The organism is Kitasatospora sp. NPDC127121 (genome assembly GCF_042677305.1).
Taxonomy (GTDB): Bacteria; Actinomycetota; Actinomycetes; order Streptomycetales; family Streptomycetaceae; genus Kitasatospora.
On record NZ_JBHXTQ010000018.1, the window covers coordinates 1 to 54,902 of the forward strand.

The 54,902-nt window shown below is 72.9% G+C and carries 48 protein-coding genes, 2 tRNA genes and 1 pseudogene; 25 read left to right on the forward strand and 26 right to left on the reverse strand.

From position 1 onward, the window contains the following. Window positions 1-50: 50 nt before the first annotated feature. The 13 genes from ACFVHI_RS12145 to dnaA all read right to left on the reverse strand — a co-directional run bounded on the left by ACFVHI_RS12145 (window position 51) and on the right by dnaA (window position 15,666). Window positions 51-123: transfer RNA gene (locus ACFVHI_RS12145), tRNA-Ala, on the reverse strand. A gap of 210 nt (window positions 124-333) precedes the next feature. Beyond that, a complete protein-coding gene (locus tag ACFVHI_RS12150) occupies window positions 334-462 on the reverse strand; it encodes a DLW-39 family protein (protein ID WP_014137031.1) in 129 nt (42 codons plus the stop codon). 246 nt (window positions 463-708) lie between these two features. After that, a complete protein-coding gene (locus ACFVHI_RS12155) occupies window positions 709-1,074 on the reverse strand; it encodes a DUF6191 domain-containing protein (RefSeq protein ID WP_063348454.1) in 366 nt (121 codons plus the stop codon). A gap of 121 nt (window positions 1,075-1,195) precedes the next feature. Then, window positions 1,196-1,272 (reverse strand) — tRNA-Ile (locus ACFVHI_RS12160). Between the two features lie 16 nt (window positions 1,273-1,288). Further along, the gene (locus tag ACFVHI_RS12165; RefSeq protein ID WP_380338283.1) at window positions 1,289-2,683 is read right to left on the reverse strand and encodes a class I SAM-dependent methyltransferase; all 1,395 of its coding nucleotides are present in this window, start codon (window positions 2,681-2,683) and stop codon (window positions 1,289-1,291) included. Window positions 2,684-2,943: 260 nt separating this feature from the next. Further along, the gene (locus ACFVHI_RS12170; RefSeq protein WP_244293408.1) at window positions 2,944-3,687 is read right to left on the reverse strand and encodes a DUF3566 domain-containing protein; all 744 of its coding nucleotides are present in this window, start codon (window positions 3,685-3,687) and stop codon (window positions 2,944-2,946) included. A gap of 150 nt (window positions 3,688-3,837) precedes the next feature. Further along, window positions 3,838-6,450: a DNA gyrase subunit A gene (gyrA, locus tag ACFVHI_RS12175; protein ID WP_063348457.1), complete on the reverse strand. Its 2,613-nt coding sequence runs from the start codon at window positions 6,448-6,450 to the stop codon at window positions 3,838-3,840. Between the two features lie 59 nt (window positions 6,451-6,509). Next, window positions 6,510-8,525: a DNA topoisomerase (ATP-hydrolyzing) subunit B gene (gene gyrB, locus ACFVHI_RS12180; RefSeq protein WP_063348458.1), complete on the reverse strand. Its 2,016-nt coding sequence runs from the start codon at window positions 8,523-8,525 to the stop codon at window positions 6,510-6,512. A gap of 268 nt (window positions 8,526-8,793) precedes the next feature. Further along, complete coding sequence (locus ACFVHI_RS12185; protein WP_063348459.1) at window positions 8,794-9,333, reverse strand: DUF721 domain-containing protein; 540 nt, start codon at window positions 9,331-9,333, stop codon at window positions 8,794-8,796. A 106-nt stretch (window positions 9,334-9,439) separates the two neighbouring features. Then, window positions 9,440-10,573, reverse strand: a complete 1,134-nt coding sequence (gene recF / locus ACFVHI_RS12190) for a DNA replication/repair protein RecF (protein WP_063348460.1) — start codon at window positions 10,571-10,573, stop codon at window positions 9,440-9,442. A gap of 37 nt (window positions 10,574-10,610) precedes the next feature. Then, window positions 10,611-11,486: a phosphogluconate dehydrogenase (NAD(+)-dependent, decarboxylating) gene (gene gnd / locus ACFVHI_RS12195; RefSeq protein ID WP_063348461.1), complete on the reverse strand. Its 876-nt coding sequence runs from the start codon at window positions 11,484-11,486 to the stop codon at window positions 10,611-10,613. Between the two features lie 182 nt (window positions 11,487-11,668). Then, complete coding sequence (gene dnaN, locus ACFVHI_RS12200) at window positions 11,669-12,799, reverse strand: DNA polymerase III subunit beta (RefSeq protein WP_063348462.1); 1,131 nt, start codon at window positions 12,797-12,799, stop codon at window positions 11,669-11,671. A gap of 974 nt (window positions 12,800-13,773) precedes the next feature. After that, complete coding sequence (gene dnaA / locus ACFVHI_RS12205; RefSeq protein ID WP_380338290.1) at window positions 13,774-15,666, reverse strand: chromosomal replication initiator protein DnaA; 1,893 nt, start codon at window positions 15,664-15,666, stop codon at window positions 13,774-13,776. A 470-nt stretch (window positions 15,667-16,136) separates the two neighbouring features. On the opposite strand from dnaA, the gene rpmH reads away from it, so the two are divergent. The 9 genes from rpmH (at window position 16,137) to ACFVHI_RS12250 (ending at window position 22,933) form a co-directional block, all read left to right on the forward strand. Then, on the forward strand, window positions 16,137-16,274 hold the full coding sequence (gene rpmH / locus ACFVHI_RS12210; RefSeq protein ID WP_196193325.1) for a 50S ribosomal protein L34: 138 nt from the start codon (window positions 16,137-16,139) through the stop codon (window positions 16,272-16,274). Between the two features lie 18 nt (window positions 16,275-16,292). Next, entirely contained in the window at window positions 16,293-16,721 is a 429-nt protein-coding gene (rnpA, locus tag ACFVHI_RS12215; protein WP_063348464.1) for a ribonuclease P protein component, read from the forward strand. Beyond that, entirely contained in the window at window positions 16,718-17,089 is a 372-nt protein-coding gene (gene yidD / locus ACFVHI_RS12220; RefSeq protein WP_063348465.1) for a membrane protein insertion efficiency factor YidD, read from the forward strand. The genes rnpA and yidD overlap by 4 nt, the downstream gene beginning before the upstream one ends. Then, window positions 17,086-18,258, forward strand: a complete 1,173-nt coding sequence (yidC, locus tag ACFVHI_RS12225) for a membrane protein insertase YidC (RefSeq protein WP_363368224.1) — start codon at window positions 17,086-17,088, stop codon at window positions 18,256-18,258. Before yidD ends, yidC begins: the two co-directional genes overlap by 4 nt. An 82-nt stretch (window positions 18,259-18,340) precedes the next feature. Further along, the gene (locus ACFVHI_RS12230) at window positions 18,341-18,871 is read left to right on the forward strand and encodes a R3H domain-containing nucleic acid-binding protein (RefSeq protein ID WP_063348467.1); all 531 of its coding nucleotides are present in this window, start codon (window positions 18,341-18,343) and stop codon (window positions 18,869-18,871) included. Between the two features lie 178 nt (window positions 18,872-19,049). Next, entirely contained in the window at window positions 19,050-19,901 is an 852-nt protein-coding gene (rsmG, locus tag ACFVHI_RS12235) for a 16S rRNA (guanine(527)-N(7))-methyltransferase RsmG (RefSeq protein WP_380338295.1), read from the forward strand. A gap of 283 nt (window positions 19,902-20,184) precedes the next feature. Further along, on the forward strand, window positions 20,185-21,135 hold the full coding sequence (locus ACFVHI_RS12240) for a ParA family protein (RefSeq protein WP_279634954.1): 951 nt from the start codon (window positions 20,185-20,187) through the stop codon (window positions 21,133-21,135). Next, window positions 21,132-22,196 carry a ParB/RepB/Spo0J family partition protein gene (locus ACFVHI_RS12245; RefSeq protein WP_063348468.1) on the forward strand — a complete coding sequence of 355 codons (1,065 nt, stop codon included), beginning with the start codon at window positions 21,132-21,134 and terminating at the stop codon, window positions 22,194-22,196. Before ACFVHI_RS12240 ends, ACFVHI_RS12245 begins: the two co-directional genes overlap by 4 nt. Window positions 22,197-22,315: 119 nt before the next feature. Next, the gene (locus ACFVHI_RS12250; protein ID WP_063348469.1) at window positions 22,316-22,933 is read left to right on the forward strand and encodes a GNAT family N-acetyltransferase; all 618 of its coding nucleotides are present in this window, start codon (window positions 22,316-22,318) and stop codon (window positions 22,931-22,933) included. A 92-nt stretch (window positions 22,934-23,025) separates the two neighbouring features. Here ACFVHI_RS12250 and trxA read toward each other — a convergent pair whose 3' ends face one another. From trxA to ACFVHI_RS12270, 4 genes and pseudogenes are all read right to left on the reverse strand, one after another. After that, a complete protein-coding gene (gene trxA, locus ACFVHI_RS12255) occupies window positions 23,026-23,352 on the reverse strand; it encodes a thioredoxin (RefSeq protein WP_063348470.1) in 327 nt (108 codons plus the stop codon). A 143-nt stretch (window positions 23,353-23,495) separates the two neighbouring features. Further along, window positions 23,496-24,464 carry a thioredoxin-disulfide reductase gene (gene trxB / locus ACFVHI_RS12260; RefSeq protein WP_063348471.1) on the reverse strand — a complete coding sequence of 323 codons (969 nt, stop codon included), beginning with the start codon at window positions 24,462-24,464 and terminating at the stop codon, window positions 23,496-23,498. Window positions 24,465-24,666: 202 nt separating this feature from the next. After that, the gene (locus ACFVHI_RS12265; RefSeq protein WP_380338411.1) at window positions 24,667-25,296 is read right to left on the reverse strand and encodes a hypothetical protein; all 630 of its coding nucleotides are present in this window, start codon (window positions 25,294-25,296) and stop codon (window positions 24,667-24,669) included. Between the two features lie 121 nt (window positions 25,297-25,417). Next, window positions 25,418-25,840 (reverse strand): annotated as a pseudogene (locus ACFVHI_RS12270) (NUDIX domain-containing protein); the annotation flags it as partial. 161 nt (window positions 25,841-26,001) lie between these two features. Here ACFVHI_RS12270 and mmuM point away from each other — a divergent pair. The 6 genes from mmuM (at window position 26,002) to ACFVHI_RS12300 (ending at window position 32,892) form a co-directional block, all read left to right on the forward strand. Continuing rightward, complete coding sequence (mmuM, locus tag ACFVHI_RS12275) at window positions 26,002-26,946, forward strand: homocysteine S-methyltransferase (protein WP_380338300.1); 945 nt, start codon at window positions 26,002-26,004, stop codon at window positions 26,944-26,946. A 162-nt stretch (window positions 26,947-27,108) separates the two neighbouring features. Beyond that, on the forward strand, window positions 27,109-27,873 hold the full coding sequence (locus ACFVHI_RS12280; RefSeq protein ID WP_063350192.1) for an IclR family transcriptional regulator: 765 nt from the start codon (window positions 27,109-27,111) through the stop codon (window positions 27,871-27,873). Between the two features lie 280 nt (window positions 27,874-28,153). Further along, window positions 28,154-28,891 carry an MIP/aquaporin family protein gene (locus ACFVHI_RS12285; protein ID WP_063350191.1) on the forward strand — a complete coding sequence of 246 codons (738 nt, stop codon included), beginning with the start codon at window positions 28,154-28,156 and terminating at the stop codon, window positions 28,889-28,891. 93 nt (window positions 28,892-28,984) lie between these two features. Next, the gene (gene glpK, locus ACFVHI_RS12290) at window positions 28,985-30,505 is read left to right on the forward strand and encodes a glycerol kinase GlpK (RefSeq protein WP_063350190.1); all 1,521 of its coding nucleotides are present in this window, start codon (window positions 28,985-28,987) and stop codon (window positions 30,503-30,505) included. A 173-nt stretch (window positions 30,506-30,678) separates the two neighbouring features. Further along, on the forward strand, window positions 30,679-32,274 hold the full coding sequence (locus ACFVHI_RS12295; protein ID WP_063350189.1) for a glycerol-3-phosphate dehydrogenase/oxidase: 1,596 nt from the start codon (window positions 30,679-30,681) through the stop codon (window positions 32,272-32,274). A 144-nt stretch (window positions 32,275-32,418) separates the two neighbouring features. Further along, window positions 32,419-32,892: a hypothetical protein gene (locus ACFVHI_RS12300; RefSeq protein WP_380338305.1), complete on the forward strand. Its 474-nt coding sequence runs from the start codon at window positions 32,419-32,421 to the stop codon at window positions 32,890-32,892. 113 nt (window positions 32,893-33,005) lie between these two features. On the opposite strand, the gene ACFVHI_RS12305 is transcribed toward ACFVHI_RS12300, so the two are convergent. Together ACFVHI_RS12305 and ACFVHI_RS12310 are read right to left on the reverse strand one after the other, a co-directional pair. Next, entirely contained in the window at window positions 33,006-34,394 is a 1,389-nt protein-coding gene (locus ACFVHI_RS12305) for a gluconate:H+ symporter (RefSeq protein WP_063350187.1), read from the reverse strand. A 2-nt stretch (window positions 34,395-34,396) separates the two neighbouring features. Then, window positions 34,397-34,963: a gluconokinase gene (locus tag ACFVHI_RS12310; RefSeq protein ID WP_380338308.1), complete on the reverse strand. Its 567-nt coding sequence runs from the start codon at window positions 34,961-34,963 to the stop codon at window positions 34,397-34,399. A 166-nt stretch (window positions 34,964-35,129) separates the two neighbouring features. Here ACFVHI_RS12310 and ACFVHI_RS12315 point away from each other — a divergent pair, with 166 nt between their 5' ends. Then, entirely contained in the window at window positions 35,130-35,825 is a 696-nt protein-coding gene (locus tag ACFVHI_RS12315) for a FadR/GntR family transcriptional regulator (RefSeq protein WP_380338311.1), read from the forward strand. 174 nt (window positions 35,826-35,999) lie between these two features. Beyond that, complete coding sequence (locus ACFVHI_RS12320) at window positions 36,000-36,350, forward strand: hypothetical protein (protein WP_380338312.1); 351 nt, start codon at window positions 36,000-36,002, stop codon at window positions 36,348-36,350. 24 nt (window positions 36,351-36,374) lie between these two features. Here the strand turns inward: ACFVHI_RS12320 and ACFVHI_RS12325 are convergent, their stop codons facing one another. From ACFVHI_RS12325 to ACFVHI_RS12340, 4 genes are all read right to left on the reverse strand, one after another. Continuing rightward, the gene (locus ACFVHI_RS12325) at window positions 36,375-37,139 is read right to left on the reverse strand and encodes a metallophosphoesterase (protein ID WP_380338314.1); all 765 of its coding nucleotides are present in this window, start codon (window positions 37,137-37,139) and stop codon (window positions 36,375-36,377) included. A gap of 10 nt (window positions 37,140-37,149) precedes the next feature. Then, entirely contained in the window at window positions 37,150-41,742 is a 4,593-nt protein-coding gene (locus ACFVHI_RS12330; protein WP_380338316.1) for a hypothetical protein, read from the reverse strand. Window positions 41,743-41,779: 37 nt separating this feature from the next. Beyond that, window positions 41,780-42,655, reverse strand: coding sequence for a hypothetical protein (locus ACFVHI_RS12335; RefSeq protein WP_063350182.1), 876 nt, complete (start codon window positions 42,653-42,655; stop codon window positions 41,780-41,782). A gap of 66 nt (window positions 42,656-42,721) precedes the next feature. Next, entirely contained in the window at window positions 42,722-44,275 is a 1,554-nt protein-coding gene (locus ACFVHI_RS12340; protein WP_079136051.1) for a hypothetical protein, read from the reverse strand. A 185-nt stretch (window positions 44,276-44,460) separates the two neighbouring features. Between ACFVHI_RS12340 and ACFVHI_RS12345 the strand changes: the two genes are divergently transcribed. The 5 genes from ACFVHI_RS12345 to ACFVHI_RS12365 all read left to right on the forward strand — a co-directional run bounded on the left by ACFVHI_RS12345 (window position 44,461) and on the right by ACFVHI_RS12365 (window position 48,811). Continuing rightward, window positions 44,461-45,501, forward strand: a complete 1,041-nt coding sequence (locus tag ACFVHI_RS12345) for an IPT/TIG domain-containing protein (protein WP_380338319.1) — start codon at window positions 44,461-44,463, stop codon at window positions 45,499-45,501. Between the two features lie 260 nt (window positions 45,502-45,761). Continuing rightward, window positions 45,762-46,298, forward strand: coding sequence for a hypothetical protein (locus ACFVHI_RS12350; RefSeq protein WP_063350180.1), 537 nt, complete (start codon window positions 45,762-45,764; stop codon window positions 46,296-46,298). A 140-nt stretch (window positions 46,299-46,438) separates the two neighbouring features. Further along, on the forward strand, window positions 46,439-47,215 hold the full coding sequence (locus ACFVHI_RS12355) for a LamB/YcsF family protein (RefSeq protein ID WP_244293516.1): 777 nt from the start codon (window positions 46,439-46,441) through the stop codon (window positions 47,213-47,215). After that, the gene (pxpB, locus tag ACFVHI_RS12360; protein ID WP_380338323.1) at window positions 47,212-47,838 is read left to right on the forward strand and encodes a 5-oxoprolinase subunit PxpB; all 627 of its coding nucleotides are present in this window, start codon (window positions 47,212-47,214) and stop codon (window positions 47,836-47,838) included. The genes ACFVHI_RS12355 and pxpB overlap by 4 nt, the downstream gene beginning before the upstream one ends. Window positions 47,839-47,947: 109 nt before the next feature. Next, entirely contained in the window at window positions 47,948-48,811 is an 864-nt protein-coding gene (locus ACFVHI_RS12365; protein WP_363377279.1) for a biotin-dependent carboxyltransferase family protein, read from the forward strand. Window positions 48,812-48,882: 71 nt separating this feature from the next. Here ACFVHI_RS12365 and rox read toward each other — a convergent pair whose 3' ends face one another. The 3 genes from rox to ACFVHI_RS12380 form a co-directional block, all read right to left on the reverse strand. Further along, window positions 48,883-50,307, reverse strand: coding sequence for a rifampin monooxygenase (rox, locus tag ACFVHI_RS12370; RefSeq protein ID WP_380338326.1), 1,425 nt, complete (start codon window positions 50,305-50,307; stop codon window positions 48,883-48,885). Between the two features lie 204 nt (window positions 50,308-50,511). Next, window positions 50,512-51,438 carry an aminoglycoside phosphotransferase family protein gene (locus tag ACFVHI_RS12375; RefSeq protein WP_380338329.1) on the reverse strand — a complete coding sequence of 309 codons (927 nt, stop codon included), beginning with the start codon at window positions 51,436-51,438 and terminating at the stop codon, window positions 50,512-50,514. A gap of 28 nt (window positions 51,439-51,466) precedes the next feature. Continuing rightward, window positions 51,467-52,231, reverse strand: coding sequence for an alpha/beta fold hydrolase (locus ACFVHI_RS12380; protein WP_380338405.1), 765 nt, complete (start codon window positions 52,229-52,231; stop codon window positions 51,467-51,469). A 115-nt stretch (window positions 52,232-52,346) separates the two neighbouring features. On the opposite strand from ACFVHI_RS12380, the gene ACFVHI_RS12385 reads away from it, so the two are divergent. The 3 genes from ACFVHI_RS12385 to ACFVHI_RS12395 all read left to right on the forward strand — a co-directional run bounded on the left by ACFVHI_RS12385 (window position 52,347) and on the right by ACFVHI_RS12395 (window position 54,815). After that, window positions 52,347-52,883, forward strand: coding sequence for a PadR family transcriptional regulator (locus ACFVHI_RS12385; RefSeq protein ID WP_380338332.1), 537 nt, complete (start codon window positions 52,347-52,349; stop codon window positions 52,881-52,883). A gap of 125 nt (window positions 52,884-53,008) precedes the next feature. Then, window positions 53,009-53,722, forward strand: a complete 714-nt coding sequence (locus ACFVHI_RS12390) for a class I SAM-dependent methyltransferase (RefSeq protein ID WP_380338335.1) — start codon at window positions 53,009-53,011, stop codon at window positions 53,720-53,722. Window positions 53,723-53,972: 250 nt separating this feature from the next. Continuing rightward, window positions 53,973-54,815 (forward strand): undecaprenyl-diphosphate phosphatase, encoded by an 843-nt coding sequence (locus ACFVHI_RS12395; RefSeq protein WP_380338408.1) that lies wholly within the window; start codon window positions 53,973-53,975, stop codon window positions 54,813-54,815. The last annotated feature ends 87 nt before the right edge of the window (window positions 54,816-54,902 follow it).

The following is a 54,902-nucleotide window of genomic DNA, read 5'->3' on the forward strand; positions in this document are numbered from 1 at the left end:
GACCGGGATTCAGGTCAGCGGCCGATCGGCGTCACGACTGCGATGAGCTGTGGAGCATAGGAGACTCGAACTCCTGACATCTGCCTTGCAAAGGCAGCGCTCTACCAACTGAGCTAATGCCCCTCGACGGCACCGCAGGTGCCGACGGGCACTAGCGTACCGGGTTCCGGCGCCGTTCCCGGCGCCCTACCCCCGGGCCGACCGGACCTGCCGCCGAGGCGGCGTCCGGGCGGTGCCTGGGATCCGGCCGATCCGGTCGGGTGACCGGGCCGGCCGGCCCTGGAGGCGCGGTGAAGCGCCTCCGAAGATCGTTGATCGTCGGATCGTCCGGGCTCAGCGACCGGCCGGAACCGGGTCGGTGGCCTCGGTCCACAGGTCCTGCTCGGCGCGGTCCGCCTGGACCTGACGGTAGACAAAGAAGCCGCCGAGGGCGACCAGGGCGACCAGGAGAAGCTTCTTCACCGCGGGACCTCGTCCTTCTTGCGTTGGCGGACTCAAGAGCCGGTGCTCCGGCCGGACTGACCGGGCCGACGAGTCCAGATGTGTTTCGATCGCGAACGGGCTGCCGGGTGCCAGACTGCCCTTGCGGCCGATGATACACACCAGTGTCCCAATCGTGACCAGCCACCGCTGCGGCCAACCCGGCGGTCCGGGCGGAGGATTGACGCCGCACCTCCTGCCGTACGGCCGGCCCTCCCCGGCCGGGCCCTACGGCGTGCCCGGCGGGGCGCTGGACGGGTGGTCCGACGAGCGGTCGGACAGGCGGTTCGACGGCGTCACCACCACGGCCTTCCCGCCCGCCAGGTCCACCCTGGTCCGGGGCGGCGCCCCCTCGCCCTCCTCGTCGCGCAGCATCAGGGTCGTGCCGCGTTCGTCCAGCTCGTGCTGCTTGCCGGCGGCGAACTGCGCGTGCAGCTGCTCGAAACCGGTGGCCGAGATCTGCCCCTCCCGGCCGGTCCCCCGCCACGGCACCCAGCGTGAGCGGCGCGCCCGCAGCGCGAGCTGGTCGACCGCCGCGAGCACCACCAGGGCGCAGATCAGTCCGGGGATGCTCATCGCCCAGAAGATCGCCATGTCGTCACCATCCCTCCACACGTTCCCTCCCGGGAGAACAGCCCGGCGGGGCACGCGGTTCCCGGAGCGGCGGGGGAAAACGCCGAAGGGCCCGGAGTGCATCACTCCGGACCCTTCGCGGTGGTGGGCCTAACAGGACTTGAACCTGTGGCCTCTTCCTTATCAGGGAAGCGCTCTAACCGTCTGAGCTATAGGCCCTTGCCGCACTGAAAGATTAGCGGACCGATGGCCGATCTCCCAAATCCGGGCCGGCGGGGTTCCCGGCGGGCACCCCGCCGACCAGCGGCGGCGCTCCGGCGGCCGGGCGCAGCAGCCATTCCTCGCGGGTCGCCGGGAGGCCGGCCGCGCCCTCCTCGGTGCTGCGGACGGCGAGGATCTGGTTGATCCCGATCCGGTTCTCCTCGAAGGCGAGCGCGCTGGCGGCCATGTACAGCCGCCAGACCCGGGCCCGGCCGCGGCCGACCAGCCGGACCGCCTCGCTCCAGTGCGCCTCCAGGTTGGCCACCCATTCGCGCAGGGTCAGCCCGTAGTGCTCGCGCAGCGACTCGACGTCCCGGACCTCGAAGCCGGCCTCCTCCAGCCGGGCCACGGTGGAACCGACGGGGGAGAGCTCGCCGTCGGGGAAGACGTAGCGGTCGATGAAGGGGCTGGTGCGGTGCGGCTCACCGGGGTGGTCGGGGCGGCGGGCGATCTGGTGGTTGAGCAGCCGGCCGCCGGACACCAGCAGCCGGTGCAGGCCCTCGGCGTAGACCCGGTACTGCTCGGAGCCGACGTGCTCGGCCATCCCGACGCTGGAGATCGCGTCGAACGGGCCGTCGACGATCTCCCGGTAGTCCTGGAGCCGGACCTCCACCCGCCCGGCCAGGCCGGCCTCCTCGACCCGCCGACGGGCCAGCGCGACCTGCTCCCGCGAGATGGAGACGCCGACCGCGGTGACGCCGTAGCGCTCGGCCGCGTGCAGCAGCAGCGAGCCCCAGCCGCAGCCGACGTCCAGCAGGCGCATCCCGGGCCGTAGGCCGAGCTTGCGGCAGATCAGGTCGAGCTTGGCCTCCTGAGCGGCCTCCAGGCTCTTGGCCTCCGGGGTCCAGTAGGCGCACGAGTAGACCATGGAGGAGCCCAGGACGAGCCCGTAGAAGTCGTTTCCGACGTCGTAGTGGTGGCTGATGGCCGCGCGGTCCCGGCTGCGGCTGTGCAGCCGTCCGCGGGCCTTGCGGACCTCCTCCGGGGGCGGCGTGGGCTCGGGGCCGAGCGCCCCGGCCCGCAGCGCGGCCGCGAGGACGCGGCGCCCGTTGGCGCCGAGCACGTCCCGCGGGCCGAGGTCGAGGCGGCGGATCTCCGGCCGCTCCACGAACCGGGCGACGGCCGAGAGCACCTCGTAGAGGTCGGTGCCGGGGGAGATCTCCAGATCCCCCGCGACGTACGCCCGGGCCAGGCCCAGCTCGCCCGGCTGCCAGAGCAGGCGGCGCAGCGCCCGGCGGTTGCGCAGGACGACCGTGGGGGCTCCCGGCGGCCCGGCGACGCTGCCGTCCCAGGCCTGGACCCGCAGCGGTACCGGAACCCCCAACAGCCCGTCCAGGGCCTCGACCAGTTGACCTGCGAGCTTCGCCACCGCGCGCCTCCGTCCAGCCGTCCTGCGGAACGTCTCCTGACCCGGCCGGGCGGACCGGGGGCGGCCTGCGGCACTCCCAGGCGTGGACCGGGCGCCACCCAGCTAATCCCACCGCGGCCGGCCCGCTCCCGGGCGGCACGCCGCGGGCGGCCGGCTGTCACCCGAAATGCCGACGGGCCCCGCAGGCTGCAACAGCCTGCGGGGCCCGTCCATTCCGTCCGTGGACGGCGAACTGACCGGGGGTCAGGATCCGACCGGGGTCAGTCCTCCTCGGCCAGGGTCAGCTCGACGCCGCCGGTGAAGCCGGCCGCCGCGTTGTAGATGAACGCCGAGAGCGTGGACAGCGCCGTCAGCAGGACGACGTCGACCACGGCGATCAGCGAGGTGAAGGTCATCACCTTGCCGAAGCCCACGTAGTCCATCAGGTTGAGGCCGCCGGCGCTGTCCGAGCCGGTGACGTCCTTGAGGGTCTTGGTCAGCGAGTCGAAGACGCCGAGCGAGTCCAGCGTCATCCACAGCACCGCCGCGGCCACGATGATGATGATCCCGACCGCCAGCGACAGCAGGAAGCTGACCTTCATCACCGACCACGGGTCGACCTTGGTCACCCGCAGCCGGGCCTTGCGGGTCCGGCCGAGGCCGACACCGGCGGCCGCCGCGGGGGCGGCCGGGGCGGCCGGCCGGCGCGCCGCGCCCGGGACGGGCGTGCCGCCGGGCGGGGTGTTGCCGCTGGTCCGGGTGCCCCGGGCCGGGGTCGGCTGCCCCTTGGCATAGGTGGTCGGCTGCGAGAATCCGCTCGCGCCCGGCGCCGGAGCGCCCGGCGGCGGGGGCGTCTGCCCGCCGTAGGTCGCGCCGCCCTGCCCCGCCCCGCCGACCGGTGGCATCAGCGAGGTGGACGCGGCCGAGTGCTCGGCCGGCGGCTGCTGCGCGCCGTACCCACCCCCGCCCTGCGCGCCCGGACGGCCGCCGGAGGGCCCTCCCGCAGCACCCGTGGCTCCACTCACCTGGTCCTCCCGCACTTCCCACCAGGACGGCGGCACCGTCCTGCTTCGTCACTCGTCATCCAGCGCCCGGCGGGATTGCCCGGAACTGGTGGGCGGCCGGTGCCGCCACGCCCTCTATCAGGACGCGACGGCACCGGCCCGTGGTTCGGTTCAGACCTCGGCGTCGCCGCCGGCCGTCGTCTCCGCACCCTCAGCCGTTTCGGTGGACGCGGTGTCCGCGACCTCGTCCTCCACCGTCTCCTCGTCCTCGGCTTCCGCGTTGCGGGCCATGCCCACGACCGCGTCGCGCTTACCGAGGTTGATCAGTTGGACGCCCATGGTGTCACGTCCGGTTTCACGAACTTCGGAAACCCTTGTGCGGATCACCCCACCCGAAAGGGTGATCGCCATGATCTCGTCGGTGTCGTCGACCACGAGCGCGCCGACCAGGGAGCCCCGGCCCTCGACGATCTTCGCCGCCTTGGTGCCGTAGCCGCCACGCCCCTGGACACGGTACTCGTCCACGGCCGTGCGCTTGGCGTACCCGCCGTCGGTCGCGGTGAACACGTACGTTCCCGGGCGGACGACGTTCATCGAGAGCATTTCGTCGTCCTCGCGGAAGGCCATGCCCTTGACGCCGGAGGTGGCGCGGCCGGTGGGCCGCAGCGCGTCGTCGGTCGCGGTGAAGCGGATCGACTGGGCCTTCTTGGAGACCAGCAGCAGGTCGTCCTCGGCGGAGACCAGCTCGGCGCCGATCAGCTCGTCGTCCCGGCCCTCCTCGTCCTGGCGCAGGTTGATCGCGATCAGGCCGCCGGAGCGCGGGGAGTCGTAGTCCTTCAGCGCGGACTTCTTCACCAGGCCGGCCCGGGTGGCGAGGACCAGGTAGGGCTTGTCCTCGTAGGTGCGCACGGCCATCACCTGGGCGATGTGCTCATCCGGCTGGAAGGCCAGCAGGTTGGCCACGTGCTGGCCGCGGGCGTCGCGCCCGGCGTCCGGGAGCTCGTAGCCCTTGGCGCGGTAGACCCGGCCCTTGTTGGTGAAGAACAGGATCCAGTTGTGGGTCGTCGTCACGAAGAAGTGGTCGACGATGTCGTCCTGCTTGAGCTGCGCTCCGCGCACGCCCTTGCCGCCGCGCTTCTGCGAGCGGTAGAGGTCGGAGCGGGTCCGCTTGACGTAGCCGCCACGGGTGATCGTGACGACGATGTCCTCCTCGGCGATGAGGTCCTCGATCGAGAGGTCGCCGTCGGACGGGATGAGGGTGGAGCGCCGCTCGTCGCCGTACTTCTCGACGATCGCGGTGAGCTCCTCGGAGATGATCTCCCGCTGGCGGGTCGGCGAGGCCAGGATCGCGTTGTACTCGTCGATCTTGCGCTGCAGCTCGTCGTGCTCGTCCATGATCCGCTGGCGCTCCAGGGCGGCCAGGCGGCGCAGCTGCATCTCCAGGATGGCGTTGGCCTGGAGCTCGTCGATGGAGAGCAGCCCCATCAGGCCGGTGCGGGCCGCGTCGGCGCTCGCCGAGGCCCGGATCAGCGCGATGACCTCGTCGATCATGTCCAGGGCGCGCAGCAGGGCGCGCAGGATGTGGGCGCGCTCCTCGGCCTTGCGCAGCCGGAAGGTGGTGCGCCGGACGATGACCTCGACCTGGTGGTTGACCCAGTGCCGGATGAAGGCGTCCAGCGACAGCGTGCGCGGCACGCCGTCGACCAGGGCCAGCATGTTGGCGCCGAAGTTGGTCTGCAGCTCGGTGTGCTTGTAGAGGTTGTTCAGCACGACCTTGGCGACGGCGTCGCGCTTGAGCACGACCACCAGGCGGGTGCCGGTGCGGGACGAGGACTCGTCGCGGACGTCGGCGATGCCGGCGACCCTGCCGTCCTTGACCAGGTCGGCGATCTTCAGCGCGAGGTTGTCCGGGTTGACCTGGTACGGCAGCTCGGTGATCACCAGGCACTGGCGGCCCTGGATCTCCTCGACCTCGACCACGGCGCGCATGGTGATCGAGCCGCGGCCGGTGCGGTAGGCGTCGTCGATCCCGCGGTGGCCGACGATCAGCGCGCCGGTGGGGAAGTCGGGGCCCTTGATCCGCTCGATCAGGGCTTCGAGCAGCTCCTCGTTGGAGGCGTCCGGGTGCTCCAGCGCCCAGAGCGCGCCGGAGGCGACCTCGCGCAGGTTGTGCGGCGGGATGTTGGTGGCCATGCCGACCGCGATGCCGGTGGCACCGTTGACCAGCAGGTTGGGGATGCGCGCGGGCAGGACGGTCGGCTCCTGCGAGCGGCCGTCGTAGTTGGACGCGAAGTCGACGGTGCCCTCGTCGATGTCGCGCATCATCTCCATGGCGAGCGGCATCATCTTGCACTCGGTGTAGCGCATGGCCGCGGCCGGGTCGTTGCCCGGGGAGCCGAAGTTGCCGTTGCCGTCCACCAGCGGCATCCGCAGCGACCACGGCTGGGCCAGGCGCACGACGGTGTCGTAGATGGAGGTGTCGCCGTGCGGGTGGTAGTTGCCCATGACGTCGCCGACGACGCGGGCGCACTTGTAGTAGCCCTTCTCGGGGCGGTACCCGCCGTCGTACATCGCGTAGAGCACGCGTCGGTGCACCGGCTTGAGGCCGTCGCGGACCTCGGGGAGCGCCCGGCTGACGATCACGCTCATCGCGTAGTCGAGGTACGAGCGCTGCATCTCGGTCTCGAGCTCGACCGGCTCGATCCGCATGGTCACCTGGGCGGTGGCCTCGGCGGCTGTGGGGGTCTCGGGCTGTTCGCCTTCGGGACGGTTGTCGTCGACCACTGGTGGTCAGTTTCCTTTCACGCGGACTGGTACGTGGTTTCGCTGCCGGTCGGGCGGCGTCACACGTCCAGGAAGCGGACGTCCTTGGCGTTGCGCTGGATGAAGGAGCGGCGTGCCTCGACGTCCTCGCCCATCAGCACGGAGAACAGCTCGTCGGCGCGAGCGGCGTCCTCCAGGGTGACCTGGAGCAGCAGCCGGTGCTCGGCGTCCATGGTGGTGACCCGGAGCTCCTCGGCGTTCATCTCGCCGAGGCCCTTGAAGCGCTGGATCGCGTCGTCCTTGGGCAGCCGGCGCCCGGCCTCGACCCCGGCCGCGATGACCGCGTCGCGCTCGCGGTCCGAGTAGGCGTACTCGAAGTCGTCCTTGCCCCACTTGATCTTGTACAGCGGCGGCATGGCGAGGTAGACGTACCCGGACTCGACCAGCGGCCGCATGAAGCGGAACAGCAGGGTGAGCAGCAGGGTGCGGATGTGCTGCCCGTCGACGTCGGCGTCCGCCATCAGGACGATCTTGTGATAGCGGAGCTTGGAGTCGTCGTAGTCCTCCTGGATGCCGCAGCCGAAGGCCGAGATCAGCGCCTGGACCTCGGTGTTCTGCAGCACCTTGTCGATCCGGGCCTTCTCGACGTTCAGGATCTTGCCGCGGATCGGCAGGATGGCCTGGGTGCGCGGGTCGCGGCCCTGCTTGGCCGAGCCGCCGGCGGAGTCACCCTCGACGATGAAGATCTCGCACTCGGCCGGGTCCTTGGACTGGCAGTCGGAGAGCTTGCCCGGCAGCGAGGCGGACTCCAGCAGGCCCTTGCGGCGGGTGAGGTCGCGGGCCTTGCGGGCGGCGACGCGCGCGGTGGCGGCCTGGATGGACTTGCGGATGATGTCCGAGGCCTCGTTGGGGTTGCGGTCCAACCAGTCGTTGAGGTGCTCGTGGACGACCTTCTGGACGAAGGTCTTCGCCTCGGTGTTGCCGAGCTTGTCCTTGGTCTGGCCCTCGAACTGCGGCTCGCCGAGCTTGACCGAGATGATCGCGGTCAGGCCCTCGCGGATGTCCTCGCCGGAGAGGTTGTCGTCCTTCTCCCGGAGCAGCTTCTTGTCCCGCGCGTAGCGGTTGACCAGACCGGTCAGCGCCGCGCGGAAGCCCTCCTCGTGGGTACCGCCGCCGTGCGTGTGGATGGTGTTGGCGAAGCTGTAGACCCCCTCGGTGTAGGAGGAGTTCCACTGCATCGCGATCTCCACCGAGATCGCCCGGTCCTTGTCCTCCGCCTCGAAGTCGATCACCGAGGGGTGGATCACCTCGCCCTTGCGGGAGTTGAGGTGGGCGACGAAGTCGGCGATGCCGCCGTCGTACTTGTACGTGACGGTGAGCGGCTTGCCCTCCTCGTCCACGTGCTCGGGGCGCTCGTCGGTCAGCGAGATCGAGAGGCCCTTGTTGAGGAAGGCCATCTCCTGGAAGCGCCGGGACAGCGTCTCGAAGGAGTAGACCGTGGTCTCGAAGATCTCCGGGTCGGCCCAGAAGGTGACGGTCGTGCCGGTCTGCTCGGAGCCCTCGTGCGTGGCCAGCGGCGCGGTCGGCGCACCGGCCTTGTACTCCTGGGTGAAGCGCGAGCCGTCGCGGTGGATCTCCACCGCCAGGCGGGTGGACAGCGCGTTCACGACCGAGACGCCGACACCGTGCAGACCGCCGGAGACGGCGTAGCCGCCGCCGCCGAACTTGCCGCCGGCGTGCAGGACGGTGAGCACGACCTCGACGGCCGGCTTCTCCTGGCCGGGGACGATGTCGACCGGGATGCCACGGCCGTTGTCCACCACCCGGACCCCGCCGTCGGCGAGGAGCGTGACGTCGATGGTGTCGGCGTACCCGGCCATCGCCTCGTCGACGGAGTTGTCCACCACTTCCTGCACCAGGTGGTGCAGGCCCCGCTCGCCGGTGGAGCCGATGTACATGCCGGGGCGCTTGCGGACGGCGTCGAGGCCTTCCAGCACCTGGATGTTGCTACCGGTGTAGGAAGCCTGGTCGGTCTGGTCTGGGGTCTGGCTGGGGTTGCCGGAATCGGCCACGAAGCGCCCTCTCTGGCACAGCACGGGCCGCATTCCCGCCCCGTGTGGGCGGGCGTGCGACCACGGCGTTTAGACTCGGTTGCCACTAGCAACAGTGTTTGGCTCTCAGTCTACCGGTACGACTGACAGAGATGGGCGTTTGGCAGCCCTTGAAGGCAGATATGCCGCCCTGAATCCCCTCTGGACATGTCCCGATACTCGCCCGGGGGGCCCAGAGCGCCTGGAAGGGCTGTCAGGGGTTCCGGAAGATCGTGGTCCGCTCCACGCCCTCGACGGCGGGCCGGCAACCCGGTCAGCCCCAGGTGTCGCCCGGCCCCTTGCTTCCCGGAGCGCGCAGCCGGCCGTAGCCGCGGGCGGGCGCCGCCGGGCCCAGCACCTTGATGGTGCGGACCGTGCCGTGGCCCAGCTCATGGTTCAGGCGGGCCACCAACTGCCTTGCCAGCCACCGTAGTTGGGTGGCCCATGCGGTGGAGTCACACTGCACGGTGAGCACCGCGGCGGCGTCGTCGTAGGAGGAGGGGTGGCAGTGCGCGGCGATGTCCGGGCCGACGATCTGGGGCCAACGGCCCATCACCCCGCCGACCGCGGCCGAGGACTCCCAGCCCCGTTCGGTCAGCAGCCGGTTCAGCGCCGCCCCCAGCGGGACCGGGTCGCGGCCGTCCGACCGGGCTCCGCTGCGCAGGCCGTGCCGCTTCGCCTCGCGCTTCTCCCGGACCTGCTCGCCGCGCTGCCGCGCCTGGGCCCGGGCCGCCCGCAGCGCCGAGCGGGCGAGGTCGGCGCCGGTCGGCGCCGCGTCGCCCGGCTGGGGGGAGTGCTCCGCCGGCTCGCTCACGGCGATCTCCTTTCCCCAGCCTGTGGACAACGGTCGCGGACGCGCGCCGGTGAGCCGTCCAGCCTACGGGAGTGCCCGGACGGCGGTTGCGAAGGTGCGGGGGGAGTCAGGCGTCGATCCGGCGGACGGCGCCGTCGGCGACCGCGAACCGGGCGCCGGCCAGCGCCTTCGGCACGTCCTCGGCGACCGCCGCGGTGACCAGCACCTGCTCGCCGTCGGCCACCAGTTCGGCCAGCCGGTCCCGGCGGGCCGCGTCCAGCTCGGCGAACACGTCGTCCAGGATCAGCACCGGCTCGCCGCCGTCGGCGCGCAGCAGCTCGTACGAGGCCAGCCGCAGCGCCAGCGCGAACGACCAGGACTCGCCGTGGCTCGCGTAGCCCTTGGCGGGCAGCGGGCCGAGGCTGAGCACCAGCTCGTCGCGGTGCGGGCCGACCAGGGTGATGCCGCGGTCCACCTCCTGCTTGCGGACCGTCGCCAGCGCGTTCAGCAACTGCTCCTCGGCCTGCTCGCGGCTGGTCGGCAGCCCGCCCTCGAAGGAGCTGCGGTACTCCAGGACGGTGTCGCCGCCGCCCGGGGCCAGCTGCCCGTACGCGGCCGCCACCAACGGCTGGAGGGAAGCCACCAGCTGGATCCGGAAGGCCGTCAACTCGGCTCCGGCCCTTGCCAGATGGCCGTCCCAGACCTCCAGGGTGGAGAGGTCGGCGCCCTTGCCGCCACCGGCCCGGCGGGCCATCGCGGCGGTCTTCAGCAGGGCGTTGCGCTGCTTGAGGACCCGCTCGTAGTCCTGCCGGACCCCGGCCAGCCGGGGGGCCCGGGCGGTCAGCAGCTCGTCCAGGAAACGGCGGCGCTCACCCGGGTCGCCCTTGACCAGACTGAGGTCCTCGGGGGCGAACAGGACGGTCCGCAGCAGGCCCAGCACGTCGCGCGGGCGGACGTTGTCGGAGCGGTTGATCCGGGCCCGGTTGGCCTTGCCCGGGGTCAGCTCCAGCTCGACCAGGGTGGTGCGGCCGCGGTCCACCACCGAGGTACGGACCACCGCCCGCTCGGCGCCCAGCCGGATCAGCGGGGCGTCGGTGGCGACCCGGTGGCTGCCCAGTGTGGCGACGTAGCCGATCGCCTCGACCAGGTTGGTCTTGCCCTGGCCGTTGGGCCCGACGAAGGCCGTCACGCCCGGGTCGAGGGGAACCTCGACCCGGGCGTACGACCGGAAGTCGGCGAGCGACAGATGCGCGACGTGCATGGCTGTGGACTGCGCTCGCCTTCTGGGGAGGTGCGGGTTACTTGGACTCGACCGCGTGGCCGCCGAACTGGTTGCGCAGCGCGGCGATCATCTTCATCTGCGGCGAGTCGTCCTGGCGGGAGGCGAAGCGGGCGAACAGCGAGGCGGTGATCGCCGGCAGCGGCACCGCGTGGTCGATCGCGGCCTCGACGGTCCAGCGGCCCTCACCGGAGTCGGCGGCCCAGCCGCGCAGCTTCGCCAGGTGCTCGTCGTCGTCCAGCGCGCGGACGGCCAGGTCCAGCAGCCAGGAGCGGATGACGGTGCCCTCCTGCCAGCTGCGGAAGACCTCGCGCACGTCGGTGACCTCGGGGGCGGCCTCCAGCAGCTCCCAGCCCTCGGCGAAGGCCTGCATCATCGCGTACTCGATGCCGTTGTGGACCATCTTGGCGAAGTGGCCGGCGCCCACGGCGCCCGCGTGCACCGAGCCGAAGTCGCCCTCGGGCTTGAGCGAGTCGAACACCGGCTGGACGCGGGCCACGTGCTCGGCGTCGCCGCCGTACATCAGGGCGTAGCCGTTCTCCAGGCCCCAGACGCCGCCGGAGACGCCGCAGTCGACGAAGCCGATGCCCTTGGCGGCCAGCGCCTCGGCGTGCTTGATGTCGTCGGTCCAGCGGGAGTTGCCGCCGTCGACCACCACGTCGCCGGGGGAGAGCAGCTCGGCGAGCTCGTCGACGGTCGCCTGGGTGGCGGCGCCGGCCGGGACCATCACCCAGATCACCCGCGGGCCCTGCAGCTTGGAGACGAGCTCCTGGAGGCTCGCGACGTCGGAGATGTCCGGGTTGCGGTCGTAGCCGATGACGGTGTGGCCGGCGCGGCGGATCCGCTCGCGCATGTTGCCGCCCATCTTGCCGAGACCGATGAGGCCGAGCTCCATGACCAAGTCCTTACCTGTGGTGACGTGCCTGCCGGCGGCGCCGTTGCCGCACGCCCCGAGCCTACGCGCTGCGGCGGTGGCGGCTCCCTGTGGTCGGGCCGACCGGGGGAGGACGCCCACAGGCTGTGCACAGCCGATGTGCACAGCCTGTGGGTGACGGCCTGCGGGCAGCGGCCGCGAGGTCAGCCGGAGAGGCGGACCGGCATGATCAGGTACTGGTACGCCTTGTCCTCCTCGGCGTCCACCGAGGCCTTGCCGCTGAGCAGCGCGGGCTTGGTCGGGGTGGTGAAGCTCAGCTGGGCGTAGGCGGAGTCGATGGCCTTGAGGCCCTCCTCCAGGTAGCCCGGGTTGAAGGCGATCGAGATGTCGTCGCCCTCCAGGTCGGCGTCGATCCGCTCGGTGGCCTGGGCGTCGTCGCCCGAGCCCGCCTCCAGGGTCAGCACGCCCTGCTCGAAGCTGAGCCGGACCGGGGTGTTGCGCTCGGCGACCAGCGAGACGCGCTTGAGCGCCTCCAGGAAGGGCTGGGTCTGGATCGCGGCGACGGCGCTGAACTCCGTCGGGAACAGGCTGCGGAACTTGGGGAACTCGCCCTCCAGCAGCCGCGTGGTCGTCCGGCGGCCGGCGCCCTCGAAGCCGATCAGGCCCTCGCCCGCGCCGCCCGAGGAGAGCGCGATCGAGACGGTGTCGCCGCTGCCCAGGGACTTGGCGATGTCCTGCAGCGTCTTGGCGGGCACCAGGGCGACGGCCGAGATGTCCGACTGCTCCGGCTTCCACAGCAGGTCGCGGACCGCGAAGCGGTAGCGGTCGGTGGCGGCCAGGGTGATCCGGTCGCCCTCGATCTCCACCCGGACACCGGTGAGCACCGGGAGGGTGTCGTCTCGGCCGGCGGCCACCGCGGCCTGGCTGACCGCGGAGGCGAACACGTCGCCCGAGACGGTGCCCGTGGCGGTCGGCATCTGGGGCAGTGCCGGGTACTCGTCCACCGGGAGGGTGGGGAGGGTGAAGCGGGAACTGCCGCAGACCACGCTGACCCGCTGGCCGTCGGTGGAGATCTCCACCGGCCGGTTCGGCAGGTTGCGCGAGATGTCGTTCAGCAGCCGACCGGAGACCAGGACGGTGCCGGCCTCCTCGATGTCGGCCTCCAGCTCGACCCGGGCCGAGACCTCGTAGTCGAAGCCGGACAGCGCCAGGCTGCCGTCCTGTGCCGTCAGCAGCAGGCCGGCCAGCACCGGCACCGGCGGCCGTGCCGGGAGGCTGCGGGCAGCCCAGGCCACCGCCTCCGCGAGGACGTCACGCTCCACCCGGAACTTCACCGGTAACCGCCTCCTGGATCGAGCGCTCCCGCTCGCACTCTGGTTCGTCTGATCTTGATCGTCGGTCGGACTGTCCACCGAGCTCTGCCACTCCGCTTCCGGTCGCCGAGGACAGTCTGACGTACTCCGCCGACAGACGGGGCAGACGGGCGGAAGCAAGCCGAACAGATGTCGGGGCGCGGTTGTCCACAGATTCGGGGCCCACCCACTTTCAAGCGAGTCGATGGGTCTAAATGTGTAGTGGTAGTAGTAGGGCCTGTGGAAACCGTGGATAACCCCGTTTCCGCAGGTCAGACCCACTTTTTTGTCCACAGCGGGTGTGGACGGCGGCTGTGGACGAACACGCCGTGCTGTGGACAGCGGAGCGTTACCCACAGGGCACGCTGGGTATCCACAGGTTATCCCCAGGGCTGTCCCCAGATTCCGGCCCGGTTATCCACGGGCGCCGGTCAACTTTACGTGACGCCTTTCACACCAGGGCATGAACGCCGCCCCACGCTTGTCGAACTGTGGATCATGCTGTGGACAACCTGGGGATAACCGCCCCTCCCCTGGGGACAACCGGTGGACAACCCGGATGGCCCATTGGCGGCCCGTCAATTGTCCACAGGCTGTGGATAACGGTTGTGCACAAGTCCACAGGCACCTGACCTGCGCGGAAGAGCGTAGCGGCGACACGCCTGTGGACGAATTCTGGATAACTTCGGACGCCCCGGCCTGTGGACTACGGGGAAGGCGCCCGGCCTGTGGACAACTGCCCTGCGCGGCCCCGGTTTTCGAATCACCGGTCAAGTGTTCGGCGCGGGCTGTGGACTGGCGCAACGTCCGTCGACGGCATCTCTGCCCAGCCGGCGCCCGAGGCACACCTGTGGATGTGCGAAAAGGGCGCCAGGATCGCTCCTGACGCCCTTTCCGGCCACCTCGGCGCCGGACTCGGCGCCGAGGTGGCGCCGGACCCACCACCGGCCCTGCGGCTAGCTCTTGATGCGGTTGGTCAGCTCGGTGACCTGGTTGTAGATCGACCGGCGCTCGGCCATCAGCGAGCGGATCTTGCGGTCCGCGTGCATCACCGTGGTGTGGTCGCGGCCGCCGAACTGCGCGCCGATCTTCGGCAGCGAGAGGTCGGTCAGCTCCCGGCAGAGGTACATGGCGATCTGACGGGCCGTCACCAGGACGCGGCTGCGCGAGGATCCGCAGAGGTCGTCCACACTCAGCCCGAAGTAAGCGGCGGTCTGCTGCATGATGACCTGCGCGGTGATCTCCGGCCCGGCGTCCTCGTCCCCGCCCGGGATCAGGTCCTTGAGGACGATCCCGGCCAACTCCAGGTCCACCGGCGCCCGGTTGAGGTTGGCGAAGGCGGTGACCCGGATCAGGGCGCCTTCCAACTCCCGGATGTTGCGGGTGATCCGGGACGCGATGAACTCCAACACGTCGGCCGGGGCGTTGAGTTGCTCCTGGATCGCCTTCTTGCGAAGGATCGCGATCCGGGTCTCCAGCTCCGGTGGGGTGACGTCGGTGATCAGGCCCCACTCGAAGCGGTTGCGCAGCCGGTCCTCCAGCGTGGTCAGCAGCTTGGGCGGCCGGTCCGAGGAGAGGACGATCTGCTTGTTCGCGTTGTGCAGGGTGTTGAAGGTGTGGAAGAACTCCTCCTGCGTGGACTCCTTGCTCGCGAGGAACTGGATGTCGTCCACGAGCAGGATGTCCATGTCCCGGTAGCGCCGGCGGAAGGTGTCCGCCTTGCCGTCCCGGATCGAGTTGATGAACTCGTTGGTGAACTCCTCCGAGGACACGTAGCGCACCCGGGTGCCCGGGAAGAGACTGCGCGAGTAGTGCCCGATGGCGTGCAGCAGGTGGGTCTTGCCCAGCCCGGACTCGCCGTAGATGAAGAGCGGGTTGTACGCCTTGGCCGGAGCCTCGGCGACCGCCACCGCCGCCGCGTGCGCGAAGCGGTTGCTGGCGCCGATGACGAAGGTGTCGAAGAGGTACTTGGGGTTCAGCCGGGCGGCCGGCTCGTCCTTGCGGGAGCCGCCGGCCGGCGGGGCGCCGGGCGGGGCGGGCACGCCGGGGACGGCCGGGCGCTCGGTGGCGCGTTCCGGCGCGTTCTTGTCCGCAGGACGGCCGCCGGCCGGGCGTGAGCCGGGGGCGCGGCGGCCGGCGCCGACGCGGGGCTGCTCGTTCGGGCCGGGGCCGTAGGCGCCGCCGAACAGGTCGCCCTGGGTGGTCGAGGGCGGGCCGGGCATCGGGCGCGGCGCCGGCCGGGACGGCTCGTCGGCCTCGCGGTAGCCGGGGGGCCGCTCCGGGTAGCCGCCCTGTTCCGGGTAGCCGCCCTGCTCCTGGTACCCGTTCTGCTCGGGGTAGCCGCCGCCCTGCTCCGGGTACCCGCCCTGCTCGGGGTAGCCCGGCCAGGCCGGTCCGGCCGCCGGACCGCCGTACGGCGCGGGGCGCTGCTCGTAGCCGCCGGTGTCGTAGCGGGGCCGGTCGTAGTCCTGCTCGTACGGCTGCTGGTAGTCCTGACCGCCGTAGCCGCCGGCATCCTCCTCGGTCGGGCCGGGGTACGGCTCGGCCGGGGCCTGGGCGGCGGGTGCGGGGGTGGTCGGGACGGCGTTGGCGTCGACCATCACGGCGATCCGCACCGGACGGCTGAGCTCGCGGCTGAGGGCCTCGGTGAGCTGCGGCAGCAGCCGGCCCTCCAGCACCTGCTTGGCCCGCTCGTTGGGGGTCGCCAGCAGGGCGGTGTCGTGCATCATCCACATCGGCTGGGTGCGCTGCACCCACTGCTTGTCCATCTCCCCGACGTCCGGGTCGCTGACCAGCCGCTCGACGACTCTCGCCCAGACCGGGACGAGGTCGCTGTTGACATCAGCCACTGGTGCACGCTTTCTCGGTTCCCCGCGGCTCCAGCAGGGGGTGGTGGATCAGGAGACTGTGGATCGGCGGGTCCGTCTCCGGCGGACCGACCCCACGAGGAAGAACACGAAGAACAAACCAGACAAGTCCTGCAACGGTAGTCAGCGAACAGGGCCGGATCAAGTCGTTGTCCACAGGCTGTGGGCAAAGGGGGCTCCGGACGCCCTCGGGGGGCCGCTCGAAAAAGCCGGTTTGACCCTCGCGCCCCGTCCCGCGTACCGTAACCAGGTCGAGTTGTCGATGGCCGCTGCCGCATGTCCGCGGGTCCACCCGCTCCATAAGGCGCGCAGCACGGGCGCCGTGGATTGCCTTGAACCCCAGCCGAACTGGGGCGATGGGCCGGATTTCCGAACCAGGGGAGATCACGCGGACGCACGGTGACGGCCAAGCGATTCCCCGTCATCCTACGATTCACCTCAGGAGCCCCCGAGTGAGCAAGCGCACCTTCCAGCCGAACAACCGTCGTCGCGCGAAGACCCACGGCTTCCGGCTGCGTATGCGTACCCGCGCCGGCCGCGCCATCCTGGCTGCCCGCCGTGGCAAGGGCCGCACCACCCTGTCCGCCTGATCCACGACAGAGTCTGTTGTGCTGCCCTCCGAGAATCGGCTGCGGCGGCGCCAGGACTTCGCGACCGCAGTGAAACGCGGTCGCCGGGCCGGCCGGCCCCTTCTGGTCGTCCATCTCAGCAGAGAAGACGACCCCAAGGGGCAGACCGACCGGACCAGCGACTCCCGCCCGCACGTCGCCGAGGGGACTCCTTCGGCGCGTGCGGGTTTCGTCGTGAGCAAGGCCGTCGGCCCGGCGGTCGTTCGCAACCTGGTCAAGCGCCGGTTGCGGCACCTCGTTCGTGATCGTCTCTCCAGGCTGCCCGCCGGTAGCCTGATAGTGGTGCGTGCGCTGCCCCAGGCCGCGACCGCCTCGTACCAGGACCTCGAACGTGACCTGGACGCGGCGCTGAAACGGTTGCTGAAGGTGGAGCCCGCCACGACGGCGCCGACGGGAGCAGGACGATGAAGTTCCTGCTGATGGGTTTGATCAGGGTCTACCAGTGGACCATCAGCCCACTGCTCGGTCCGGTCTGCCGTTACTACCCCTCCTGCTCGCACTACGGCTACGAGGCCGTGAAGGTGCACGGGGCGGTCAAGGGCGGCGGACTGACCGTGTGGCGCATCCTGCGCTGCAATCCGTGGACGCCCGGCGGGGTCGATCACGTTCCGCCGCGTAAGCATCCGGTGTGGCACCGGCGGCTGCGAGACTGGCTGAGCAGCCGGTCCGCCACCGGACAGCCGGTGACCACGACCCCCGCCGGTCCGGACCCCGAGGGCCCGGCGACCATTGGCCCCGAGGGGCCAATCCACATGTCCAAGGAGCCTGACCGGTGACCTTCTCCTTCCTGAATCCCCTGTACACAGCGGTGTCCTGGATCATCGTCCAGTTCCACTCGCTGTACAGCAACATCTTCGACCCGGACGGTGGCTGGGCCTGGGGTCTGGCCATCGCCTCGATGGTGGTCGTCATCCGGATCTGCCTGATCCCGCTCTTCGTGAAGCAGATCAAGGCGACCCGGGCCATGCAGGCGATCCAGCCGAAGATGAAGGCCATCCAGGAGCGCTACAAGAACGACAAGCAGCGCCAGTCCGAAGAGATGATGAAGCTGTACAAGGAGGCGGGTACCAACCCGTTCTCCAGCTGCCTTCCCATCATCGTGCAGGCGCCGTTCTTCACCGCCCTCTACGGCGTGCTCGCCAAGGTCGCCAAGAGCGAGCAGATCGGCGTCATCCACGGCGACCTGCTGCTGAGCGCCGGCAAGGCGCACATCTTCGGTGCCCCGCTCTCGGCGACCTTCGTCAGCAGCCACGAGACCAGCGTCAAGATCGTCACCGCGGTGATGATCATCATGATGTCGCTCTCGCAGTTCATCACCCAGCGCCAGCTGATGACCAAGAACGTCGACCTCACGGTCAAGACGCCGTTCATGCAGCAGCAGAAGATGCTGATGTACGTCTTCCCGGTGATGTTCGCCGTGATGGGCATCAACTTCCCCGTCGGTGTCCTGGTCTACTGGCTGACCACCAACGTCTGGTCGATGGGCCAGCAGCTGATCGTCATCCACAACAACCCGACCCCGGGCAGCAAGGCGTGGGACGAGCGGCAGGTCCGGCTGAAGAAGGCCGGCCGGCTGAACCCGGACGGTTCGGAGATCAAGGGTGCGCTCTGGGGCCTGCTGCCCCCGTCCAAGTCGACCCTCGACGCCGCCTCGGCGGCGGCCGCCGTGGTCGAGGAGTCGGCGCAGGCACGCCGCCAGCAGCCCCGCAAGCAGACCAAGGCGCAGCGCCAGCAGGGCGGTGCTCAGCACACCGCCGACCTGACCAAGGACACCGAGGCCCCGGCCGAGGAGCCCGCCGAGGAGCCCGCCGACACCGTCCCGGCCGACTCCGGCGCCAAGCCGGCGGCCGCCCAGCAGGGCCCGGCCAAGCCCGGCGCGGCCAAGCCGGGCACCGGTCGGCAGCAGCCCAAGCGTGGCGGCCAGCGGCCGAAGAAGAAGTCCTGACCGGCCCTGGATCCGTTGTGACAGCGCGCAGAGCTTCGTTCCCGGCCCACCAATCTGGGCCCATCTCCGAAGGAGTCCATCAGTGACGGAAGGCACCACCTCCGCCGTCGAGGCCGAGGCCGCCGCCAGCACCGACGAGAACGTCATCGCCCGACTGGAGCAGGAGGGCGACATCGCGGCGGACTACCTGGAGGGTCTGCTCGACATCGCCGACCTCGACGGTGACATCGACATGGACGTCGAGGGCGACCGCGCCCTGGTCTCCATCGTCGGTGAGGGCAACGACCGCGCGCTGCAGCGCCTGGTCGGCCAGGACGGCGAGGTGCTGGAGGCGCTGCAGGAGCTGACCCGGTTGGCTGTCCACCGGGAGACCGGGGAGCGCAGCCGCCTCATGCTGGACATTGCCGGCTTCCGGGCCCGCAAGCGCTCCGAGCTGGCCGCGCTCGGTGCCGAGGCCGCCGAGCAGGCGAAGAGCAGTGGCGAGCAGGTCAAGCTGCGGCCGATGACGCCCTTCGAGCGCAAGGTCGTCCACGACGCGGTCGCGGCCGCCGGTCTGCGCAGCGAGTCGGAGGGCGAGGAGCCCGAGCGGTGCGTGGTCGTGCTGCCGGTCTGAGGCCGGCGGTACGACGACCGGCCGCCTCGGCGGCCGGTGGGCTTCACCGGACGCGACCCCGTCCGCCTCGTGCGGGCGGGGTCGTCGTCCATTCGCGGGGCGTGGGCCCGGCGCGAGATGTTTCACGTGAAACTGTGCGGAGAGCGGGTCGGTGGATCCGGGGATCGGAGAGGTCGAGATGGACACGGAGAACGCGGCTGCTGGCCGGCCGGGGGCGGACGACGTGAATCCGGCCGCTGCGGGGCCGGCCGCCGAGGCGGTCGAGGCGACCGAGGTGCCCGAGGTGCCCGAGGTGCCCGAGGCCCCGGCCGTCGCCCGGGAGGTCTTCGGTGATCGTTTCGACGCCGCGGTCCGCTACACCGAGCTGCTGGCCACCGCGGGCGTGCGGCGCGGGCTGATCGGGCCGCGCGAGGTGCCCCGGCTCTGGGACCGGCACGTCCTCAACTGCGCGGTGCTCGCCGAGCTGCTGCCGGCCGGCTCCACCCTGTGCGACGTAGGCTCCGGCGCCGGCCTGCCGGGCATCCCGGTGGCGCTGGTCCGTCCGGACGTCTCGGTGACGCTGCTGGAGCCGCTGCTGCGGCGGACCACCTTCCTGGAGGAGGTCGTCCGGGAGCTGGGGCTGGAGAACGTCACGGTGCTGCGCGGCCGCGCCGAGGAGATGGTCGGCAAGCTCGCGGTGGACGTGGTGACCGCCCGGGCGGTGGCGCCGCTGGACCGGCTGGCCGGCTGGGGGATGCCGCTGCTCCGTCCGCACGGGCAGATGCTGGCGCTCAAGGGCGACAGTGCCGAGCAGGAGCTGGCCGATTCGCGGGCCGGGCTGACCAAGCTGGGCGCGGTCGAGTGGAGCGTGATCTCGGTCGGCGAGGGCACCCTGGAGACCTCGACCCGGGTGGTCCAGGTCAAGGCGGGGGAGAGCCCCGGCGGGGTGAAGGCCGCGACCCGGCGGGCGAAGGCGGCCCGGGCCGGACGGAACGCGGGCGGCGTCCGGACCGGCGAGCGCAGCCGGGGCGGGCGGCGCCGCACCCGCTGAGGCGGGTGACGCCTGGCACGCTCGACGACGGGCGGGTGGTTCCTCCTGAGGGGGGAGCCACCCGCCCGTCGGCGTTCCGGTGGCCGTCGGGGTGACGGCCGGTCGACGGGAGGACACCGGAGTGTCGCAACGTCAGATTTCCGACATAGCGGGCATGGTGTTTCACGTGAAACGTCGCTCCTTGCTCTCGGGAATCCTCGGCCGCAGCCGGGCGGCGACTGTTGCCGCTCCGGTTTCACGTGAAACACTGACCCCCATGCAGGACTCGGAGACCATCGGCCAGATCGATGACACGCCCATCGCGAGGGCTGCCCAGGCTGCGGTTCAGGCGATCGGCCGAGCGGGTGAGGGTCTGCCCCGCCCCGCCGCCACCCGGGTGATCGTGGTCGCCAACCAGAAGGGCGGGGTCGGCAAGACCACCACCACCGTCAACCTGGCCGCCTCGCTCGCCATGCACGGACTGCGCGTCCTGGTCGTCGACCTCGACCCGCAGGGCAACGCCTCCACCGCCCTCGGCATCGACCACCACGCCGAGGTGCCGTCCGTCTACGACGTCCTGGTCGAGGGCAAGCCGCTCGCCGACGTGGTGCAGCCGGTGGTGGACGTCGAGGGGCTGTTCTGCGTCCCCGCGACCATCGACCTGGCCGGCGCCGAGATCGAGCTGGTGTCGCTGGTGGCCCGGGAGAGCCGGCTCCAGCGCGCCATCGCCGCCTACGAGCAGCCGCTGGACTACGTCCTGATCGACTGTCCGCCCTCGCTGGGCCTGCTGACGGTCAACGCCCTGGTGGCCGGGCGGGAGGTGCTGATCCCGATCCAGTGCGAGTACTACGCGCTGGAGGGCCTGGGCCAGCTGCTGCGCAACGTCGAGCTGGTGCGCGCGCACCTCAACCCCGCGCTGCACGTCTCGACCATCCTGCTCACCATGTACGACGCCCGGACCAGGCTGGCCGCCCAGGTCGCCGAGGAGGTCCGGACGCACTTCCCGCAGGAGGTGCTGAGCACCGCGATCCCGCGCTCGGTGCGCATCTCGGAGGCGCCCAGCTACGGTCAGACGGTCCTCACCTACGACCCGGGCTCGACCGGGGCGCTCTCCTACCTGGAGGCCGCCCGCGAGCTCGGGCTGCGCGCGGCGGCGGTCGGCGGCGGCCCGCTCCTGGGGCAGCAGCGGCACGGCAGCGGTACGGGGCACGGAGCCCCGGTGGCACAGCACGGTACGACGGAGGGTCATCGGTGAGTGGTCGCAGGGGTTTGGGACGAGGGCTGGAGGCGCTGATCCGCCCCGCCGTACCGGTGGACGGCGGGGCGGCGGCCGCGCCCGCACCGGCCCCGGTGGGGGCGATCGGCGCGGCGTCGCCGACCTCGGTACCGACGCTGCCGACCGGCCGCGGCACGGTGGCGGCCCGGGCGGCCGCGGAGAAGCAGGCCGAGCAGGCGCAGCCGGCGCCGGTGGCCGGTGCCTTCTTCGCCGAGCTGCCGCTGGACGCGATCGAGCCCAACCCGCGCCAGCCCCGTGAGGTCTTCGACGACGACAAGCTGGCCGAGCTGGTCGTCTCGATCAAGGAGGTCGGTCTGCTCCAGCCGATCGTGGTGCGCCAGGTCGCGCCCGATCGCTTCGAGCTGATCATGGGCGAGCGCCGCTGGCGCGCCTCCAAGGAGGCCGGGCTGAAGCAGATCCCGGCCATCGTCCGTGCCACCGAGGACGACAAGCTGCTGCTGGACGCCCTGCTGGAGAACCTGCACCGGGCCGAGCTGAACCCGCTGGAGGAGGCGGCCGCCTACGACCAGCTGCTGCGGGACTTCTCCTGCACCCACGACGAGCTGGCCGACCGGATCGGCCGCTCGCGCTCGCACGTCTCCAACACGCTGCGGCTGCTGAAGCTCTCGCCCACCGTGCAGAGCCGGGTCGCCGCCGGGGTGCTGACCGCCGGCCACGCCCGGGCGCTGCTCGGGGTGCCGGATGCCGAGCGGCGGGAGCTGCTGGCCAAGCGGATCGTCGCGGAGGGCCTCTCGGTGCGGACCACCGAGGAGATCGTCGCGCTGATGGGCGAGGAGGAGGACCGGAAGCCGAAGCGCCAGGCGCCGAAGGCGGGCAAGCTGATCTCCCCGGCCTTCAACGATCTGGCGAGCCGGCTGTCGGACCGCTTCGACACCCGGGTCAAGGTCGAGGTGTCGCAGCGCGGCGGCAAGCTGGGCAAGGGCAAGGTGGTGCTGGAGTTCGGTTCGGTGGAGGACCTGAACCGGATCCTGGACAGCCTGGCCCCGGGCGAGGACGGTCTGCGGCTGTCGCAGGGCTGAGCCGGGGACGATACCCGATGGGTGCATGTTCCGCGTGAGCACTGTTTCACGTGAAACATGCACCCATCGGCGTCTGTGGGGGCATGCTCGACCGTGAAGTGGAGGAGGAGGTGCGGGGCATGGGACGCCGGATCGCTCCGCTGACCCTGGACAACCTCGCCGATCTGCCGACGACCTGCCGCTCCTGTGTGTTCTGGGAGCTGGATCCGGTCAGCGGGAAGGCGGCGGTGGAGTCCGGGAAGCCGGAGCTGGAGAAGGAGGGGTGGATCTCCGCGGTGCTGCTGGAGTGGGGTTCCTGCGGTCGGATCGTCTACGTGGACGACCAGCCGGCCGGCTTCGTGCTGTACGCGCCGCCCGCCTACGTCCCCCGGTCGCAGTCCTTCCCGACCAGTCCGGTCTCGCCGGACGCCGTCCAGCTGATGGTCAGTCGGGTGGTTCCGGGCTACCAGCGACAGGGGCTCGGCCGGGTGCTGGTGCAGACCGTGGCCAAGGACCTGCTCGGGCGCGGGGTGCGGGCGATCGAGGCCTTCGGCTCGGCCGGTCCTGAGCCGGTCGGCTGCGTGCTGCCGGCCGACCACCTGCTCGCGGTCGGCTTCAAGACCGTCCGCTCGCACCATCGCTACCCGCGGCTGCGGCTGGAGGCGCGCACCACGCTGTCCTGGCGGGGCGATGTGGAGGTGGCGCTGGAGCGGCTGCTCGGCGGGGCGCGCAAGGAGCCGGCGCTGCGGCCGTTCTGAGGCGGGAGGCGCGTGGAAACGACGACGGCGGGGCTCCCCGGTGTGGGGAGCCCCGCCGTCGTACGGTCGACGACCGGTCGACCGGACAGGGCCTAGATGAAGCCGTCCAGCTCGCGCAGCAGCGCGGCCTTCGGACGGGCACCGGTGATGGACTTCACCGGCTCGCCGCCCTTGTAGAGGATCAGGGTCGGGATCGAGATGACGCCGTACTGGGCGGCGGTCGCCTGGTTGGCGTCCACGTCCAGCTTGGCGATGGTCAGCTTGTCGCTGTGCTCGGAAGCGATCTCGTCCAGGATCGGGGCGACCTGGCGGCACGGGCCGCACCAGGTGGCCCAGAAGTCGACCAGCACGGGCTTGTCGCTGTCCAGGACGTCGGCCTTGAACGTCGCGTCGGTGACGGTGGTGGTGGCGCCGGCCACGGGAACTCCTCGGGTTCGGACGGAGGGGGCTGCTGCCAGGAGAACAACGGGCGGGCCCGTTCTGTTTCGCCCTGGCCGGGGCGGGGGTGTTTCACGTGAAACGGGTGTCACACCCCCGCGGGGGTCGGTCGGTGGCGAGGGGGTCAGACCGCCACGGCGGCGGTGGCCTTGGCCTCCAGGTCGTCCAGGGCGGCGAGGTAGCGCTCGGCGTCCAGGGCGGCGGAGCAGCCGGTGCCGGAGGCCGTGATGGCCTGGCGGTAGGTGTGGTCCACGACGTCGCCGGCGCCGAACACGCCCGGGATGTTGGTCCGGGTCGAGGGCGCCTCGACCTTGAGGTAGCCCTCCGCGTCGAGGTCCAGCTGGCCCTTGAACAGGTCGGTGCGCGGGTCGTGGCCGATCGCGATGAACAGGCCGGTGACGGCCAGCTCGCGGGTCTCGCCGGTGGTGGTGTCGCGCAGGGTGACACCGCTCAGCTTCGGGTCGCCGTGGATGGCCTCGACCGCGCTGTCCCACTCGAAGCGGATCTTCTCGTCGGCGAAGGCGCGCTCCTGCATCGCCTTGGAGGCGCGCAGGCTGTCCCGGCGGTGGATGATCGTGACGCTCTTGGCGAAGCGGGAGAGGAAGGTCGCCTCCTCCAGGGCGGTGTCGCCGCCGCCGACCACGGCGATGTCCTGGTCGCGGAAGAAGAAGCCGTCACAGGTGGCGCACCAGGAGACACCGCGGCCGGAGAGCTTGTCCTCGTTCGGAAGGCCCAGCTTGCGGTGCTGGGAGCCGGTGGTGACGATCACGGCGCGCGCCCGGTGCACGTTGCCCTCGGAGTCGGTGACGGTCTTGATGTCACCGGTGAGGTCGACCGAGACGATGTCGTCCGGGATCAGCTCGGCGCCGAAGCGCTCGGCCTGCGCCCGCATGCTGTCCATCAGCTCGGGACCCATGATGCCGTCCCGGAAGCCCGGGAAGTTCTCGACCTCGGTGGTGTTCATCAGGGCGCCGCCGGCGGTGACGGCCCCCTCGAAGACCAGCGGCTTGAGGGAGGCCCGCGCCGTGTAGAGCGCGGCCGTGTAGCCGGCCGGGCCGGAACCGATGATGATCACGTTACGGACGTCGCTCACTGCATCTCCTGGTTCGCATCGCGACCCGCGCTAGGTGCGGGGAGGGCGGTTCTGCTCCGCCGCCCGGGACAACGACTGACCAGTGTCTCGCATTCCCAGGCGGATCAGTACCAGGCGACCGCACTGTGGGAGTGGCGCGGCGCCCTGCTCGTCGATCGCATGGGAACGGAGCCCGGATCCCCTGGGCGCCCGCCCCGGGACGTCAACGGGTGGGCACGGTGCGCTGCAGCACGACCGGGCCGCAGTCGGGGGAGCGCAGGTAGACGTCCGCGAACCCGGGCCGGCCGGGCGCCGGGTAGACCAGGACCTCGACCGGGGCGCCCGCGTAGCTGCCGTGGTCGGTGGCCAGCGGCACGCCCTCGGCGAGGGCCTGGCAGGACGGCGGGGAGGACGGCGGGGAGGCCTGGGTGGTGAGCTCCTGGCGGCCGTCGGCGGGCATCGCGGCGGAGGGCTTGGCGGGCCCGGTCGGGCGCAGCCCGGGGGCGGTGCCCGACCGGGCCAGCAGCTGCTGGATCTGGGCGGCGAGCTGGTCGTCCCGGTACACCGGGCCGGCCCCCGCGGCGTGGTCGGCGCGGGGGCTCTGCGCCGTGCCGGGGCTTGCGCCGGTGCCGAGGGAGGCGGAGGCGGGGGCACCGGCGGACAGGGTCGGGTGCTGGTCGTCCTGGTCGGCCGGGTGCAGCAGCAGGGCTGCGCCGAGGGCGATCGCGGCCAGGGCGGCGGTCGCGCCGAGCAGCAGGCCGGCGCGTCGCCGCCGGGGGCGGGGGCGGGGGCGGCCCGGGCCGGTGGCCGCGGCGGGGGGGGGGGGGGGAGGGGCGGGGGGCCCCGCCGACACCACCCCCGTGGGTGTCGGCGGGCGCACCGGCGGCTCGGGGTCGGCCGCCGGGCCGGGTGCCCAGGTCGAGGTCGGCGACGGGGTGCCAGGTGGCGGCTGCGGCGTCCGTACCGGCCTGCGGGTCGGGCAGGTCGGGGGCGAAGGCGAGGTAGGCGACGGAGACGACGTGCATGCGCGGGTCTCGCTCGGGGGCGCCGTAGGTGCCGAGCTGTTCGAGGTGGACGCGGCAGAGCGCGGCCTCGACTTCGGAGCCGCCGAGCAGGCCGGTCTCCTCGGCGAGTTCGCGGGCGGCGGCCTCGTCCAGGCTCTCCTCGCCGGCGCGCAGGAAGCCGCCGGGCAGGGCCCAGCAGCCCTGGTAGGGCGGGGCGCCGCGCTGGACGAGCAGGACGTGCAGGCCGCTGTGGCGCAAGGTCAGGGCGACCACGTCGACGGTGACGGCGATCGGGGCGTAGGCGCGCGGGTCGTAGGCGGCGAGCCACTCCTGCTCGTCCTGCTCGCTCGCGGGCGTGGTCGGGGGCGGGGTGGACGGGTCGTCCGTTTCCATCACCGGCTCCTCTCCGCGCTCGCCGCCGTACGGGGTGCTGTCGTTCTCTGGCTGAGCACAACGTAGCGATTCCGTTCCCCGGCGGCAAATGGTTTTCCGGGTCCGCGGGGATGCCCGGCTTCTAGGCTGTGAACAGGAACGACCGCGCCCGAGGAGGCCCCATGCCCACTGCTCCCCCGCCGGACTTCGCCGCGGCGCTGGCGGCCGGTCCGCTGGTGCTGGACGGCGGGATGTCGAACCAGCTGGCGGCGGCCGGGCACGACCTCCTCGACGAGCTGTGGTCGGCGCGGCTGCTGGCGGACGCGCCGGAGGCGGTGGTGGCGGCGCACCGGGCGTACTTCGCGGCCGGGGCCGACGTCGCCATCACGGCGAGCTACCAGGCGAGCTTCGAGGGCTTCGCCCGGCGCGGAGTGGGCCGGGCCCAGGCCGCACGGCTGCTGGCGCGCAGCGTGGAGCTGGCCCGGGAGGCGGCACGGGCCGAGCCGGGCGGGCGGCGGCGCTGGGTCGCGGCGTCGGTGGGGCCGTACGGGGCGGTGCTGGCGGACGGTTCGGAGTACCGGGGCCGGTACGGGCTGAGCACCGCGGAGCTGGTGGCCTTCCACCGGCCGCGGCTGGAGGCGCTGGCGGCGGCCGGGCCCGACGTGCTGGCGCTGGAGACGGTGCCGGACGCGGACGAGGCGCGGGCACTGCTGGAGCTGGTGCGCGGGCTGGGCGTGCCGGCCTGGCTGTCGTTCAGCGTGGCGGGCGACCGGACCAGGGCGGGCCAGCCGCTGGCGGAGGCGTTCGCGCTGGCGGCCGGGGTGGACGAAGTGCTGGCGGTGGGCGTGAACTGCTGCACCCCGCAGGACGCGGACCGGGCGGTGGCGCTGGCGGCCGAGGTGACCGGCAAGCCGGTGGTGGTGTACCCGAACAGCGGGGAGGAGTGGGACGCCGCGCGCCGGGACTGGCGCGGCGAGCCGACGTTCCGCTCGGCCCGGGTGGGCGGCTGGCTGGCGGGCGGCGCACGGCTGGTGGGCGGCTGCTGCCGGGTGGGGCCGGACGGGATCGCCGCGCTGGCGGCGGAGGTCGCGGTGCGCCGGGGGCGCTCGAACGACGTCGGGGAGTGAGGGACGTCTGAGTGTGAGCGGCGCGGCGGGCGGCGGAGGTTAACGGACGGCCGAGCGCGGGTTACCGAGGGGGAAGGTGCACGGACCGGCGACGGCCTGGCAGACTCGTCCCGTTACCACTGCGGTCGACAATGTCGACCGCCTGTCAGCGCGGAGGTCCCCATGCCCGGCCCGATCCAGTCGCTCTCCCGGGCCGCCGCGATCTTGCGCCTGCTGGCCGGCGGTGAGCGCCGCCTGGGCCTGTCCGAGGTCGCGACGGCGCTGGAACTCGCCAAGGGCACCGCGCACGGCATCCTGCGCACGCTCCAGCAGGAGGGGTTCGTCGAGCAGGACCCGGAGAGCGGCAAGTACCAGCTGGGCGCCGAACTGCTGCGGCTGGGGCAGAGCTACCTGGACGTGCACGAGCTGCGGGCACGGGCGCTGGTCTGGGCGGACGACCTGGCCCGGGCGGCCGGCGAGACCGTCTACCTGGGGGTGCTGCACCAGCAGGGCGTGCTGGTCGTGCACCACGTCTTCCGGCCGGACGACACCCGGCAGGTGCTGGAGGTCGGCTCGATGCAGCCGCTGCACAGCACCGCGCTGGGCAAGGTGCTGCTGGCCTACGACCCGGTCGCGCGCGGCGAGTTGGGCGACGGGCCGTACGAGTCGTACACCCTGCGGACACTGACCGAGGCGGCCGACGTGGACGCCGAGTGCGCGCTGATCCGTGAGCGCGGCTGGACGGACTCGATCGAGGAGACCTGGGAGGGCGTGGCCTCGATCGGCGCGCTGATCCAGGACCGGCGGCGCAACCCGGTGGGCGCGGTGTGCATCAGCGGCCCGGTGGAGCGGGTCTGCGAGGACGGCTTCGTGAAGCCGTCGCTGGTGGCCTCGGTGCGCAGCGCGGCACGGGCGATCTCGCGCGATCTGGGCGCCGGGCGCTTCTGAAACCCCGGGCCGCACCGGCGGCCACATCGTCACGCTGAGGCGCGGACGGGCATCGGCCTGTCCGCGCCTTGGCGTTTTGCCCCGGTTTGGCCCGCTCCGCTGGGTAACTTCGGGGGAAGGGTCACAGCTCCGTAACCCTGCCTTGACGCGAGGGCAACCAGGGGAGGAAGCTTCCGCATAACGGTCGACATTGTCGAACGATGGCCGGGAAGATCAATCCCCCGATGCGCTCACCCGCACAACGATCGGCCGGCCGCCCCCACCCACACCTCCGGGCCATATGGACAAGGGAGTCTTTGTGTCCGCGTTCTCCAACGGCGACGTCTTCGTCGGCGAAACCCTCGGCACCGCCGCCCTGATACTTCTCGGTGGCGGCGTCTGCGCCGCCGTGACCCTCAAGAAGTCGAAGGCCCTCAATGCCGGCTGGCTGGCGATCACCTTCGGCTGGGGCTTCGCGGTCCTGATCGCCGCCTACATCTCGGCTCCGAAGTCCGGCGCCCACCTCAACCCGGCCGTCACCATCGCGCTCGCCATCAAGAGCGGCGACTGGAACCAGGTGCCGCTCTACCTCGGCTCCCAGTTCCTCGGCGCGATGATCGGCGCCGTGCTGGTCTGGCTCACCTACCTCGGCCAGTTCCAGGCCAACGAGGAGCCCACCCTCGGCATCTTCTCGACCGGGCCCGAGATCCGGAACCCGATCCAGAACGTCGTCACCGAGGTCATCGGCACCTTCATCCTCTGCATGGCGATCCTCACCCTCGGCAAGAACGACGGTCTGGCCGCCGGCGGCCTCAGCACCCTGATCGTGGCCCTCACGGTCGTCGGCATCGGCCTCTCGCTGGGCGGCCCCACCGGCTACGCGATCAACCCGGTCCGCGACCTCGGCCCGCGCATCGTGCACTCGCTGCTGCCCATCCCGAACAAGGGCGGCTCCGACTGGTCGTACGCCTGGGTTCCGGTCGTCGGCCCGCTGATCGGCGGCGCGCTGGCCGGCGGTCTGTACAACGCGATGTTCTAAAGGGCCGGGTTCGAACCCGCCGAGCACGGGGACCGACCACTACGTCGGGCCCACCCACCCCGAACCCCCGAATCCTGAGCCGAGGACCCTCTGATGACCTCCACTGGCAACTACATCGCCGCGATCGACCAGGGCACCACCTCCAGCCGCTGCATCATCTTCGGCGCCGACGGCCGGATCGTCGCCGTCGACCAGCAGGAGCACCGGCAGATCTTCCCGCAGCCCGGCTACGTCGAGCACGACGCCGCCGAGATCTGGACCCGGGTGCAGTCGGTCGTCCGCGGCGCGCTGGAGAAGGCCGGCCTGACCAAGGACGACATCCGCGCGATCGGCATCACCAACCAGCGCGAGACCACCGTCCTGTGGGACAAGAACACCGGCGAGCCGGTCCACAACGCGCTGGTGTGGCAGGACACCCGCACCGAGGGCCTCTGCCGCGAGCTCGGCCGCAACGTCGGCCAGGACCGCTTCCGCCGCGAGACCGGCCTCCCGCTCGCCAGCTACTTCGCCGGCCCGAAGATCCGCTGGCTGCTGGACAACGTCGAGGGCCTGCGCGAGCGCGCCGAGGCCGGCGACATCCTGTTCGGCACCATGGACACCTGGGTGATCTGGAACCTCACCGGTGGTGTCAACGGCGGCAAGCACGTCACCGACGTCACCAACGCCAGCCGCACCATGCTGATGAACCTGCACACCCTGCAGTGGGACGACAAGATCGCCGAGTCGATCGGCGTGCCGATGGCCGTCCTGCCGGAGATCCGCTCCTCCGCCGAGGTCTACGGCGAGGCCGTCGGCGACCTGGCCGGCGTCCCGGTCGCCTCCGCGCTCGGCGACCAGCAGGCCGCGCTGTTCGGCCAGACCTGCTTCGACGAGGGCGAGGCCAAGTCCACCTACGGCACCGGCACCTTCCTGCTGCTCAACACCGGCGAGAAGATCGTCAACTCGTACCACGGCCTGCTGACCACCGTCGGCTACCGGATCGGCGACCAGGCCCCGGTCTACGCCCTGGAAGGCTCGATCGCCGTCACCGGCTCGCTCGTCCAGTGGCTGCGCGACCAGCTCGGCATCATCTCCACCGCCGCCGAGATCGAGACCCTCGCCAACACCGTCGAGGACAACGGCGGCGCCTACTTCGTCCCGGCCTTCTCCGGCCTGTTCGCCCCGTACTGGCGCTCCGACGCCCGCGGTGTGATCGCCGGCCTGACCCGGTACGTCACCAAGGGCCACCTGGCCCGGGCCGTCCTGGAGGCCACCGCCTGGCAGACCCGCGAGGTCGTCGACGCCATGCAGAAGGACTCCGGCGTCGAGCTCACCGCCCTCAAGGTCGACGGCGGCATGACCAGCAACAACCTGCTCATGCAGAACATCGCCGACGTCCTGGACGCCCCGGTCGAGCGCCCGTACGTGGCCGAGACCACCGCCCTCGGCGCCGCCTACGCGGCCGGGCTCGCCGTCGGCTTCTGGACCGACCTCGACACCCTGCGGGCCAACTGGCACCGCGCCGCCGAATGGACCCCGCGCATGGACGAGGCCACTCGCGAGCGCGAGTACAAGAAGTGGCTCAAGGCCGTGGAGCGCACCATGGGGTGGGTGGAGGAAGAAGAGACCGACTGACCGACAAGCCGGTCGGGGCCCCGAGCCCCGACCGGCCGCCCGCCGTTCCGGCAGCGGGTGTCACCGCGTTTCACCGGCCCGCCGCACCGGGCCGACCGGCCTCTCAGCAGAGGCCGCACCGCACACGAGAGGAGTAACGGCGCCGCCTGACCCGCGCGCCGTACACAACCACCATGGCAACCATCCCGACCCTGGGCGCCGAGCGCACCGCCGGCCGCACCGCCTCCCGCGCCGAGACCCGTGAGCTGCTCGGCAAGGCCACCTACGACCTGCTGGTGATCGGGGGCGGCATCCTCGGCACGGCCGTCGCCTGGACCGCCTCCCAGGCCGGACTCAAGGTCGCCATGGTCGACGGCGGCGACTTCGCCGGCGCCACCTCCAGCGCCTCCTCCAAGCTCGTCCACGGTGGTCTGCGCTACCTGCAGACCGGCGCGGTCAAGCTCGTCGCCGAGAACCACAAGGAGCGCCGCGCGCTCGCCACCGACGTCGCGCCGCACCTGGTCAACCCGCTGACCTTCTTCGTGCCGGTCTACAAGGGCGGCCCGCACAGCGCGCCCAAGCTCGGCGCCGGCGTCTTCCTGTACTCCGCGCTGTCCGCCTTCCGCGACGGCATGGGCCGGGTCTCCACCGCCGCGCACGCCGCCCAGCAGGTGCCCGCGCTGCGCACCGAGGGCCTGCGCTCGGTGGCCGTCTACGGCGACCACCAGATGAACGACTCGCGCGTCGCCGTGATGACCGTGCGCGCCGCCGTCGACGCCGGCGCCGTGGTGCTCAACCACGCCGAGGTCACCGGCCTGCGCTTCACCGGCGGCCGGGTCACCGGCGCCGAGCTGCGCGACCGCCTGGACGGCACCGAGTTCGGCATCGACGCCCGCCTGGTGCTCAACGCCACCGGCCCGTGGGTGGACCACCTGCGCAAGATGGAGGACGCCGGCGCCGCGCCGTCGATCCGCCTCTCCAAGGGCGCCCACGTGGTGGTCAAGCGCCGGGCGCCGTGGCGCGCCGCGCTGACCATCCCGATCGACAAGTACCGCGTCTCCTTCGCCATCCCGTGGGAGGACCACGTCCTGCTCGGCACCACCGACGAGGAGTACACCGGCGACCCGAAGGACGTCCGGGCCACCGAGGCGGACATCGACCAGATCATGGGCGAGGCCGCGCACGCCATCCGCGACGAGCACCTCGACCGCGACCTGATCACCTACTCCTTCGCCGGCCTGCGGGTGCTGCCCGGCGGCCCGGGCGACACCGCCGCCGCCAAGCGCGAGACGGTCGTCACCGAGGGCAAGGGCGGCATGCTGTCGGTCGCCGGCGGCAAGTGGACCACCTACCGCCACATCGGCCGCACCGTGCTGGAGAAGCTGGCGCACGTGCCCGGCACCAGCCTCGGCGAGGACATGTCCCCGATCGCGGCGACCGTGCCGCTGCCGGGTGTCGGCGCGCCGAACGCCGTCGCGCACCGGCTGCTGATCGACCGCGACCCGGGCTCCCGGATGGAGCCGCTGGTGGCCAAGCACCTGGCCAGCCACTACGGCACGCTGTCCTTCGAGATCGCCCGCATGATCGACGAGAACCCGGAGCTGGGCCGGCCGATCCACGAGGACGGCCCGGACGTCTGGGCGCAGGTCGCCTACGCGGCCGACAGCGAGTGGGCGTACACGGCGGACGACGTGCTGCGGCGCCGCACCACGATGACCGTGCGCGGGCTGGACACGCCGGAGATCCGGGACGAGGTCGAGGCCTTCCTCGCGAAGCGCGGAACCAAGTAGGCACAGCCTCGCGAAGCGCGGAACCAAGTAGGCACAGCCTCGCGAAGCGCGGAACCAAGTAGGCACAGCCAGCTAGGCACAGCCTCGCGAAGGGCGGGCACCCGGGTTTTCCGGGTGCCCGCCCTTCGCGCATGATTCTCCCTGATGACGATCTTGTCTGGATTTCGGACCGCCCGCCGCGCCGCAGGTCTGCCTGCGGCGGGCCTCGCGGTCGCGCTGCTCACCGGGTGCTCCGGCGGGGCCTCGGAGGCCGAGCTGGCGTACAAGGCCGACTACGCCGCCCATCCGCACCTGCGGGTGACGGGGTACCCGTCCACCGGCACGCTCGGCGTGGTCCAGCAGCTGGTGTGGCGGCTCGCCGAAGGGGCCGAGGGGCGGCTGGCGGAGCTCGGCGCCTCGGACGGCGGGGACAACGGGGACAGCGGGGACGCTTCGGCGGCCTGGGTCCGCGAGTACGGACGGGGCGCCCAGGGGGCCGTCACGGCCGACTTCCAGGACGACCCTGCCGAGCGGCAGACCGTGGTGCTGACCTTCCACGACACCGGGCAGGTGAAGGAGCTGGTGCTCCGGCCCGGCGGCCGCGACGGCGGCGACGGTTGGCGGGTCGTGCTGCGGTAGCTGTCGGGGCCGCTGGGCTGGGCCCCGGCCGTCGGGCACGCCCGAGGGGCGGCACCCGTGCGGTACGGGTGCCGCCCCTCGGCGGATGTCGGCGGCTTCAGGCGCTGTCCGGCCTAGATGATCAGGCTGAGCGGCATGATCAGGGCGATGGCGACGACCGAGATCACCGTCTCCATCACCGACCAGGACTTCAGCGTCTGCCCGACGCTCATCCCGAAGTACTCCTTCACCAGCCAGAAGCCGGCGTCGTTGACGTGCGACAGGAAGAGCGAGCCGGCGCCGATCGCCAGGACCAGCAGGGCCGCGTGGGTGGAGGACATGTCGGCGGCGAGCGGGGCGACGATGCCGGCGGCGGTGATGGTGGCGACCGTCGCCGAGCCGGTGGCCAGGCGGATCAGCACCGCGATCAGCCAGCCGAGCAGCAGCGCCGAGATGTGCCACTTGCTGGACCACTCGCTCACCGCGTTGCCGACGCCCACGTCGATCAGGGTCTGCTTGAAGCCACCGCCGGCGCCGACGATGAACACGATGCCGGCGATCGGGCCGAGCGACTTGCCGACGGTGTCGGAGATCCGCGCCTTGTCGAAGCCGGCCGCCTTGCCGAGGGTCAGCATGCCGAGCAGGGTGGCGGCGAGCAGCGCGATCAGCGGCGAGCCGATGAAGTCGAACACCCGCTGGCCCAACGCCTTCGGGTTGTCGATCACCACGTCGGTCAGGGCCTTGCCGAGCATCAGCACGACCGGCAGCAGGATGGTCGCCAGCACCGCGCCGAAGGACGGGGTGTGCTCGGGCTTGGCGCTCTCCTCGGGGGCGGTGGCCTTCGGGATCTCCAGCGGGCCGACCCAGCGCTCGGCCAGCCGGGAGAACAGCGGGCCGGCCACGATCAGGGTGGGCACGGCGATCAGCAGGCCGAGCGCCAGGGTGATGCCGAGGTCCGCCTTCAGGGCGTCGACGGCGACCAGCGGGCCGGGGTGCGGGGGCACCAGGCCGTGCAGCACGGACAGGCCGGCCAGCGCGGGGATGCCGATCCGCATCAGCGGCACGTTGCCGCGGCGGGCGACCAGCAGCACGATCGGGATCAGCAGGACGACGCCGACCTCGAAGAACAGCGGCAGGCCGAGGACGGCGGCGATCAGCGCCATCGCCCAGGGCAGCGCCTTGTTGCCCGACCGGGCCAGCACGGTGTCCGCGATGATGTTGGCGCCGCCGGAGTCGGCGAGCAGCTTGCCGAGCATCGCGCCCAGCCCGATCAGCAGGCCGACGCCGGCCACGGTGGAGCCGAAGCCCGTGGAGAAGCTGTTGAGCAGCTTGTCGAACGGGGCGCCCGCGACGGCGGCCAGCAGGCCGGAGCCGAGCGTGAGGGCGAGGAAGGGATGCAGCTTCAGCTTGGTGATCAGTAGGACGATCACACCGATGCTGAGCAGGACCGCGATCAGCAACTGGGAGTCGCTGCTGGTGTGCGGCAGGGCCGGTGGGGCGGCCGCGAGCAGAGTGGGGGACATACTCACGCGAGGTCTCCATTGACCGGCCGCAGCAACGCCACGGCCATCTCGACGAGTTCTTCGGGGGACGGACCGACGTCCAGGACGGCGCCGCGCTCGTGCGCGCCCAGGGGTTCCAGGGCGGCGTACTGGGAGTCGAGCAGCGACGGCGGCATGAAATGGCCGGTGCGGTGGGCGAGCCGGTCCTCGACCAGCTCGTGACCGCCGCTGAGGTGCAGGAAGTAGGCACCCGGGCAGGCCGCGCGCAGGGTGTCGCGGTAGCGGTGCTTCAGCGCCGAACAGGTGACCACGCCGCCGGTGCCGTCCTCGGCCCGCTCCTTGAGCCAGGCGCCGACGGCGCGCAGCCAGGGGGCGCGGTCCTCGTCGTCCAGCGGGATGCCGGCCGACATCTTGGCGATGTTGGCCGCCGGGTGGAAGTCGTCCGCCTCCGCGTAGGGGAGGTCGAGTCGTTCGGCCAGCAGGCGGGCCAGGGTGGTCTTGCCGACACCGGAGACGCCCATCACCACGATGGTGAGAGGGCCCGCCGGTGTCACTGCCGGGAAGTCGTGGTTCTCGACGCTGAGAGCCATGGGTGGTGCTCCTTCGTTGCCTGGCCGCCACTATCGCCTCAAAGATATGACGTATTCAAGTGGTGGAAACCAAATCGTCATACTTTTGAGCTGTGGGGTAGATCGCAGGGCGCGGGACCCGGTACGCGCCGGTGGTGACGGCGGGACGGGCGTCTACGCTGGGCGGATGGAGATCCAGGGGCTGCCCGGTCGGCTGCTTGACGAGCTCGGGCCCGCGATCGCGTCGGGGGAGATTCCCGAGGGTGCGGTGCTGCGCGGCGAGGAACTGGAGGAGCGGTTCGGGGTGTCCCGGACGGTCGTCCGGGAGGCGGTGCGGATCCTGGAGGGGATGCGCCTGGTGGCGTCCCGGCGGCGGGTCGGGATCACCGTGCAGCCCAGGTCGCTCTGGGACGTCTTCGACCCGCTGGTGATCCGCTGGCGGCTGGCCGGCGCGGACCGCTCGGCCCAGCTGCGTTCGCTCGGCTCGCTGCGGGTGGCCGTCGAACCGGCCGCGGCCGCGCTCGCCGCGGTGCACGCGAGCGACGACGACCGGCGCCAACTCGGCTCACTGGCCGTGGAGTTGACCGTCTCGGCGCGGGCCGCCGACCTCACCACCTTCCTCCGGCACGACATCGAATTCCACGCCACCGTGCTGCGCGCCTCCGGCAACGAGATGTTCGCCCACCTCGGCGACACCGTGGGGGCGGTGCTCACCGGGCGGACCGAGTACCATCTGATGCCCCATCAGCCGGAGCCGTACGCGATCCGGCTGCACCGCGAAGTCGCCGACGCGATCTGCGCGGGGGACGCCGTCCAGGCCGAGCAGGCCATGCGGACGATCGTGGCGGGCGCCCTGGAGGAGCTCAACCAGCAGTTGGGCTGACCTCCCCCGGCGGCGGGCCGCCCGCTGCCGGCTGCCCGGATCACGCGCTTTGACGGCAGTTCGGTGGATTCGGACGCATAGTCCTGGTTCGGCGGGGCAGAGTGAGGCAAGGGGGCGCGTTTCGCGTGCGCCCGTCCCGTGTCCGCCGCCGAGTCCGCGCCTGGGGGTCGATCGATGTCCGTGCCACGCCGCCGTCGCCGCCTGCCCGACGAGGTGCGCGCCGCCGCCGTCCGGGCGGTGCTCTGCCTGTCCTTCACCCTGGTCGGCGTGGTCGTCGCCACGCTCGCCTCGTACGCGGACAGTTGGCTGATGACGCCGGCGCTGATGACGATGGGGCTCGGGGTGTTCGGCACGATGTGGTGCCTGCTGGAGATCCTGATCTCGCGCCAGGTCGCCGCCCAGCGGCAGCGCGCGCCCGGCTCCGCGCACCCGATGGCGGGCAACCGGGCGCCCGACCCGCTGGCCGCCCGGCCGCTCCCCCGCCCCGGCGGGCCACAGCGCCAGCCGCGACTGCCGGCCGCGTAGGACACCTGCGGCCGACAGTCGCGGTCAGCCCTCCGGGACGGCCCGGTAGTGGGTGGTGAGCCGGCCCGTGTCGTCCAGGACGTGGAAGGCGAGCATCGGCGGCTGGGTGAAGGAGATGCCGGGCCCGCCCTCGCAGGGCAGCGTGACGGTGGAGACCACACCCGGGGCGACCAGCAGGGGCAGTCCGGCGAAGGTGGTGGCGGCGCCGGTGTGGGAGTGGCCGCAGAGCAGGCCGGCCACCCGGGGGTGCCGGGCCAGCACCGCGCCCAGCGCCTCCTCGCCGAACTGGCGGATCGGGTCGACGTTCGGCAGGTGCAGGACGGCCGGCGGGTGGTGGAAGGCCACCAGCGCCGGCAGGTCGGCGCGGCCGGCCGCCAGTTCGGCGTCCAGCCAGGCCAGCGTCTCCTCGTCCAGCAGGCCGTCATCGCGGCCGGGGATCGAGGAGTCCAGCATCAGCACGTCGGCGCCGGGCAGTCGGTGCAGCCGGTTGACCGGGCCGTCCGCGGGGGCCTCGCCGAGCAGCACCTCCCGGTAGGGCGCCCGGCGGTCGTGGTTGCCGGGGCAAATGAGCACCGGGTACCGGGAGTCCAGCACCTTGGCCACCTGCTCGTACTCGGCGGGCAGGCCGTGGTCGGCGAGGTCCCCGGTGACGAGCACCGCGTCCAGCGGGCCGGGCAGGGCGTCGAGGTACGCCATCACCTGCCCGGCCCGCCGCCGGGCGCGCCTGCCGCCGTCCCGGCGGTGCTCCTGCCCGAGGTGGATGTCACTGAAGTGCGCGATCGTCAGCATGCACGCCACGCTAGTCAGTTGAGGACTGCGCCGGAACCTCGGCCGGACGCTTGAACATCCGGGTGGCGGTGATCTCGCCGTGGATGGCCGGGCCGTCCGGGTCCTGCGGGGCGGGCAGACCGGGGCGCAGGTGCTCCTCGACCGAGATGTACTTGAGGCCCGCCCGCAGGTCGGCGTCGTTGCGCAGCCGGATGACCAGCGGGAACTCTGCGAGCGCGGTGGTGTCGAACAGGCCGGTGGTGTAGATCAGTTGGACGCCGAGCGCGTCGGCCACGGCCCGCTGGAGCTCCAGCAGGTAGGTGGCGTTCGCGCGGCCGATCGGGTTGTCCAGGAACAGCGTGCCGGCGTGCCGCAGCTGGGACTGGCCGCGGTCGTTGGCGCGCAGCGCGGCCATCGTGCAGTACAGCGCGATGGCGGCGGTGAGCAGCTGGCCGCCGGAGAAGACGTCGGACATCTGGCCGACGCCGACCCGCTCGGCGCGCAGCACCGCGTCCGGCTTGAGGATCTCGACGCTGACGCCCTTCGGGCCCATCGCGGCGGCGACCCCGCGCAGCAGCAGGGACATGCCGTCGCGGCGCAGGTCGCTGTTCTTGCGGACGGCGGCGCGGGTGGCCTCGTCGATGACCTCACCCAGGCGCTCGACCAGGGTGGCGTGGTCCGGGTCCTCGAAGCGGATCCGCAGGAACTCCTGGCCGGACCACTCCCCCAGGCCCTCGGGCAGCCGGGAGAGCCGCTGGGCGGCGCGCAGGGTGGTGAGCGAGGACTCGACCAGGCCGCGCAGGCGGTCGACGATCGAGCCGCGGTTGCGCTCCAGCTGGGCGAGTTCGTCGGTCAGCACGCGCAGCCGGGGCGCGAAGGCGGCGGCCCAGGCGGCGGCGTGCTCGGGCAGCGCGGCGGCGGGCAGTTCGCGGATCTGCTGGCGGGCGGGGGTGCGGACGGCCTCGTAGCGGGCGGCGTTGGCGTGCCGGACGAGGGCGTCGGAGGCGTCGCGGACGGCGAGTTCGGCGGAGGACAGCTCGCCGGCGGCGGTGCGCAGGGCGCGGCGGGCCTCGGCGGCGGTGCCGCGCGCCTCCGGCAGTGAGCCGAGGTAGGGCTCGGCGGACTGGCCGTCGTCCTCCTGCTGCTCGCGCAGGCCGTCGCGCAGCTGGCCGGCGAGTTCGTCGAAGTCGGCGGCGGCCGACTGGGCGGCGTCGAAGGTGCGTTGCAGGTCGGCGTGCGCGGTGCGGGCGGCGTCCAGGGCCTCCCGGCGTTCGGCGAGCCGGCTGGTGGCGGTGCGCAGCAGGACCTGGGCGTGCTCGGGGTCGGCGGGGACGAGGTCCTCGGGCAGTTCGGTGTGCGCCTCGCCGTCGGCGGGGGCGGAGCGCTCGGCCTCGCCGCGCAGGCGCCCGAGCTGCTCGCTGGCGGCGGCGGAGCGGGCCTCGATGGTGGCGACCAGGTCCTCGGCGCGGGCGGCCGCGGCCTGGCGGGCCGGGCCGTCGGCGCCGTCGGGGCTGCCGAGGAGTTCCTCGGCGCGGGTGCGGACCTTGTTGGTGAGGCGGTCGAGTTCGGTCGCGGCGGCGGCCTCGTCGCCCTCGGCGCGGGCCTGCTCGGCGCGCAGGTCGGCGCCGACGCCGACCTTCTCGTACAGCTGGGAGGCGGCGCGGTAGGCCTCGCGCAGGGCGGGCAGTGCGGCGGGGGCCGACTCGGAGGGCTCGTCGGCCTGCTCGGCGGCGGGGATCTCGGCGCGTTCGGCGCGCACGGTACGGGCGGTGCGGCGGGCGTCGTCGGCGGCGCGCTGGGCGGCGCGGCGGTCCTCGTCGCAGGTGCGGGCGCGTTCGGCGCAGACGGCCTGGCGGCGGTCGCACTCGGCGGCGTCCTCGGCGAGTTCGCGCTGGCGGCGCGCCCAGTTGGCGCGCTCGCGCAGCCGGAAGGCGAGGCCGGAGAGGGCGTCGGCGCGGCGGCGGGCGCGCTGGGCGGCCTCGCGGTGCTCCTCGTGGGCGGCGGCCGCGGCGGCGTGGTCGGTCTCGGCCTCGTCGTGGTCGGCGCGCAGGGTGGCCAGGGCGGCGGCGGCCTGCTCGGCGTGCTCGCGGGCGGCCTCGGCGGCGGCGGCGAGTTCGGCGAGGGTGCCGGGCGGGCAGCTGGCGTGCCAGGAGGCGAGGCGGGCGGCGAGGGCGCGGTCGGCACCGAGGCGGGCGGCGAGTTCGCGGATGTGCTCCTCGCGGGCGCTCGCCCGGGCGCGCAGTTCGCGGCGCTCGTCGTCGGCGGCGGACTCGTCGTGCATGGCCGGGTTCGGCGGCACCAGGAAGAACGCGGGCTGGTCGGTGATCGGGGCGATCAGGGAGGCGGCGGCGCCGACGGCGACGGTGGAGCGGGGCAGCAGGGCGGCGGCCTGCAGGGCCTCGCGGGCCCGCTCCAGCGAGGCCGGGTCGGTGACGACGACGCCGTCGACGAGTTCGGGGCGGGCGGCGAGGATCGCCTCGTGGTCGGCCGGGTCGACGGACTGGGCGAGGTAGCGCCAGCCCGGCAGGGCGGGGATGCCGTGCTCGGCGAGGTACTCGACGGTGGCCAGGACGTCCGGGCCGGGCGGCAGCAGTCCGCCGTCACCGAGGGCGGCGAGGATGCGGGAGTCGTCGGCGGCGGCGGTGCGCAGGTCGAACAGGGTGCGTTCGGCGGTGGCGATGGACTCGTCGAGGAGTTCGCGCAGGTACTCGGCGTTGCGGTCGAGGACGGCGGGGGTGAGGAAGCCGGCGTCCTCCTCGGCCCCTGACCCGTCGTCGCTCCAGTCGGTGGGTGCGGGGGTCAGGGAGAGCAGGTCGGAGAGGCGCTGCTCGGTGGCGAGCAGGGCGGCGGTGCGCTGCTCGGCGGCGAGCGCCCGGGCGGCGGCCGTGCGGGCGTCGCCGGCGCGTTCGGCGGCGAGTTCGGCGCGGCCGGTGGCGGCGGCGGCCTCGCGCAGCCGGGCGGCGCAGGCCTCGGCGGCCGTACGGGCCTGGGCGAGGGCGGCGCCGGCGGCCTTCTCGACGTCGGCGGCGTGCAGGGCGGCGCGGGCCGGGTCGACGTCGCCGTCGGCGTCGATGAAGCCGGCCTCGACGGCGGCGGCGGTCTCCTGCTCGACCTCGGCGAGGCGCTGGCGCAGGTGGTCGACCTCGCTGCGGGCCTTCTGGGCGGCGGTGGCGGCCTCGGTGGCGTCGGACTGGGCCTTGGCGCCGTCGTCCTGGAGCTCGCCGGCGCGCTGCTCCTCGGTGTCGGCGCGGGCCTCGGCGGCCGCGGCGGCGCCTTCCAGGGCGCGGGCCAGGGCGGTGGCGGCGCGGGCACGGGCGGCGAGCGCGGGGGCGGCGTCGAGTTCGGCCTCGCGGATGGCGGCGGCGACCCGGGTGATCCGGTCGGCGGCGGCGCGCTGGCGCAGGACGGCCTCGGCGGCCTGCCAGGCGGAGTGCAGGGTGCGGGCGTCGATGAGTTCGCGGCGCAGTGCGGCGGCCTCGGCGGTGGCCGCGGCGAGGCCCAGGGTGGCGTGCCGGTGGGTGAGTTCGGCGGTGATGAGGGTGTGCCGGGTGCGGTCGGCCTCGGCGGCGGTGACGGCGCCCGCGGCGGCGGCGACCTCGATGGCGAGGTCCTGGGCGCGGTCGCGTTCGGCGGCGGCGCGGGAGGTGAGGGCGTGGGCGAGGCGGCGGGTGCGGCGTTCGGCGGTGCGGTGGGCCTCGCGGACGCTCTCGCGGGCGCCGGTGGCCTCGACGATGCGTTCCAGCAGGTCGAGGGAGCCGGCGGTGAAGTCGCGTTCGGCGGTGAGTTCGGCGCGGCGGCCGAGCTTGGCGGCGAAGCCGTGGACGAGGTCGGCGAGGCCGTCGGTGTCCCGGGTGTCGGTGACGGCGCGCAGCAGCAGGTCGGTGAAGTCGCTGTCGTGCTTGACCGCGAAGAGGCCGGCGGCCTCGCCCTCGTCGGCGTTCATCTCGCGCTGGTAGCGGAAGAGTTCGGGGTCGAGGCCGAGTTCGCCGAGGTGCTCGGTCCAGCGGTCGTGGCCGTCCTCGAAGACCAGGTCGAGGTGCGGGTGGGCCTTGCCGGCCTCGGTGAGGGCGTCGCGGAAGCCCTTCATGGTGCGGCGGCGGCCGCGGGCCTTCTGGTCGCCGGCCAGGCCGATGCGTTCGGCGACCGGCAGCGAGTCCAGGGTGAGGCCGGGGCCGGGGCGGAAGGAGTACCAGGTCTCGGCGAACTTGCGCGGGTCGGAGGAGACCTGGCGGCCGCGCCACTCGCTGACCTTGCCGACCACGATCAGCTCGCCGGTGACGGTGTGCTGCCACTCCAGCGCGACGTGGCCGCAGTCGTCGGCGAGCAGGAACTTGCGCAGCACGCCGGAGCTGGCGCCGCCGAGGGTGTTGCGGTGGCCGGGGAGCATCACCGAGAAGATCAGTTTGAGCAGGACGGACTTGCCGCCGCCGTTCTCCAGGAAGAGCACGCCGGCCGGGGCGGGGCGGCGGACCGGGCCCTCGGTGTCCTCGCCGAACAGGCCGATCTGCTGCGGGGCCGGGTCGGCGACGGGCTCGCCGACACCGCGCAGGTCGAGCACCGTGTCGGCGTAGCGGGCGCCGGCCGGTCCGATCGAGTAGAGGCGGACCCGGTTGAGCTCGTACATGTGCGGCGGTTCTCCGTGGGCGAGTCGGGTAGGGGTGTCAGAGCGAGTGGAACGGCAGGCCTGCGTCGGCCACCAGTTCGTCGCCGGTGTCCGGCGGCAGCAGGCTGGCGGTGCCGTCGGAGACCGGGACGATGCCGAGGTCGAGCAGTTCGGCCATGGCCGCGCTGCCGGCCAGGTCGCGGACCTGGAGCTGGTAGCGGGCGGTGGTGCGGTAGGTGCCGCCGGAGTCGTCGGAGACCTTCTGCAGGAAGCCGGAGTCGACCAGGAACAGCACGGCCTTGGCGACGATGCCGATGGTGGAGCCGGAGAGCCGGCGGGCGTCCTTGGTGGCGCCGGTGGCGGTGCGCCGGGCCCAGACCCGCCAGGCGGCCTCCAGGCCGGGGGCGTCGGACTGCGGGTCGGTGTTGTCGCCCTCGGTCGCGGCCTGCTCCTCCAGGCGGCGGCAGGCCTGGCGGACGAAGGCGTCGACGCCGTTGACGGTGATCCGGCCGAGGTAGCCGTCGTCGGCGAGGTCCTCGGGCCGGGGGAAGGCCATCGCGGCGACGGCGAGGTGGGCCAGGCCGTGCAGGAAGCGGTCGGTGGACTCGGTGGCGGCGCGGCGCGAGTAGTCGCCCATCCGGACGGCGAACAGCGAGTCCTCGGCGGCGGCGACGGCCATGCCGGCGCGCGGCGAGACCTCCAGGACGACCAGACCCATGCCGGTGGCGACGGCGTCGGCGAGCCGGGCGAACGGCGGGTCCTCGCGGTGGCGGCGGACGAGTTCGGCGTACTCGGCGTCGCGGGCGGGGAGCAGCTTGGCCTGGAGGCCGAAGGAGACCAGCCGGGCGGCGTCGGCGACGTCGCCCGGGGTGATCGGGGCGGGGGCCGCGGGTTCGGTCTCGGCCGCCCAGGACGTGTCGTGGTGGGTCGTCACGGGCGGTGCTCCTCGGGGCTGTTGCTAGTACGGGTGATCTGGTGGTGCGTCGAGACGGCGGCTTCGTCAGCCGGCGTCCTTGCGGTCGGCGGCCATGCCGGCCGCGTCGAGCAGGGCGCTGCCGACGATCAGGTCGGCGCCGCCGAACTGCGGGTCGCGCAGCGGGGTGCCGTCGTCCACGGCGAACAGCAGCCGCTCCTCGCCCTGCCGGTAGGCGGTGCCGACCGGCGGGCTGGCCGCGTGGACGGCCAGCAGGGCGACCAGGTACGGCAGCTCCGGGTCCTGCCCGCGGGCCTCGGCCAGCAGGCCGGAGAGCCGGCGGGGGGCGTCGGCGGGCAGGTCGAGCAGGAGCAGCGCGGCCTCCAGCTGGGCTTCGGAGAAGCGGCTGTCGTCCGGGGTGGCGACCAGGTCCGGGTCGGGCAGTTCGGCGCCGAGGTGCTCGCGCTCGACCGGCGGGGTGAGCAGCAGGTCGACCAGGTCGGCGACCCGGACGGAGACGGGGGTGCGCAGGCCGGCGCCGCGGGCGAAGAAGGCACCGGTGGGGCGGACGGCCTGCTCGACCGGCAGCCGCAGCACGGGGGCGAGCAGCTGGCCGTAGAGGTCGATGCCGCTGCGGGCGCCGGGGGTGGCGAAGGCCTGCCGGTCCTGCTCGGCGCGGAACAGCGGGCCGGCCTCCAGCAGGCGGGTCTGCAGCTTGGTGTGGCGGCGGATGCAGTCCTTGACGATGTCGAGCAGCTCGGCGGCGCGGCGCTTGTTCTCGGCCCCTTCGGGAGTGTTCGGCTCGGCCTCGTCGCGGGCCTTGCGGATGTTGGTGAGAATCGCGTTCTCGTGCCGGTAGCGGTCGGCGATGTGGTCCAGCGCCTCGTCGATGAGGTCCGGGATGGCGCGCATCCAGTCGACGGCGCGGACGTTGCGCCGGGTCGCGTCGAGGGCGCGGCGCAGCGTCTCGGCGTACTGGACGGTGCGGTAGCGGGCCTGCTCGGCGGCGAGCTGGGCGTCGGCCAGGCGGCCGCGGCGGATCAGCACCTCCAGCTTGACCTCGGCGGCGATCTGGGCCGAGGTGACGTCGGTGTCGAGCGCGCCGACCAGGACGTTGACCGCCTCGTCGGTGGTGCGCAGGTAGACGCCGCCGTCGGGGCCGGGGACCTCCTCGATCAGCTTGAAGTCGTAGTCGCGCCGGACGTACGCGCCGTCCGCGCCGAAGGTGCCGTAGACGGCGCGGAAGCCCCGGTCGACGCTGCCGACGTTGATCAGCGACTCCAGCACCCAGCGGGCGACCCGCTCGTGCTCGGCGGCGGGGCGGCCGGCGGCCTGGGCGGCGACCCGGGGCAGCAGGCGGGCGAGCACTATGTCGCGGTCGGCGCCGGTGTCGAAGTCCATGTGCAGGGTGACCAGGTCGATCGCGGCGAGACCGACCTCGGCCATCGCGTAGCCGCCGTACTCGCCCGCCAGATTGACCTTGCGGTTGTCCAGGTCGTGCAGGGGGGCGGTGCAGGCCAGCGCCTTGAGCCGGCGGGCCAGGCCCTCGTCGGCGGCGGGGCCGGGCGCGGGCCTCGCCGCGACGGACCCGGCGGGCGGCCGGGGGCCGGGCAGGGTGGGCGGGTCAGCGATGGCGGTCACGGTGCACAAGATTAGAGGTTCGCACCGACATCGACCGAAACGGGCCTTGTGGGCGGGCTGCGCGGCAGGCCGGAGGGCGTGTCGGGGGTGAATTCAGAACGGGATTTCGATGGGATTCCGCCAATTCCGAACCGATATTCGGCAAACCCGTGAAGACTGCGCGTCGCTACCGTGATGATCGGCCTATGATCACTCGACTGGTCAAAGCGGGCTTCGCCGCCGCGCTGTCCGTGACCACCCTCGCCACCGGTGCCGCCGCCTCGTCAGCCGCCCCCGCCGACGCCCCCGCCGTTCAGGGGCAGCACGTGACCGCAGCCCTGAACGGCTTCCTGCCGGGCACCACCCCTCCCGGACCGGGCAAGCTCTCGGTCGGCTGGACCTCCGCCGGCACCCAGGACCTCACCGGGCCGACCCACATCACCGTCGACCTGCCGCCCGGGCTCACCACCGAGCTCGGCATGTTCTACTCCACCCCGTACGACTACACCTTCACCGAGTCCGTCTCGCCCGACGGGCGCCACCTGGACGCCGTCCTCATCGGCACCCGCAGGCCCGGGCGCTACGAGTTCATGAAGCTGAACGTGGGCCGCGACTACACCCAGCAGCTGACCGGCCAGATCGTCGTGACCGTGTCCAATCCGAACGACACCGACCCGACCGGCCACGTGACGGCCCTGTCGGTCGACGGGACCACCCCGGCGCCGGTCGTCCAGGCGCCGCCCACGGTCGACGGCCTCGACACCACCACCGGCCCCGGCGCGGGCGGCACCGCGGCGACCGTCAGCGGCAGCAACCTGGCGCACGGCATGGTGCTGGTCGGCGGCGTCCCGGCGGCCGGCACCTGCACCGACACCGCCTGCACGGTGATCACGCCCGGCGGCACGGGCAGCGCACCCGTCTCCGTGGTGACCCCCGGCGGCACGGTCGCGGCGCCGGCCGCCTTCGACTACACGGGCGCCCCGCCCCCGCCCCCGCCCGCGCCGACGGTCGGCAACCTGACCTACACCAGCGGCCCGGCCGCCGGCGGCACCCAGGTGTACCTCCAGGGCACCAACCTGACGTACGGGACGGTCGCGTTCGGCGGGGTGCCGGCCGCGCACGTCTCCTGCGGCCCGTCCTTCTGCTCGGCCACCTCCCCGGCGGCGGCGGGCCCCGGCCCGGTGGGCGTCACGGTGACCACGGCGGGCGGCACCAGCGCCCCGGTGACCTTCACGTACACCGCGTAGTCCCGACGTACACCGCGCAGTCCGGCTGTTCCGATGCCCGGGTGCTCCGGCACCCGGGCATCGGCGTGTCCGGGGGCGCGCGCCGGCCCGGCGTCCGGGGGTGCGCGCCCGCACGGCGTCCGGGGGTGCGTACCGGCCCGGCGTCTGGGGCGTGCCCGCACGTCAGGGGCTAGTTGAACGCGTTCAAATCGAGGGTCTAGAGTCGGTTCCGCACAGACGGGACAAGGCCCCGCCTGCTCTTCGGCATGGAGGTTCGCACCATGGACACCAATCCGGGCACCGATCCCGCGGCGGTACTGCGCAGAGTCCGGCGCTGGCTCTGGATCTTCGTGGTCTGCCTGGTGCTGAGCGGCCTGACGGCCTTCCCGCTGGAGACCGAGACCCGCTGGCTGGCCGATCTCGCGACCGGGCCGGCCGCGCCGCTGGCCGACCGCTTCCCGGCCGCCCTGGACTGGATCGAACGCGTCCGCACCGGCGTCGCGGAGACCAATGACCGCTACCCCTTCCTGGCCTACGGCACCGACTGGCTCGCCTTCGCCCACCTGGTGATCGCCGCCGCCTTCTGGGGCCCGATCAAGGACCCGGTCCGCAACATCTGGGTGATCCGCTGGGCGGTGCTCGCCTGCGGCGCCGTCATCCCCCTGGCCCTGGTCTGCGGGCCGCTGCGGGGGATCCCCCTGGGCTGGCGATTCATCGACATGTCGTTCGGAATCGTCGGCGTCGTCCCGCTGCTGATCGTGCTGCGGGCGCTGCGCCCGCTGGAACGTTCCTTCCAGGGGCCGGTGGCCGCGAGCTGAGTCGGAGCCCCCCAGCACCGCCCCAGGGCGTGTGACCAGGGGTCGCACGCCGGTGGGCCCCCTGGGCCCGGGTCACGGGCAACGACCTTCATCCGCAGGCCCTACCATCTGGCTCAACAGCTGCTGGAAGGCGGACGGGCGTGGCCGATGCGGTGATCGATCTCAATGCGGACCTCGGTGAGGGGTTCGGACGCTGGACGCTGACCGACGACGAGGCCCTGCTGTCCGTGGTGACCAGTGCCAACGTCGCCTGCGGCTTCCACGCGGGAGATCCGTCGACGATGCGCCGGGTCTGCGCGCTGGCCGCCGAACGCGGCGTCCGGATCGGCGCCCAGGTCTCCTACCGCGACCTGGCCGGCTTCGGCCGCCGGGCCATGGACGTCCCCCCGGAGGAGCTCGCCGACGAGATCGCCTACCAGATCGGCGCCCTCCAGGTCTTCGCCCGCGCGGCCGGCTCCCGGGTCTCCTACGTCAAACCGCACGGCGCCCTCTACAACCGCGTGGTCACCGACTCCGAACAGGCCGAGGCCGTGGTGGCCGGCGTGCTGCGGGCCGGGGCGGTCTGCGACGGACCGCTGCCGGTGCTCGGACTGCCCGGCTCCCGGCTGCTCGCCGTCGCCGAGGGCGTCGGCCTGGCGGTCGTCGCCGAGGCCTTCGCCGACCGCGCGTACACCTGGGCCGGCACCCTCGTCCCGCGCCGCGACCCGGACGCCGTGGTGCACGACCCCGAATCGGTGATCACCCGAGCCGTCGGCATCGCCCGGGACGCCTCGGTGGAGGCCGTCGGCGGCGAACGGATCGCCGTCGAGGCCCGCTCCCTGTGCGTCCACGGCGACACCCCCGGCGCCGCCCAGCTCGCCTGGCGGATCCGCGGAGCCCTCGCCTCCGCCGGGGTCCGGGTGGAGGCGTTCACATGACGCCCGCCGCCGTCCGGCGCGTCGGCGAGCGGGCGCTGCTGGTCGAACTCGACGACACGGCGCAGGTCGCCGCGCTGTACGGATGGCTGCGCGAGCGGCAGGAGAGCCGGGCGCTCGGCGCGGTCGAGGAGATCGTGCCGGCCGCGCGCACGGTGCTGCTGGACGGCGTCGCGGACGTCGACGCACTGGCGGCCCTGCTGCGCACGGCCCGTCCGTCGGCGGCCGCGGCGGCGACCGGGCCGCTGGTGGAGGTGCCGACGGTGTACGACGGCGCCGACCTCGCCGAGGTCGCCGCACTGTGGGGGGTGTCCGAGGAGGCTGCCGTACGGATCCACACCGGGCCCGAGTACGTGGTCGCCTTCTGCGGGTTCGCGCCCGGCTTCGGCTACCTGACCGGGCTGCCGCTCCGGTACGAGGTCCCGCGCCGAGCCACCCCGCGCAGCAGCGTCCCGGTCGGCTCGGTCGCCCTGGCCGGCCCGTACACCGGCGTCTACCCGGGCTCCTCCCCCGGCGGCTGGCAGCTGATCGGGCGCACCGGGCTCGCGCTCTGGGACACCGGGCGCGAGCCAGCGGCGCTGCTGGCGCCCGGGGTGCGGGTGCGGTTCACGGCGGAACGGGCGTAGCGGGGGTGCGGGCCGACGGCGGGCGGCGCGCGGGCCCCGGACGACGGCGGACGGGGCGGCCGGGGGCGGGGCGGCGGCGGACGGGGTGGAGGCGGACGGGGTGGGGGCGTTGAGCGGTTTGCTGGTGGTGCGGCCCGGACCGTTGACCACCGTCCAGGACCTCGGACGGCGCGGCGTCGCCCACCTCGGGGTGCCCAGGGCCGGGGCGCTGGACGAGCCCGCGCTGCGGGCGGCGAACCGGCTGGTCGGCAACGAGCCGGGCGCCGCCGGGCTGGAGACCACGCTCGGCGGGGTCGCCCTGCGCGCCCTCGGGCCGGTGGTCGTGGCCGTCACCGGCGCACCCTCGCCCGTCCGGGTGGACGGGCGGGCGGCCGCGTGGGGTGCGCCGGTCGCGGTGCCGGCCGGGGCGGTGCTGGAGGTGGGGGCGGCGACCGCCGGGGTGCGCGGCTACCTGGCGGTCGCGGGCGCGATCGCCGTCCCGCCGGTCCTGGGCAGCCGCTCGACGGACCTGCTCTCCGGCCTCGGACCGGCCCCGCTCGCCGCCGGCGACCGGCTGCCGGTCGGCCCGCCTCCGCCCGACCGCCCCCGGCCCGACCTGGTGCCGCTGCCCGCTCCCCCGGCCGAACTGGTGCTGCGGCTGCGGCTCGGCCCGCGCGCGGACTGGTTCGAGCCTGCGGCGCTGACCCGGCTGGCCCGCGACGGGTACCTGGTCTCCCCGGCCGGCAACCGGATCGGGCTGCGCACCGAGGGCCCGCCGGTCACCCGCGCCCGGGCGGGTGAACTACCCAGTGAGGGCATGGTGTTGGGCGCGGTGCAGATCCCGCCGGACGGGCGGCCGGTGGTCTTCCTGGCCGACCACCCGACCACCGGCGGCTACCCGGTGATCGGCGTCGTCCCCGCCGCCGACCTCGCGGCGGCCGCCCAGGCACGCCCGGGCACGCCGGTGCGCTTCGTACTGCTGCGGGAGCGCTGAGCGGCCGCGACAGCACGCCTCCCGGCGCGATCGCGGTTCCTGCACCACCGAAGCCAGCCGCGGCGGTGCATTCAGGCGGGGGCGCCGAACCACCTGGACAGGTGACCGCGCAGGCCCTGCTGGTCCTCGCCGACCCAGGCCACGTGGCCGTCCGGGCGCAGCAGCACCGCAGGCACGTCCAACTCGTCGCTGACGTCGACGACATGGTCGACCCGGTCCGCCCAGCCCGCCACCGAGAGCCCACCGGTCTGATCGAGCAGCAGCCCGCGGCCGCCGTGCATCAGCCCGTACAGACGGCCACGCTTCAGCTGCACGTCGCGCAGCCGGCGGCCGAGCAGCTCATGCCCTTCGCCGAGGTCGTAGCGGACCCCGATCGCGATGATCTTCTCGATCAGGTACCGGTTCACCTCCTCGAAGTCCATCAGCTCCGCCAACAGCCGGCGCACCGCCTGGGCGCCGGGCTCCAGGGACATCAACTGGATCTGGGCGCGGGTGTTGTCCAGCACGTCGGCGGCCACCGGGTGCCGTTCGGCGTGGTAGCTGTCCAGCAGCCCCTCCGGCGCCCAGCCGTCGACCTCGGCGGCCAGCTTCCAGCCCAGGTTGAACGCGTCCTGGACGCCGAGGTTGAGCCCCTGCCCGCCGGTCGGCGGGTGGATGTGCGCCGCGTCGCCGGCCAGCAGCACCCGGCCGACCCGGTAGCGCTCGGCCAGTCGGGTGGCGTCACCGAAGCGCGAGAGCCAGCGTGGTGAGTGCGCCCCGAAGTCCGTGCCCGCGACGGCCCGCAGCTGGCGCTTGAACTCCTCGAAGGTCGGAGCAGCCGTACGGTCCTCGGCCACACCCTCGGCGGGCACCACGACGCGGTACACCCCGTCCCCCTCGGGGATGGCGCCGAACCGCAGCTGGGTCTTGCGGACCTCCGCGATGACGGCGGCGATCGTCTCCGGCTCCTCCGCCAGCTCCATGTCGCCCAGCAGCGTCTCCACCCTGGAGGGCTCGCCGGGGAAGCCGACGCCGAGCAGCTTGCGCACCGCACTGCGGCCTCCGTCGCAGCCGACGAGGTAGCGCGAGCGCAGCCGCGTGCCGTCGGCCAGTTCGACACTCACCCCGTCCTCGTCCTGGCTCAGCCCCACCAGTTCGCAGCCGCGCCGGAGCTCGGCGCCGAGTTCGGTCGCGTGCTCGGTCAGCAGCCGCTCGGTGACCGCCTGCGGGATGGACAGGACGTATGCCTGGGTGGTGTCCAGCCGCTCCGGCCACTCCTTGCCGATGCCGGCGAAGAAGCCGCCGACCGCGAACTTCCGGCCGAGCGGGAGGAACCGCTCCAGCAGCCCGCGCTGGTCCATCACCTCAAGACTGCGCGCGTGCAGACCGCGCGCCCGGGCCGGCAGGGGCCGCTCCGTCTCCTTCTCCAGCACGAGTACCTGCACGCCGTGCAACCGCAACTCGCCGGCCATCATCAGCCCGGTCGGCCCGGCACCGACCACGATCACGTCAATCATCACAAACCCCCAGGTATGCCCGCAGATCCCGGCTTCGGCCGGTCATTCTGCGGCACGACCGGGGCCTTGCCGCAAGCCCCCCAGTCCGCTATACCTTGAGAGTGGCAAGGAGAGTCGGTGACCTCCTTGCCTTCGTTGTTTCCGCTCGTTGTTTCTGCTCGCGGTTTGCCGCCCGCTGTTTTCCGCCCGCTGCGCGCGCTCCGCTCAACGCCCCGACAGCAGCTCCGCCACCACCCGCTGCGCCGGGTCGAGCGCCGACTCCCCGTCCTCCACCGCCCATACGGCGTTCTGCAGCACCCGGGCGAGCGTCCAGCCGACCGCCGCCTCGCGGTCCAGTTCCAGTGCCTCCACCAGGACGTCGAACCGCCACCGCAGCGCCCGGGCGACGTCGCCGGTGGCCAGTACGTCGGCCCAGCGGTTGCGCAGCGCCGGGAGGAGTTCGAAGCCGGGGTGCCCGACGAGCGGTTTGGGGTCGATGGCGAGCCAGGGGGCGCGGCCGCCGCCCTCGGGCGGGGCGAGGACGTTGCCGTAGTGCAGGTCCCAGTGCAGCAGCCGGTCGCCGGGCTCGGTGCGGACCTCGCGCAGGGCCGCGGCGCAGTCGGTGAGCAAGCGCCGCTCGGCCGGGTCGACGAGGGCTGCGGCGGCGGCCGGGGCCCACGCGAGCAGACCGTCGGCGAGGTCCGCCAGCCGTCGCAGGTCCGGGGCTTCGATCTGACGTCCAGTCAATTCTCTTAGCAGGCCTGCGAGGACGTGCAGCGCCTCCCGGTCGTCCGCGACATCCAGCAGTGAACGCCCCGGGTCGAGGCGCTCCAGCAGCATCGAGCCCGAGGCCGGTTCATGGCCGAGGAGTCGTACGGCCCCTCGCCCGTCCCAGGCCCGGAGGGCTGCCGGCTCGCCCTCCGTCTCCTCGTCCACCGGCTGGAGCTTGAGCGCCGCGGGCGTGCCGTCGGCCCGCCACACCGGCAGCACCAGGGCGACGACGCCGTGCGCGGGCGGGCCGTCCGGGCGCAGATCCCAGCGTTCGAGCAACTCGCCTGCCAGCGCGGGGAGTCGGGCCGCCCAGGCGCGACCTTCGGGGCCGAGGGAATTCTCCAGGGACGCGGCCAGCGCGGGCGGGACGTCAACAGGCATCAGATGGGCTCCTCTCCGACTCCCCAGCCTACGGTCGAGGTTCGAGGCCGGCCGCCGAAACGAAGCCGTCGAGGTTGTCGAGCATGATGTTGTGCCCGCAGTCCGGGACGGCCGCCAACCGTACGCCCGCATCCCGGAGTTGGTCGGCGCCGCGCGGCTCGCCGCCCGCCTCCGGGTACAGGAAGGCACGCGGGAGGTCGAGGCCGAGCAGCAGTTCGCGCATCGTCGGCACCGTCGCCCGGGCCAGGTGGACGGCGCTGCGGTACAGCGCCTCGGGCCCGGCGAGGCGCATCGTGGACCACCAGGACGGGCCGACCCACGCGGCGACCTCGTCCCGGCCGCCGGCCAGGAACTCCTCCTCGGTGAAGCTCGCGATGCCGCTGCTGCCGGGCCGGCGGCCGGGGGTGACCGGGTCCAGGTTGGCGTCGACCAGGACGAGCCGGGAGACCGACTCCGGATGCCGGTGGGCGAGGACGACGGCGATCGCGCCTCCCATGCTGTGGCCGATCACCTCGACTCCGGCGAGCCCGGTCTCCGCCAGGGCCGCGGCGACGGCGTCGGCGTGCTCCTCCAGGGTGTATCCGAAGTCGGCGGGCCGGTCGCTGAGGCCGAAGCCGAGCAGGTCGAGCAGCAGCGAGCGGCGCCCGGTGAGCCCCGGGTGGGAGGCAGCGGCCGCGAAGTAGGCGGGCGAGCTGGCGCCGAGGCCGTGCAGGTAGAGCCGGGCGGGCTCGGCTCCGGGCAGCTCGACCCATCGGATCCGGTCGCCGTTCGGGGTGACGGGGGCGTGGCGCAGCACGGGGACTCCTCCTCCATCGGGGGCTGGGAACGCCCAGACCATACATCGCCATCGAGGTATAGCGGAACCGATATACCGAAGCTCCGAGGGACGAATCTGCGAGAGTGGCCCCATGCTGAAGCTCGCGATCCTCGGATTCCTCTACGACCGCCCGCTGCACGGCTACCAGCTGCGCCGCCACCTCGCCGCACTCACCGGGCACGTCCGCCCGATCAGCGACGGCACGCTCTACCCGGCGATCAAGCGCCTGGAGGCCGACGGCCTGCTGGTCCGCGAGACCGAGCCCGGCAGCGCCGCCGCACCCCGGCACACCCTCCACCTCACCGAGGCCGGCCGCACCGCACTGCTCGACCAGCTGCGCGAGCCCGAGCCGTTGGACATCAGCGACGAGAACCGCTGGTTCACCCTGCTCGCCTTCCTGCGCCACCTCGACGACCCCGCCGCCCAGGCCTCCGTGCTCCGCCGTCGCCTGGCCTTCCTCTCCGAGCCGGCAAGCTTCTTCTACGACGGCGACCGCCCGGTCGGCGCCGAGGAGTTCGCCGACCCGTTCCGCCGCGGCCTGCTGCTGATCGCCCGCGCCACCAGCGAGGCCGAACTCGCCTGGCTGCACGCCACCCTGGCCGAACTGGAGGACGTACCGACAGGCTGACGGTGACGGGCCGACAGGCCGACGATGACGGGCCGACAGGCTTCCGGACTGACGGACTGACGGACTGACCGAAAACCCGCTGCGGCGCCTTCCCTCCCCGCCCTGCCCGTGTTCCGATGACACCCATGGCCAACGACACGCACACCGGCAACGTACGACGCGAGGGGCACGACGGAACGGGCCCGGGCGCGATCACCCCGGACGGCTGCGCCGTCGAGCTCTGGGCCCGGCTCCCCGTCGGCGACGCCCCGGACGTGATCGAGGCCGCGGTGCCGGCCGGCGCCACCATCCTCGAACTGGGTTGCGGCGTCGGCCGGATGACGCACCCGCTGACCGATCGCGGCTTCACCGTGACGGCGGTGGACGAGTCTCCCGAGATGCTGGCCAGGGTGCGCGCGGGCATCCGCACCGTGCGCAGCCCGATCGAGCGACTGGACCTCGGCGAGCGCTTCGACGTCGTCCTGCTCGCCTCCTTCCTGATCCACGCGGGCGACGAGGCGGTCCGCCAGGGCCTGCTGGAGACCTGCCGCCGCCACGTCGCCGCGGACGGCTGCGTGCTGATGCAGCGGGAGGGCGAGGACTGGCACCTCAACGTGCCGCGCGAGGGCAGGCTCGGCACCGACGGCGTGTCGCGCATCGTCTCCTCGACGCCGGTCGGGGACGGCGTGAACTCCGTCCACGCCGAGTACGAGTTCCCGGACGGCCGTTGGACGCACACCTTCCGTTCCCGGCCGCTCACCACCGCCGCGTTCGACCGGGCGCTGGCGGACGCCGGTCTGACGGTCGAGAGCTACCTGACCAAGGACCGCACCTGGGTCCGCGTCCGGCCCGCCGGCTGAGCGGCGGAAGGCCAGGCGGAAGGGCAGGCGGAGGAGTCAGCGGGTCACGGAAGGGCCGACGGGCAAAGCCGGGTCAAAGGGTGAACAAAGAATAGTCATCTTCACCCCGTACCATCGGCCGCGCGCCCGCCCGTGCGCGGCCCGATGGCCGTGCGGGTCGCGGCCTGCCCGCCTGCCCGCACGCCCGCTCCGACCTGCGAGGACCGCACATGTACGACGACTCACGGATACCCCTGGTGGGTGTCTGGTGATCGACTGGTTCCACGGGGCCGTTCTCGGTCTGATCCAGGGGCTCACCGAGTTCCTGCCCGTCTCCTCCAGTGCCCACCTGCGGGTCTTCTCCGCCCTGCTGGGCTGGGACGACCCGGGCGCGGCCTTCACCGCCGTGACCCAGCTCGGCACCGAGACCGCGGTGCTGATCTACTTCCGCCGGGACATCGTCTCGATCGTGCGGACCTGGACGCTGTCGCTGTTCCGCCTGGCGCTGCGCTCGGACCCGGACGCCCGGATGGGCTGGTTCGTGATCATCGGCACGCTGCCGATCGGCATCCTCGGCAAGCTGTTCCAGGACACCATCGAGACCCACCTGCGCGATCTGCGGATCATCGGCACCACGTTGATCGTCTTCGGCCTGCTACTGGCCTTCGCCGACCGCACCCGCGCGGTCCGGCACGCCCGGCCGATCACCGACCTCACCCTGCCGCACGCGGGTGTCTACGGCCTCGCCCAGGCGCTCGCACTGATCCCGGGGGTGTCCCGCTCCGGCGGCACGATCAGCGCGGGCCTGCTGCTCGGCTACAGCCGGGAGGCGGCGGCCCGCTACTCCTTCCTGCTGGCGATCCCGGCGGTGCTCGCCTCGGGGGCGCTGGAGCTGTTCAAGATCGGCGAGGGCCCGGCACCGGCCTGGGGGCCGACCATCCTGGCCACCGCGATCGCCTTCGCGGTCGGCTACGCGGCGATCGCCTGGTTCCTCAAGTACATCTCGCACCACAGCTTCCTGCCGTTCGTGGTCTACCGGGTGCTGCTCGGCGTCCTGATCATCGGACTGGTGGCCGGCGGTGTGCTGGCCCCGGACGCGGGCGTCGTGAAGTAGAACCTCGTTCCACCAGGACCCGGAACAGCAGGACCCCGGAACAGCAGTGGGCCCGGCCCCCCCGGGGGGTGTGCCGGCCCCTCGGTC

Excerpts from the sequence above, each read along its gene's own strand:
- ACFVHI_RS12155 (WP_063348454.1), bottom strand. The coding sequence starts at position 1,074 with ATGGCGATCTTCTGGGCGATGAGCATCCCCGGACTGATCTGCGCCCTG.
- recF (WP_063348460.1), bottom strand. The coding sequence starts at position 10,573 with ATGCACGTCGCGCATCTGTCGCTCGCCGACTTCCGGTCGTACGCCCGG.
- gnd (WP_063348461.1), bottom strand. The coding sequence starts at position 11,486 with ATGGAGCTCGGCCTCATCGGTCTCGGCAAGATGGGCGGCAACATGCGC.
- yidD (WP_063348465.1), top strand. The coding sequence starts at position 16,718 with ATGAAGTTCCTGCTGATGGGTTTGATCAGGGTCTACCAGTGGACCATC.
- rsmG (WP_380338295.1), top strand. The coding sequence starts at position 19,050 with ATGGACACGGAGAACGCGGCTGCTGGCCGGCCGGGGGCGGACGACGTG.
- ACFVHI_RS12250 (WP_063348469.1), top strand. The coding sequence starts at position 22,316 with ATGGGACGCCGGATCGCTCCGCTGACCCTGGACAACCTCGCCGATCTG.
- mmuM (WP_380338300.1), top strand. The coding sequence starts at position 26,002 with ATGCCCACTGCTCCCCCGCCGGACTTCGCCGCGGCGCTGGCGGCCGGT.
- ACFVHI_RS12280 (WP_063350192.1), top strand. The coding sequence starts at position 27,109 with ATGCCCGGCCCGATCCAGTCGCTCTCCCGGGCCGCCGCGATCTTGCGC.
- ACFVHI_RS12285 (WP_063350191.1), top strand. The coding sequence starts at position 28,154 with ATGGACAAGGGAGTCTTTGTGTCCGCGTTCTCCAACGGCGACGTCTTC.
- glpK (WP_063350190.1), top strand. The coding sequence starts at position 28,985 with ATGACCTCCACTGGCAACTACATCGCCGCGATCGACCAGGGCACCACC.
- ACFVHI_RS12295 (WP_063350189.1), top strand. The coding sequence starts at position 30,679 with ATGGCAACCATCCCGACCCTGGGCGCCGAGCGCACCGCCGGCCGCACC.
- ACFVHI_RS12300 (WP_380338305.1), top strand. The coding sequence starts at position 32,419 with ATGACGATCTTGTCTGGATTTCGGACCGCCCGCCGCGCCGCAGGTCTG.
- ACFVHI_RS12305 (WP_063350187.1), bottom strand. The coding sequence starts at position 34,394 with ATGTCCCCCACTCTGCTCGCGGCCGCCCCACCGGCCCTGCCGCACACC.
- ACFVHI_RS12310 (WP_380338308.1), bottom strand. The coding sequence starts at position 34,963 with ATGGCTCTCAGCGTCGAGAACCACGACTTCCCGGCAGTGACACCGGCG.
- ACFVHI_RS12315 (WP_380338311.1), top strand. The coding sequence starts at position 35,130 with ATGGAGATCCAGGGGCTGCCCGGTCGGCTGCTTGACGAGCTCGGGCCC.
- ACFVHI_RS12320 (WP_380338312.1), top strand. The coding sequence starts at position 36,000 with ATGTCCGTGCCACGCCGCCGTCGCCGCCTGCCCGACGAGGTGCGCGCC.
- ACFVHI_RS12325 (WP_380338314.1), bottom strand. The coding sequence starts at position 37,139 with ATGCTGACGATCGCGCACTTCAGTGACATCCACCTCGGGCAGGAGCAC.
- ACFVHI_RS12330 (WP_380338316.1), bottom strand. The coding sequence starts at position 41,742 with ATGTACGAGCTCAACCGGGTCCGCCTCTACTCGATCGGACCGGCCGGC.
- ACFVHI_RS12345 (WP_380338319.1), top strand. The coding sequence starts at position 44,461 with ATGATCACTCGACTGGTCAAAGCGGGCTTCGCCGCCGCGCTGTCCGTG.
- ACFVHI_RS12350 (WP_063350180.1), top strand. The coding sequence starts at position 45,762 with ATGGACACCAATCCGGGCACCGATCCCGCGGCGGTACTGCGCAGAGTC.
- pxpB (WP_380338323.1), top strand. The coding sequence starts at position 47,212 with ATGACGCCCGCCGCCGTCCGGCGCGTCGGCGAGCGGGCGCTGCTGGTC.
- rox (WP_380338326.1), bottom strand. The coding sequence starts at position 50,307 with ATGATTGACGTGATCGTGGTCGGTGCCGGGCCGACCGGGCTGATGATG.
- ACFVHI_RS12375 (WP_380338329.1), bottom strand. The coding sequence starts at position 51,438 with ATGCCTGTTGACGTCCCGCCCGCGCTGGCCGCGTCCCTGGAGAATTCC.
- ACFVHI_RS12385 (WP_380338332.1), top strand. The coding sequence starts at position 52,347 with ATGCTGAAGCTCGCGATCCTCGGATTCCTCTACGACCGCCCGCTGCAC.
- ACFVHI_RS12390 (WP_380338335.1), top strand. The coding sequence starts at position 53,009 with ATGGCCAACGACACGCACACCGGCAACGTACGACGCGAGGGGCACGAC.